Source organism: Pseudomonas chaetocerotis, assembly GCF_015712105.2.
GTDB classification, from domain to species: Bacteria; Pseudomonadota; Gammaproteobacteria; order Pseudomonadales; family Pseudomonadaceae; genus Aquipseudomonas; species Aquipseudomonas chaetocerotis.
This window is the reverse complement of the sequence record NZ_JACFYX020000011.1, coordinates 1-56856: the sequence shown is the minus strand read 5'-3', so window position 1 is coordinate 56856 and position 56856 is coordinate 1. Positions and strand designations below refer to the sequence as shown.

The 56856-nt window shown below is 62.6% G+C and carries 53 protein-coding genes and 3 tRNA genes; 29 read left to right on the top strand and 27 right to left on the bottom strand.

Annotation, left to right across the window (positions count from 1 at the left end; genetic code table 11):
• Nucleotides 1-60: 60 nt before the first annotated feature.
• The 7 genes from lon to H3221_RS18990 all read right to left on the bottom strand — a co-directional run bounded on the left by lon (nt 61) and on the right by H3221_RS18990 (nt 6502).
• Nucleotides 61-2457, bottom strand: a complete 2397-nt coding sequence (lon, locus tag H3221_RS19020) for an endopeptidase La (protein ID WP_196474879.1) — start codon at nt 2455-2457, stop codon at nt 61-63.
• A gap of 149 nt (nt 2458-2606) precedes the next feature.
• Nucleotides 2607-3887 (bottom strand): ATP-dependent Clp protease ATP-binding subunit ClpX, encoded by a 1281-nt coding sequence (gene clpX, locus H3221_RS19015; protein WP_017676722.1) that lies wholly within the window; start codon nt 3885-3887, stop codon nt 2607-2609.
• 107 nt (nt 3888-3994) lie between these two features.
• Entirely contained in the window at nt 3995-4636 is a 642-nt protein-coding gene (gene clpP, locus H3221_RS19010; protein WP_004424103.1) for an ATP-dependent Clp endopeptidase proteolytic subunit ClpP, read from the bottom strand.
• Nucleotides 4637-4730: 94 nt separating this feature from the next.
• Nucleotides 4731-6041, bottom strand: coding sequence for a trigger factor (gene tig / locus H3221_RS19005; RefSeq protein ID WP_169968105.1), 1311 nt, complete (start codon nt 6039-6041; stop codon nt 4731-4733).
• 128 nt (nt 6042-6169) lie between these two features.
• Nucleotides 6170-6254: transfer RNA gene (locus H3221_RS19000), tRNA-Leu, on the bottom strand.
• Between the two features lie 56 nt (nt 6255-6310).
• Nucleotides 6311-6386, bottom strand: a tRNA-His gene (locus H3221_RS18995).
• A gap of 39 nt (nt 6387-6425) precedes the next feature.
• Nucleotides 6426-6502 (bottom strand) — tRNA-Arg (locus H3221_RS18990).
• Nucleotides 6503-6771: 269 nt separating this feature from the next.
• Here H3221_RS18990 and folD point away from each other — a divergent pair.
• Nucleotides 6772-7626, top strand: a complete 855-nt coding sequence (folD, locus tag H3221_RS18985) for a bifunctional methylenetetrahydrofolate dehydrogenase/methenyltetrahydrofolate cyclohydrolase FolD (RefSeq protein WP_112211693.1) — start codon at nt 6772-6774, stop codon at nt 7624-7626.
• Between the two features lie 60 nt (nt 7627-7686).
• Here the strand turns inward: folD and H3221_RS18980 are convergent, their stop codons facing one another.
• From H3221_RS18980 to H3221_RS18955, 6 genes are read right to left on the bottom strand one after another with little or no spacing between them, the layout of a single operon-like run.
• The gene (locus tag H3221_RS18980) at nt 7687-9429 is read right to left on the bottom strand and encodes an ABC transporter substrate-binding protein (protein WP_196474880.1); all 1743 of its coding nucleotides are present in this window, start codon (nt 9427-9429) and stop codon (nt 7687-7689) included.
• A gap of 51 nt (nt 9430-9480) precedes the next feature.
• On the bottom strand, nt 9481-9753 hold the full coding sequence (locus tag H3221_RS18975; RefSeq protein WP_196474881.1) for a DUF2160 domain-containing protein: 273 nt from the start codon (nt 9751-9753) through the stop codon (nt 9481-9483).
• 12 nt (nt 9754-9765) lie between these two features.
• Nucleotides 9766-10566 (bottom strand): carbohydrate ABC transporter permease, encoded by an 801-nt coding sequence (locus H3221_RS18970; RefSeq protein WP_160017905.1) that lies wholly within the window; start codon nt 10564-10566, stop codon nt 9766-9768.
• Between the two features lie 8 nt (nt 10567-10574).
• Nucleotides 10575-11438, bottom strand: coding sequence for a carbohydrate ABC transporter permease (locus H3221_RS18965; RefSeq protein ID WP_196474882.1), 864 nt, complete (start codon nt 11436-11438; stop codon nt 10575-10577).
• The gene (locus H3221_RS18960; protein ID WP_196474883.1) at nt 11435-12532 is read right to left on the bottom strand and encodes an ABC transporter ATP-binding protein; all 1098 of its coding nucleotides are present in this window, start codon (nt 12530-12532) and stop codon (nt 11435-11437) included. The genes H3221_RS18965 and H3221_RS18960 overlap by 4 nt, the downstream gene beginning before the upstream one ends.
• Nucleotides 12532-13626, bottom strand: coding sequence for an ABC transporter ATP-binding protein (locus H3221_RS18955; protein ID WP_196474884.1), 1095 nt, complete (start codon nt 13624-13626; stop codon nt 12532-12534). The genes H3221_RS18960 and H3221_RS18955 overlap by 1 nt, the downstream gene beginning before the upstream one ends.
• Before the next feature lie 259 nt (nt 13627-13885).
• Here H3221_RS18955 and H3221_RS18950 point away from each other — a divergent pair, with 259 nt between their 5' ends.
• Nucleotides 13886-15715: a sigma-54-dependent Fis family transcriptional regulator gene (locus H3221_RS18950; RefSeq protein ID WP_196474885.1), complete on the top strand. Its 1830-nt coding sequence runs from the start codon at nt 13886-13888 to the stop codon at nt 15713-15715.
• 95 nt (nt 15716-15810) lie between these two features.
• Nucleotides 15811-16950 (top strand): PRC family class C beta-lactamase, encoded by a 1140-nt coding sequence (gene blaPRC, locus H3221_RS18945; RefSeq protein WP_196474886.1) that lies wholly within the window; start codon nt 15811-15813, stop codon nt 16948-16950.
• Nucleotides 16951-17057: 107 nt separating this feature from the next.
• Here blaPRC and H3221_RS18940 read toward each other — a convergent pair whose 3' ends face one another.
• From H3221_RS18940 to H3221_RS18920, 5 genes are all read right to left on the bottom strand, one after another.
• Nucleotides 17058-18185, bottom strand: a complete 1128-nt coding sequence (locus tag H3221_RS18940; protein WP_196474887.1) for an acyl-CoA dehydrogenase family protein — start codon at nt 18183-18185, stop codon at nt 17058-17060.
• An 84-nt stretch (nt 18186-18269) separates the two neighbouring features.
• Nucleotides 18270-19460 (bottom strand): acetyl-CoA C-acyltransferase, encoded by a 1191-nt coding sequence (locus tag H3221_RS18935; protein WP_196474888.1) that lies wholly within the window; start codon nt 19458-19460, stop codon nt 18270-18272.
• Between the two features lie 87 nt (nt 19461-19547).
• On the bottom strand, nt 19548-20315 hold the full coding sequence (locus H3221_RS18930) for a 3-hydroxyacyl-CoA dehydrogenase (RefSeq protein ID WP_196474889.1): 768 nt from the start codon (nt 20313-20315) through the stop codon (nt 19548-19550).
• 17 nt (nt 20316-20332) lie between these two features.
• Complete coding sequence (locus H3221_RS18925) at nt 20333-21952, bottom strand: acyl-CoA synthetase (protein WP_196474890.1); 1620 nt, start codon at nt 21950-21952, stop codon at nt 20333-20335.
• Between the two features lie 118 nt (nt 21953-22070).
• The gene (locus H3221_RS18920) at nt 22071-23099 is read right to left on the bottom strand and encodes an AraC family transcriptional regulator (protein ID WP_196474891.1); all 1029 of its coding nucleotides are present in this window, start codon (nt 23097-23099) and stop codon (nt 22071-22073) included.
• A 145-nt stretch (nt 23100-23244) separates the two neighbouring features.
• Between H3221_RS18920 and H3221_RS18915 the strand changes: the two genes are divergently transcribed.
• From H3221_RS18915 to H3221_RS18870, 10 genes are all read left to right on the top strand, one after another.
• Complete coding sequence (locus H3221_RS18915; RefSeq protein ID WP_196474892.1) at nt 23245-23625, top strand: MerR family transcriptional regulator; 381 nt, start codon at nt 23245-23247, stop codon at nt 23623-23625.
• 73 nt (nt 23626-23698) lie between these two features.
• Nucleotides 23699-24862 carry an isovaleryl-CoA dehydrogenase gene (locus tag H3221_RS18910; RefSeq protein WP_196474893.1) on the top strand — a complete coding sequence of 388 codons (1164 nt, stop codon included), beginning with the start codon at nt 23699-23701 and terminating at the stop codon, nt 24860-24862.
• Between the two features lie 101 nt (nt 24863-24963).
• Nucleotides 24964-26571 (top strand): carboxyl transferase domain-containing protein, encoded by a 1608-nt coding sequence (locus tag H3221_RS18905; protein ID WP_196474894.1) that lies wholly within the window; start codon nt 24964-24966, stop codon nt 26569-26571.
• A gap of 60 nt (nt 26572-26631) precedes the next feature.
• Nucleotides 26632-27426, top strand: a complete 795-nt coding sequence (locus tag H3221_RS18900) for a gamma-carboxygeranoyl-CoA hydratase (RefSeq protein ID WP_196474895.1) — start codon at nt 26632-26634, stop codon at nt 27424-27426.
• A gap of 2 nt (nt 27427-27428) precedes the next feature.
• Nucleotides 27429-29357, top strand: a complete 1929-nt coding sequence (locus H3221_RS18895; protein ID WP_196474896.1) for an acetyl/propionyl/methylcrotonyl-CoA carboxylase subunit alpha — start codon at nt 27429-27431, stop codon at nt 29355-29357.
• A 336-nt stretch (nt 29358-29693) separates the two neighbouring features.
• Nucleotides 29694-30593 (top strand): hydroxymethylglutaryl-CoA lyase, encoded by a 900-nt coding sequence (locus H3221_RS18890; RefSeq protein WP_196474897.1) that lies wholly within the window; start codon nt 29694-29696, stop codon nt 30591-30593.
• Nucleotides 30594-30882: 289 nt separating this feature from the next.
• On the top strand, nt 30883-32844 hold the full coding sequence (locus H3221_RS18885; RefSeq protein ID WP_196474898.1) for an acetoacetate--CoA ligase: 1962 nt from the start codon (nt 30883-30885) through the stop codon (nt 32842-32844).
• Between the two features lie 106 nt (nt 32845-32950).
• Entirely contained in the window at nt 32951-33778 is an 828-nt protein-coding gene (locus H3221_RS18880; protein ID WP_196474899.1) for an alpha/beta fold hydrolase, read from the top strand.
• Complete coding sequence (locus H3221_RS18875) at nt 33765-34718, top strand: GGDEF domain-containing protein (RefSeq protein WP_196474900.1); 954 nt, start codon at nt 33765-33767, stop codon at nt 34716-34718. Before H3221_RS18880 ends, H3221_RS18875 begins: the two co-directional genes overlap by 14 nt.
• Before the next feature lie 68 nt (nt 34719-34786).
• Nucleotides 34787-35536, top strand: coding sequence for a substrate-binding periplasmic protein (locus tag H3221_RS18870; RefSeq protein ID WP_196474901.1), 750 nt, complete (start codon nt 34787-34789; stop codon nt 35534-35536).
• On the opposite strand, the gene H3221_RS18865 is transcribed toward H3221_RS18870, so the two are convergent.
• A complete protein-coding gene (locus H3221_RS18865; protein ID WP_196474902.1) occupies nt 35533-36750 on the bottom strand; it encodes a PilT/PilU family type 4a pilus ATPase in 1218 nt (405 codons plus the stop codon). The two genes, H3221_RS18870 and H3221_RS18865, sit on opposite strands and share 4 nt — an antisense overlap.
• A 148-nt stretch (nt 36751-36898) precedes the next feature.
• Between H3221_RS18865 and H3221_RS18860 the strand changes: the two genes are divergently transcribed.
• Nucleotides 36899-37177, top strand: coding sequence for a peptidylprolyl isomerase (locus H3221_RS18860; protein WP_017362973.1), 279 nt, complete (start codon nt 36899-36901; stop codon nt 37175-37177).
• 7 nt (nt 37178-37184) lie between these two features.
• Here H3221_RS18860 and H3221_RS18855 read toward each other — a convergent pair whose 3' ends face one another.
• The 4 genes from H3221_RS18855 to H3221_RS18840 all read right to left on the bottom strand — a co-directional run bounded on the left by H3221_RS18855 (nt 37185) and on the right by H3221_RS18840 (nt 40345).
• A complete protein-coding gene (locus H3221_RS18855; RefSeq protein WP_196474903.1) occupies nt 37185-38096 on the bottom strand; it encodes a LysR family transcriptional regulator in 912 nt (303 codons plus the stop codon).
• 68 nt (nt 38097-38164) lie between these two features.
• On the bottom strand, nt 38165-38644 hold the full coding sequence (locus H3221_RS18850) for a nuclear transport factor 2 family protein (protein ID WP_196474904.1): 480 nt from the start codon (nt 38642-38644) through the stop codon (nt 38165-38167).
• 8 nt (nt 38645-38652) lie between these two features.
• Entirely contained in the window at nt 38653-39243 is a 591-nt protein-coding gene (locus tag H3221_RS18845) for a TetR/AcrR family transcriptional regulator (protein ID WP_196474905.1), read from the bottom strand.
• A gap of 181 nt (nt 39244-39424) precedes the next feature.
• A complete protein-coding gene (locus H3221_RS18840; RefSeq protein WP_196474927.1) occupies nt 39425-40345 on the bottom strand; it encodes a LysR family transcriptional regulator in 921 nt (306 codons plus the stop codon).
• 140 nt (nt 40346-40485) lie between these two features.
• Here H3221_RS18840 and H3221_RS18835 point away from each other — a divergent pair, with 140 nt between their 5' ends.
• Entirely contained in the window at nt 40486-40881 is a 396-nt protein-coding gene (locus H3221_RS18835) for a RidA family protein (protein ID WP_075748042.1), read from the top strand.
• 42 nt (nt 40882-40923) lie between these two features.
• Here H3221_RS18835 and nfsB read toward each other — a convergent pair whose 3' ends face one another.
• Both nfsB and H3221_RS18825 read right to left on the bottom strand, forming a co-directional pair.
• Nucleotides 40924-41574, bottom strand: coding sequence for an oxygen-insensitive NAD(P)H nitroreductase (gene nfsB / locus H3221_RS18830; RefSeq protein ID WP_196474906.1), 651 nt, complete (start codon nt 41572-41574; stop codon nt 40924-40926).
• A gap of 125 nt (nt 41575-41699) precedes the next feature.
• Nucleotides 41700-42569 (bottom strand): LysR family transcriptional regulator, encoded by an 870-nt coding sequence (locus tag H3221_RS18825; protein WP_196474907.1) that lies wholly within the window; start codon nt 42567-42569, stop codon nt 41700-41702.
• A gap of 102 nt (nt 42570-42671) precedes the next feature.
• Here H3221_RS18825 and H3221_RS18820 point away from each other — a divergent pair, with 102 nt between their 5' ends.
• From H3221_RS18820 to H3221_RS18760, 13 genes are all read left to right on the top strand, one after another.
• Nucleotides 42672-43094 (top strand): VOC family protein, encoded by a 423-nt coding sequence (locus H3221_RS18820; RefSeq protein WP_059392517.1) that lies wholly within the window; start codon nt 42672-42674, stop codon nt 43092-43094.
• A gap of 18 nt (nt 43095-43112) precedes the next feature.
• On the top strand, nt 43113-44126 hold the full coding sequence (locus H3221_RS18815) for a homoserine dehydrogenase (protein ID WP_196474908.1): 1014 nt from the start codon (nt 43113-43115) through the stop codon (nt 44124-44126).
• 12 nt (nt 44127-44138) lie between these two features.
• Nucleotides 44139-44840, top strand: coding sequence for a glutamine amidotransferase (locus H3221_RS18810; RefSeq protein ID WP_196474909.1), 702 nt, complete (start codon nt 44139-44141; stop codon nt 44838-44840).
• 183 nt (nt 44841-45023) lie between these two features.
• Entirely contained in the window at nt 45024-45938 is a 915-nt protein-coding gene (locus tag H3221_RS18805) for an ABC transporter substrate-binding protein (RefSeq protein ID WP_196474910.1), read from the top strand.
• Complete coding sequence (locus tag H3221_RS18800; protein ID WP_196474911.1) at nt 45938-46939, top strand: FecCD family ABC transporter permease; 1002 nt, start codon at nt 45938-45940, stop codon at nt 46937-46939. The genes H3221_RS18805 and H3221_RS18800 overlap by 1 nt, the downstream gene beginning before the upstream one ends.
• A 1-nt stretch (nt 46940) precedes the next feature.
• On the top strand, nt 46941-48005 hold the full coding sequence (locus tag H3221_RS18795; RefSeq protein ID WP_196474912.1) for a FecCD family ABC transporter permease: 1065 nt from the start codon (nt 46941-46943) through the stop codon (nt 48003-48005).
• Nucleotides 48002-48823: an ABC transporter ATP-binding protein gene (locus tag H3221_RS18790; RefSeq protein WP_196474913.1), complete on the top strand. Its 822-nt coding sequence runs from the start codon at nt 48002-48004 to the stop codon at nt 48821-48823. The genes H3221_RS18795 and H3221_RS18790 overlap by 4 nt, the downstream gene beginning before the upstream one ends.
• A gap of 219 nt (nt 48824-49042) precedes the next feature.
• Nucleotides 49043-49579, top strand: a complete 537-nt coding sequence (locus tag H3221_RS18785; protein ID WP_196474914.1) for a Csu type fimbrial protein — start codon at nt 49043-49045, stop codon at nt 49577-49579.
• Between the two features lie 52 nt (nt 49580-49631).
• Nucleotides 49632-50132 (top strand): Csu type fimbrial protein, encoded by a 501-nt coding sequence (locus H3221_RS18780; RefSeq protein WP_196474915.1) that lies wholly within the window; start codon nt 49632-49634, stop codon nt 50130-50132.
• A complete protein-coding gene (locus H3221_RS18775) occupies nt 50132-50704 on the top strand; it encodes a Csu type fimbrial protein (RefSeq protein ID WP_196474916.1) in 573 nt (190 codons plus the stop codon). Before H3221_RS18780 ends, H3221_RS18775 begins: the two co-directional genes overlap by 1 nt.
• Before the next feature lie 3 nt (nt 50705-50707).
• Entirely contained in the window at nt 50708-51466 is a 759-nt protein-coding gene (locus tag H3221_RS18770; RefSeq protein ID WP_196474917.1) for a fimbrial biogenesis chaperone, read from the top strand.
• Nucleotides 51467-51494: 28 nt separating this feature from the next.
• Complete coding sequence (locus H3221_RS18765) at nt 51495-53789, top strand: fimbria/pilus outer membrane usher protein (RefSeq protein ID WP_196474918.1); 2295 nt, start codon at nt 51495-51497, stop codon at nt 53787-53789.
• Entirely contained in the window at nt 53786-54751 is a 966-nt protein-coding gene (locus tag H3221_RS18760) for a Csu type fimbrial protein (protein WP_196474919.1), read from the top strand. Before H3221_RS18765 ends, H3221_RS18760 begins: the two co-directional genes overlap by 4 nt.
• Nucleotides 54752-54755: 4 nt before the next feature.
• On the opposite strand, the gene H3221_RS18755 is transcribed toward H3221_RS18760, so the two are convergent.
• Both H3221_RS18755 and pdxY read right to left on the bottom strand, forming a co-directional pair.
• Nucleotides 54756-55061 (bottom strand): hypothetical protein, encoded by a 306-nt coding sequence (locus H3221_RS18755; RefSeq protein WP_196474920.1) that lies wholly within the window; start codon nt 55059-55061, stop codon nt 54756-54758.
• Between the two features lie 144 nt (nt 55062-55205).
• On the bottom strand, nt 55206-56078 hold the full coding sequence (gene pdxY, locus H3221_RS18750; RefSeq protein WP_196474921.1) for a pyridoxal kinase PdxY: 873 nt from the start codon (nt 56076-56078) through the stop codon (nt 55206-55208).
• Between the two features lie 269 nt (nt 56079-56347).
• Here pdxY and H3221_RS18745 point away from each other — a divergent pair, with 269 nt between their 5' ends.
• Nucleotides 56348-56650, top strand: coding sequence for an ArsR/SmtB family transcription factor (locus tag H3221_RS18745; protein ID WP_072423782.1), 303 nt, complete (start codon nt 56348-56350; stop codon nt 56648-56650).
• Nucleotides 56651-56856 lie beyond the last annotated feature (206 nt).

Genomic DNA, 56856 nt, shown 5'->3' with positions numbered 1-56856 from the left:
GACACAATAAAAGCCGCTTTATAACAAGGGCTCAAAAATTGTGTCAAGGAAGCCCTCCGGCTAATGCGTGCTAATTCGCTCCTTGGAATCAGACTCGCGCTTGTCATCCGTTGCAACCATCTCCGGAGCCGCATCGGGCAAGGGCTCCGGGGCGTATTGCAGCGCAATTTGCAGGACCTCGTCAATCCATTTAACCGGTTTAATCTGCAGGTCTTGCTTAATATTTTCCGGAATTTCCTTCAGATCACGCACATTTTCCTCGGGAATGATCACCGTCTTGATCCCACCCCGATGAGCTGCCAGAAGTTTTTCCTTGAGACCACCAATGGCCAGTACCTGGCCACGCAGGGTGATTTCTCCGGTCATGGCAACGTCCGCCCGCACAGGAATCTGAGTCAATGCCGATACCAGCGCCGTGCACAACCCAATGCCCGCGCTCGGGCCGTCCTTGGGCGTGGCACCTTCCGGCATATGGATATGAACGTCGCGCTTCTCGTTGAAATCAGCCGGGATCCCCAGGCTTTTCGCGCGACTGCGAACCACCGTCATGGCCGCCGTCATCGACTCTGCCATGACATCACCCAGCGAGCCGGTCTTGATCAGATTGCCCTTGCCAGGCACCACAGCCGTCTCAATGGTGAGCAGCTCACCGCCTACCTGTGTCCAGGCAAGACCGGTCACCTGACCGATCTGATCCTGCTGTTCAGCGAGACCATAGCGATGCTTGCGCACCCCCAGGAAGTGCTCCAGGGAATCTGCACTGACGCTGACCTGGAAACGCTTCTCGCGCACATGTTCCTTGACCACTTTGCGGCAGACCTTGGCGATTTGCCGTTCCAGACTGCGCACGCCAGCTTCACGCGTGTAGTAACGAATGATGTCGCGAATCGCCGACTCATCCAGTTCCAGTTCACCCTTCTTCAGACCATTGGCCTTTATCTGCTTGGGCGCCAGGTACTTGATGGCGATGTTGACCTTCTCGTCCTCGGTGTAACCCGGCAGGCGAATGACCTCCATCCGATCCAGCAGCGGGCCGGGGATGTTCATCGAGTTGGCGGTGCAGAGGAACATCACATCCGACAGGTCATAGTCGACCTCCAGATAGTGATCGTTGAAATTGTGGTTCTGCTCAGGGTCGAGCACTTCGAGCAGCGCCGAGGCAGGATCGCCGCGCATGTCCTGACCCATCTTGTCGATCTCGTCGAGCAGGAACAGCGGGTTGCGCACGCCGACCTTGGTCATCTTCTGAATCAGACGACCCGGCATCGAGCCGATGTAGGTGCGGCGGTGACCACGAATCTCGGCCTCGTCACGCACGCCACCGAGCGCCATGCGCACGAACTTGCGATTGGTGGCAGTGGCGATGGACTCGGCCAGCGAGGTCTTGCCCACGCCAGGCGGGCCGACCAGGCACAGCACCGGCCCCTTGAGTTTCTTCACCCGCTTCTGCACGGCGAGATACTCGAGGATGCGCTCCTTGACCTCCTCCAGACCGTAGTGATCGGCATCGAGAATGGTCTCGGCACGCGCCAGATCCAGACGAACCTTGCTCTCGGCCTTCCACGGTACATTCACCAGCCAATCGATATAGGAGCGCACCACCGTGGCTTCAGCGGACATCGGCGACATCTGCTTGAGCTTGTTCAGCTCGGCATTGGCCTTGGTCAAGGCTTCCTTGGTCAGCCCCGCGTTATCGATGCGCTTGCGCAGTTCATCGAGCTCACTATGACCTTCATCGATATCGCCCAGCTCTTTCTGAATGGCCTTCATCTGCTCATTCAGGTAGTACTCACGCTGGCTGCGCTCCATTTGCTTCTTCACGCGCCCACGAATACGCTTCTCGACCTGCAGCAGGTCGATCTCGGCATCCAACAGGGCCAGTACGTGCTCGACGCGAGCGGACAGCGAGGTGATTTCGAGGATTTCCTGCTTCTGCTCGATCTTCAGCGCCATATGAGCGGCCATGGTGTCGACCAGGCGGCTGGGCTCATCGATGCTGTTGAGCGAAGACAGGACTTCGGCCGGGACCTTCTTGCCCAGCTGCACGTACTGTTCGAACTGGCTGAGCAGACTGCGAGTAAAGACTTCAGATTCACGCTCGGCAGTTTCGCCCTCCTCAATCAGCTGCACTTCGGCACGGCAATGATCATCGAGCTCGATGAAACGCTCGATCGAGCCGCGCTGCTCACCTTCGACCAGCACCTTGACGGTGCCGTCGGGCAGCTTGAGCAACTGCAGGACGGTGGCAACGGTGCCAACGCGATACAGATCCTGATCATCCGGATCATCGACGGCCGGGTTCTTCTGGGCCACCAGCAGGATCTGCTTGTCGCCCGTCATCGCTGCCTCGAGGGCCTCGATGGATTTCTCACGCCCGACGAAAAGCGGGATGACCATGTGCGGATAGACCACTACATCGCGCAATGGCAGGAGAGGCAATTCGATGGTTGTCTTCATGATTTCGGCTCAGCGGCGGCCATGAGGCCGTAAACAGGCGGGATTACCCTTGGCTTTTAAGATGGGGGTAGCTCCCGTAAAAAACAAGCGCAATGTCCACAAAAGCGAAGGGGCCCGAGGGGCCCCTTCCTTGCATCGTGTAACAGCCGTCAGGCGTCTGGCGCGGCCTTCGCCGGCGGTTCGCTGTTCTCGTAGATCAGCAGCGGCTTGGACGAACCCTCGATGACGCTCTCGTCGATCACCACCTTGCTCACGTCCTGCTGGGACGGGATCTCGTACATGGTGTCGAGCAGAATGCCCTCGAGAATCGAACGCAGGCCACGAGCACCGGTCTTGCGCTCCAGCGCCTTCTGCGCCACGGATTTCAGCGCATCGGAACGGAACTCCAGGTCCACGCCTTCCATCTCGAACAGCTTGGCGTACTGCTTGGTCAACGCGTTCTTCGGCTCGGTGAGAATCTGCACCAGAGCAGCCTCGTCCAACTCCTCCAGTGTCGCGATCACCGGTAGACGACCGACGAACTCGGGAATCAGGCCGAATTTGACCAGATCGTCTGGTTCGACCTCACGCAGAGATTCGCCGATTTTCTTGCCTTCCTGCTTGCTGCGCACTTCTGCACCGAAACCGATACCGCCTCGGGTGGAGCGGGCCTGAATGACTTTCTCCAGGCCGGCGAACGCACCGCCACAGATGAACAGGATGTTACGCGTATCAACCTGCAGAAACTCCTGCTGCGGATGCTTGCGCCCGCCTTGCGGTGGAACCGAAGCCACGGTGCCCTCGATCAGCTTGAGCAGCGCCTGCTGCACGCCCTCGCCCGACACATCACGAGTGATCGACGGGTTGTCGGACTTGCGCGAAATCTTGTCGATTTCGTCGATGTAGACGATGCCCATCTGGGCCTTCTCGACATCGTAATCGCACTTCTGCAGCAGCTTCTGAATGATGTTCTCGACGTCCTCACCGACATAACCGGCTTCGGTCAGGGTGGTGGCGTCAGCGATGGTGAACGGTACGTTGAGCAGGCGTGCAAGCGTTTCGGCCAGCAGCGTCTTACCCGAACCGGTCGGACCGATCAGTAGAATGTTGCTCTTGCCCAGCTCGACATCATCTTTCTTGTCACGCTGATTAAGACGCTTGTAGTGGTTGTATACAGCTACCGACAGCACTTTCTTCGCGCGCTCCTGACCGATCACGTACTGATCGAGGATGCCGCTGATTTCCTTGGGTGCCGGAAGTTTGTGCGCGCTGCTCTCAGCCTGTGCCTCCTGCACCTCCTCGCGGATGATGTCATTGCACAGGTCGACGCATTCGTCGCAGATGAAGACGGAAGGACCGGCGATCAACTTGCGCACTTCATGCTGGCTTTTGCCGCAGAAGGAGCAATAAAGCAGTTTGCCGTTGTCCTCACCGTTACGGGTATCAGTCATTCGATCAATCCAATACGGTAGGCTTGAAACACAAGATGAAGGCAAATGCGGGCATTTTCAAGGGCGCAGCTCGCGTCAGTGAAGGATGCCCGCAACCAGCGCCTTATCTAGACCGGCATTTGACGCTTTTCGTGCACGGCATCGACGAGACCATATTCCACGGCGCGCGAAGCGCTCATGAAGTTGTCGCGGTTGGTATCACGCTCGATGGTTTCCAGGCTCTGACCGGTGTGCTGAGCCAGCAGCTCGTTCAAGCGCTCACGGATAAAGAGGATTTCCTTGGCGTGGATCTCGATGTCCGAAGCCTGCCCCTGGAAGCCGCCCAGCGGCTGGTGAATCATCACACGCGAGTTCGGCAGGCAGAAACGCTTGCCCTTGGCGCCGCCCGCCAGCAGGAAAGCACCCATGCTGCAGGCCTGACCGATGCAGGTGGTGGACACATCCGCCTTGATGAACTGCATGGTGTCGTAGATCGCCATGCCGGCAGTCACCGAGCCACCCGGCGAGTTGATGTACAGGTGAATGTCCTTGTCCGGGTTCTCTGCTTCCAGAAACAGCAGCTGGGCGCAGATCAGGTTGGCCATGTAGTCCTCGACCGGGCCAACCAGAAAGATCACGCGCTCCTTGAGCAGACGCGAATAGATGTCATAGGCACGCTCGCCACGAGCGGATTGCTCGATGACCATCGGCACCAGGCCGCCAGCGGCCTGGATTTCAGGCATGTTTTGCATAAAAGGATTGCGGGACATGTCTTGCGCTCACTCCCTAATAGTCATGTCTCAAATACACATAAGCCAGCACGGAGGCTGGCTTATGGTGGTGTACTCGAACGAGGTTACCAGATCAGTCGGCTTTAGGAGCTTCCGCCGGCTTGACTGCGTCTTCGTAGGAAACCGCTTTATCGGTCACGTTGGCCTTCTGCAGAACAGTATCTACAACTTGCTCTTCCAGTACAACCGAACGCACTTCGTTCATCTGCTGGTCGTTCTTGTAGTACCAGGCAACGACCTGCTCAGGCTCCTGGTAAGCCGAGGCCATCTCTTCGATCAGCTCGCGTACGCGGGCTTCGTCAGGCTTGAGATCGAACTGCTTGACCACTTCAGCAACGATCAGGCCCAGCACCACACGGCGCTTGGCTTGCTCTTCGAACAGCTCGGCCGGCAGCTGGTCTGGTTTGATGTTGCCACCGAACTGCTGAACGGCCTGCACGCGCAGACGGTTCACTTCGTTGCCGATCAGCGCCTTCGGCACTTCGACCGGGTTGGCAGCCAACAGGCCGTCCATTACCTGGTTCTTGACCTTGGACTTGATGGCCTGACGCAGTTCGCGCTCCATGTTCTTGCGAACTTCGGCGCGGAAACCTTCCAGACCACCTTCCTTGATACCGAACAGGGCGAAGAACTCGTCATTCAGCTCAGGCAGTTGCGGGGCGGAAACGCTGTTCACGGTAACGGTGAACTCGGCGGTCTTGCCGGCCAGGTCGAGGTTCTGGTAATCCTCGGGGAAGGTCGGATTGATCACGCGCTCTTCACCGGCCTTGGCACCAACCAGGGCGTCTTCGAAGCCCGGGATCATGCGGCCGGAGCCCAGCACCAGCTGGGTGCCCTTGGCGCTACCGCCAGCGAAGGCTTCGCCGTCGATCTTGCCGACGAAATCGATGTTCAGCTGGTCGCCATTCTCGGCAGCGCGCTCAACAGCTTCGAAACGAGTGTTCTGCTTGCGCAGGATGTCGAGCATGTTGTCGACGTCGCTGTCAGCCACATCGGCTTCCAGGCGCTCGATGGCAATGGACTCGAAACCGGAAACCTGAAACTCGGGGAACACTTCGAAGGTAGCGACGTATTCCAGATCCTTGCCCTTCTCGAAGGACTTGGGCTCTACAGCCGGAGCACCGGCCGGGTTCAGCTTCTGCTCGACCACGGCTTCATAGAAGGTAGCCTGGATCAGGTCGCCCAGTGCTTCCTGACGAGCGGTATCTTCGTAGCGCTGACGGATCACGCTCATCGGCACCTTGCCAGGACGGAAGCCAGGAACCTTGGCACGACGGGCAGTCTGCTGCAGACGCTTGTTGACTTCGGTCTCGATGCGCTCGACGGGTACGCCGACAGTCATGCGGCGCTCAAGAGCAGAAGTGCTTTCAACAGAAACTTGCATGGATATTCCTCGTTGCACAGACATAAGCCGGCTCGAACCGGCCCCGAATCAAGGCCAAGCATTCTAGAGGGTCAATGTGCAGAAGTCACCCTAGAAGCAGGCGGCAGTCGGGAGGGGCTATATAAAGATGGTGCGGACGGAGAGACTCGAACTCTCACACCTTGCGGCGCCAGAACCTAAATCTGGTGTGTCTACCAATTCCACCACGTCCGCGTGGCTTTGCAGCTTAAAACAAAAACGCCAGGCTTTTGGCCTGGCGCCTTGGAATATGGGGTGGACGATGGGAATCGAACCCACGACACCAGGAGCCACAATCCTGTGCTCTACCAACTGAGCTACGCCCACCATATTGCATTTGCTTACTCGATTTGCCTGACCGCCAAATGGCGCACCCGGCAGGACTCGAACCTGCGACCATCCGCTTAGAAGGCGGATGCTCTATCCAGCTGAGCTACGGGCACTTATCCATCCGCTAGCGCAGACTTACAAGCTTTTGGCTCCAACCTCACCACCAGGGCTTGGCTCTTGCCGCCTCACCCAGCGAGTGGCTGTTCCTGAGAAGCGGGGCGAATGTTATAGACGGCTCCCAACCTCGTCAACAGAAATTTTCAAAAAAATTCAGCGATTTAAAGGAGTTACGCGAAAACGACGGCAGGCGCCTTTGCCCGGATGAGCGCCCATGCGAGAATGCGCATCCTTTTTTCATCCTTATTAATGGTTAACCAGCGCAATGACCGCACAACTGATCGACGGCAAGGCGATCGCCGCCAGCCTCCGCCAGCAGATTGCCCAACGTGTCGCCGAACGCCGTAAGCAAGGCCTTCGCGCGCCAGGCCTGGCCGTGATCCTGGTCGGCACCGATCCCGCCTCCCAGGTCTATGTGTCACATAAACGCAAGGATTGCGAAGAGGTCGGCTTTGTTTCCCGCGCCTATGATCTGCCGGCAGAGACCAGCCAGGCCGATTTGCTCGCGCTGATCGACGAGCTCAACGAAGACCCGGCCATCGACGGCATCCTGGTACAGCTGCCGCTGCCGGAGAATCTGGACTCGTCCCTGCTGCTCGAACGCATTCGCCCGGACAAGGATGTCGATGGCTTCCACCCCTACAACATTGGTCGTCTGGCGCAGCGCATGCCGCTGCTGCGCCCGTGCACACCGAAGGGCATCATGACCCTGCTGGAAAGCACGGGCGCCGATCTCTACGGCATGCATGCGGTAGTGGTTGGCGCCTCCAATATCGTCGGCCGACCAATGGCCATGGAGTTACTGCTGGCCGGTTGCACCGTGACCGTCACCCACCGCTTCACCAAGGATTTGGCTACTCACGTCGGCCAGGCCGATATCGTCGTGGTTGCCGCAGGCAAACCTGGGCTGGTCAAGGGTGAGTGGATCAAGCCAGGCGCCATCGTCATCGACGTCGGCATCAACCGTCAGGAAGACGGCAAGCTCGTCGGCGACGTGACCTTTGATGCCGCCCTGCCCCGTGCCGGCTGGATCACCCCGGTTCCAGGCGGCGTTGGCCCGATGACCCGCGCCGGTCTCCTGGAAAACACGCTGCACGCGGCCGAACATCTGCATAAATAAGCAGCGTTGCACAACGAACAACGGCACCCAAGGGTGCCGTTGTCGTTTCTGACGTGCGGATCAGTTGCGCGACTGTTCCCAGGACTTGAGCAACTCGTCATAGGCGATGGTTTCGCCCTTGGGTTTCTCGTTGGCCAGCTTGGGCTTCGGCGCACCAGGCTGGTCGAACCAGTATTGCGGATCACGCGGCTCGTTCAGTTTCGGCCCGCACTCACCCAGCACACCCGAGCGTTCCAGGCGACCGAGCATGGTGTCCTGCGCCGCGGCCAGGCCATCGAGCGCCTGTTGCGGGGTCTTGTCACCACTGGCCGCTTCGGCGATGAATTGCCACCACAGCTGAGCCAGACGCGGATAATCCGGCACGTTGGTACCGGTCGGCGTCCATTGCACGCGTGCCGGGCTGCGGTAGAACTCAACCAGGCCACCGAGCTTGGGCGCCACGTCGGTCATCGCCTGCGAGTTGATGTCCGACTCACGAATCGGTGTCAGGCCGACCAGGGTCTTCTTCAGCGACACGGTCTTGGAAGTGACGAACTGGGCGTAGAGCCAGGCGGCCAGGCGCTGTTTCTCCGGGGTGGACTTGAGGAAGGTCCAGGAGCCGGCGTCCTGATAGCCGAGCTTCATGCCCTCCTCCCAGTACGGCCCTTTCGGCGAAGGCGCCATGCGCCACTTCGGCGTACCGTCTTCGTTGACCACCGGCAGGCCCGGTTTGGTCATGTCGGCGGTAAAGGCGGTGTACCAGAAGATCTGCTGGGCGATCGCGCCCTGCGCCGGCACCGGGCCGGATTCGGAGAAGGTCATGCCCTGCGCTTCCGGCGGCGCGTACTGGCGCATCCAGTCGACGTATTTCTGGGTGGCGAACACCGCCGCCGGCCCGTTGGTGTCACCACCGCGGGCGACACTGGAACCCACCGGCCGGCAGCCGTCAACACGAATGCCCCACTCGTCCACCGGAAGGCCGTTGGGCAGGCCCTTGTCGCCGCCGCCGGCCATGGAGAACCAGGCATCGGTGAAACGCCAGCCCAACGATGGGTCTTTCTTGCCGTAGTCCATGTGGCCATAGACACGCTGACCGTCGATTTCCTTGACGTGCACCGAGAAGAACTCGGCGATGTCCTCGTAGGCCGACCAGTTGACCGGCACGCCCAGCTCGTAGCCGTAGATTTCCTTGAACTTGGCCTTGAGTTCCGGACGCTCGAACCAGTCGGCGCGGAACCAGTAGAGGTTGGCGAATTGCTGGTCGGGCAATTGATACAGCTTGCCGTCCGGCCCGGTGGTAAAGGAAGTGCCGATGAAGTCTTCGAGGTCCAGGGTCGGTGAAGTGAAGTCCTTGCCCTCACCCTCGATCATGTCACTGATCGCCACGGCCTTGCCGTAACGCGCATGGGTGCCGATCAGGTCGGAGTCGTTGACCCAGCCGTCGTAGATGTTCTTGTCCGACTGCATCTGCGTCTGCAGTTTCTCGACAACGTCGCCTTCCTGCAGCAGATCGTGGCGCAGCTTGATCCCGGTGATCTCGCTGAACGCCTTGGCCAGCACCTTGGACTCGTATTCGTGGGTGGTGATGGTTTCCGAAACCACGCTGATGTCCATGCCGCGAAACGGCTCGGCGGCCTTGATGAACCATTTCAGCTCTTCGAGTTGCTGTTCGGGCGTCAGGGTCGAGGGATTGAACTCATCATTGATCCATTTCTTCGCGGCCTCTTCATAGGCATCCGCCCAGGCCGCACCGCTCAAACCGGACAACGCCAGCAGGGCGGCCAACGCCATGCTATGTCGGGTCTTGTTGTTATTGTCGAACATAGAGACCTCCATCTCAGGATTTGGGGAGAGGCATACCGGCGGCAGCCCGGCTCAGCCCCAGCGCATGACTGCGCACAACCACAACAGCGATAGCAGCGACGCTATCCACACGCTCCAGTCGGTCACGCCTATCACCAGCAGATGCAGGTAGGCGCTGCCGAGCAGACCGATGAACAACCGATCACCCCGGGTGGTGGTGATCGGCAGAAAACCCTTGCGCTCGACGCACGGCCAGCGCAGCTCCACCAGCGTCATGCCGGCCAGCAGCAAGGCGATGCCGGCGAAGAACAGCGCGGTCGGTAGAGTCCAGGCCATCCAACTCATGACGAACCTCCCTTACACGCGACCGAGGGCGAAGCCCTTGGCCACGTGATTACGAACGAACCAGATCACCAGCATCCCCGGCAGGATGGTCAACACCCCGGCGGCAGCCAGCACGCCCCAGTCGATCCCCGAGGCGGAGACGGTACGGGTCATCACCGCCGCGATGGGCTTGGCGTCCACCGAAGTCAGGGTGCGCGCCAGCAGCAGTTCGACCCAGGAGAACATGAAGCAGAAGAAGGCGGTGACACCGATGCCGGAGCGGATCAGCGGAATGAAGATCTTCACGAAGAATGTCGGGAAGCTGTAACCGTCGATATAGGCCGTCTCGTCGATTTCCTTGGGCACGCTGGACATGAAGCCTTCGAGAATCCACACCGCGAGCGGTACGTTGAACAGGCAGTGCGCCAACGCCACGGCGATGTGGGTGTCGAACAGGCCGATGGACGAATAGAGCTGGAAGAAGGGCAGCAGGAACACCGCCGGCGGCGCCATGCGGTTGGTCAGTAACCAGAAGAACAGGTGCTTGTCGCCGAGAAAGCGATAACGCGAGAAGGCATAGGCGGCCGGCAGCGCCACGCTGAGCGAGATCAGGGTGTTGAGGCTGACGTAATACAGCGAGTTGAGGTAACCCTCGTACCAGCTGCGGTCAGTGAAAATCACCCGGTAGTTGTCCAGGGTGAAACTCTGCGGCCACAGGCTGAGGCCACCGAGAATCTCGGTGTTGCTCTTGAACGACATGTTCAGCAGCCAGTAGATCGGCACCAGCAGGAACAGGAAATAGATCAGCAGTACCAGGCGTTTGCGCAGCGTCATGGTCGGCCTCAGCGGTTTTTGTCGTCGTGAGTCATGGCGGTGTAGAACAGCCAGGACACCAGCAGGATGATCAGGAAGTACACCAGCGAGAACGCTGCCGCCGGGCCCAGGTCGAACTGGCCGATGGCCATTTGCGTCAGGGTCTGGCTGAGGAAGGTGGTGGCGTTGCCCGGCCCGCCACCGGTGAGCACGAAGGGCTCGGTGTAGATCATGAAGCTGTCCATGAAGCGCAGCATGACCGCGATCAGCAGCACGCTCTTCAGCTTGGGCAGTTGGATATGACGGAACACCGCCCAGTTCGACGCACGGTCGATGCGCGCCGCCTGGTAGTAGACGTCGGGAATGGCGCGCAGCCCTGAGTAGCACAGCAGCGCCACCAGCGAGGTCCAATGCCAGACATCCATGATCAGCACCGTCACCCAGGCGTCCATGGTGTTGGATGCATAGTTGTAGCTGATGCCCAGCGCATTCAGCGCCCAGCCCATCAGCCCGATGTCGGCACGGCCGAAGATCTGCCAGATGGTGCCCACCACGTTCCACGGAATCAGCAGCGGAATGGCCATCAGGATCAGGCACAGCGACGCCCAGCGTCCGCGCGTGGGCATGCACAGGGCAATGGCGATGCCCAGCGGAATCTGGATCAGCAGCACGCAGGCGGAAAAGATGAACTGGCGCAGCAGCGAATCGTGCAGGCGTGGGTCCTGCAGCACCTGGCGATACCAATCGACCCCGACGAAATAGCGCGTGGACGGGTCGAAGATGTCCTGCACCGAATAGTTGACCACCGTCATCATCGGCACGATGGCGCTGAACGCCACCAGCAGGAACACTGGCAGCACCAGCCACCAGGCCTTGTTGTTCTGCACCTTCATGACGCCACCTCCACCAGGTAGTCGTCGGCGTAAAGCATCAGCCACTGCGCCGGGAAGCTCAGGTAGACCTGCTCACGCGGCACCGGCTGGTCTTCCTGCAGGCGCGCCTTGAGTACCTGGCCGTCAAGGTCGAAGGTGAGGATCTTGTAGGTGCCAAGATCCTCGACGTGCAGCACCTGGCCACACAGCGCGTCCTCGTAGGCACCATCCCAGATATGCACGAACTCGGGGCGGATACCGACCTGCAGGCGTTTGCCCTGCAGGTCGGCGAGACGCTGGTTGAGCGCGTCGGAGAGGGGCAAGACCGTTCCGGCAAAACGCACCCCGCCCTCACAGCGCTGCACGTCGATCAGATTCATGCCCGGGCTGCCGATGAAATAGCCGACGAAGGTGTGTCCGGGGCGCTCGAACAGCTCGCGCGGCGTGCCGAACTGGACGATCTGCCCGCCATACATCACCGCGATCTTGTCGGCGAAGGTAGAGGCCTCCAACTGATCGTGAGTGACGTAGACCATGGTGATGTTGAACTGCTCGTGAATCTGCTTGAGCTTGCGCCGCAGCTTCCACTTCAGGTGCGGGTCGATCACTGTCAGCGGCTCATCGAAGAGAATCGCCGACACATCGTCGCGCACCAACCCGCGGCCCATGGAGACCTTCTGCTTCTCGTCGGCGGTGAGGTTGCGCGCCTTCTTGTGCAGCAGCGGATGCAGCTCCAGCACTTCGGCGATCTCGTGCACCTTGCTCATCACCCGCGCCTCGTCCATGCCCTGGTTGCGCAGTGGGAAGGCCAGGTTGTCGAACACCGTCATGGTGTCGTAGACCACCGGAAACTGGAAAACCTGGGCAATGTTGCGCGCCTGCGGCGACAGCGTGTTGACCGCCTTGCCGTCGAACTGCACTTCGCCCTGGGACGGGCTGAGCAAACCGGAGATGATGTTGAGCAATGTGGACTTGCCGCAGCCTGACGGCCCCAGCAGCGCGTAGGCGCCACCCTGCTGCCAGACATGGTTCATCTCGCGAATCGCGTAGTCTTCCGGCGCCTTCGGCACACCGCTGTAGCTGTGCGCGAGGTTGTGCAAGCGAATCTCGGCCATCAGGCGGCCCTCCCCTGGCGGCGACTGGGCGCCTGCACCAGTTGCCCATCGGCGGCGAAGACGAAGAGCTTGTGGGTGGGGATGTAGATCAGGATCGGCGTATCCACTGCGTACTCGTGCACCCCCGGCAGATGCAGCACCAACACGAACTGCTCGTTGCGCACGTGAAGGAAGGTTTCCGAGCCGCTGATCTCGGCCAGCTCCACGGTCACCGCCAGCTCCAGGTCATCGTCGTTGGACGGCACCAGGCCGATATGACTGGGGCGCACGCCGAAACGGTACTCGCCCTCGGCGATGCCGCGCAGATCGGGATTAAGCGGAAAGTGCACGCAATCAGCGAAACTCACCTCGGAGCCGCTGATGCGTCCGGGCATGAGGTTGATCGCAGGTTCCGAGAACAGCTCGGCGGCCAGCACCTGCTGCGGACGGTGATAGACCTCGGCGGTCTTGCCACTCTGCACCACCCGGCCCTCGTGCAGGATGGTGGTGGTTCCGCCCAGGGCCAGCGCCTCGTTGGGCTCGGTAGTGGCGTAGATGGCGATGGTGTGGCGAGCCTGAAACAGCTCGCGCATTTCCTGGCGCAGCTCCTCACGCAGTTTGTAGTCGAGGTTGACCAGCGGTTCGTCGAAGAGGATCAGCGACGCGTCCTTGACCAACGCCCGGGCCATCGCCGTGCGCTGCTGCTGGCCGCCGGACAGCTCCAGCGGATAGCGCGACAGCAGTTTTTCGATGCGCAGCATGCGTGCGGTGGCCTCGACCTTCTCGACGATCTGCTCCTTGGCTACACCGGCCTGGCGCAGGGGCGAGGCGATGTTCTCGAACACCGTCAGAGTCGGGTAGTTGATGAATTGCTGATAGACCATCGACACGTTGCGCTGGCGCACCGGCACACCGGTGACATCCGCGCCGTTCATCAGCACGCGGCCGCTGCTGGGGCGATCCAGCCCGGCCATCAGTCGCATCAGGCTGGTCTTGCCGGCCAGGGTCCGGCCAAGCAGGACGTTGAAGGAGCCGGGTTCGAAACTCAGGCAGGCATCGTCGATATGCACCTGGCCGTCGACGATACGGGTGACGTGTTCGAGCTTGAGCGACATGGCCTGTCCTTTTTCTTGTCGTGCCATTCGGTTGCGAACATCAATAGCGACAAGCGTGCCAGCGCCCAAAAATCAGACGTATCTCTTTGATGGTAATTAATAAATCCGCCAAGACTCATCGGCGCGCCAGTTTTTCACTGAACACTTTTGAACAGTCGAATGTGAACAACTGAACAATTCGTTCGTTGACTTTGAACAGGCTTGAACGAAACTGAATCGATCGCGGCGCAGATCGCGAACCAACAAGAAGAGATCATGTATGACTGAAGCTGCCCGCGCGCCGGCGCACGACACCCTCATCCAGGAGTCCTGGTCGCGCTGTCGTGACTATGGCCTGACCCATCAGAGCCCGCCGCGCTTCGACCCCCCACCTGCCGGCGAACTTTCGGCTCTGCTGGAAAGCCGCCAGGCCCTGGTGCAGACCACCCACCAGGAAGTGCTGCCCTACTACGGCACCATCCTCGCCAATTCCAACTGCCTGATCATGCTCGCCGACGATCAGGGCCGGCTGCTGCATTCCTGGGGCGACCAACGTTTCATCGAACCGCGCCAGGCCGCCGGCTTCGTCGCCGGCGCCAGTTGGCTGGAGCGCTACACCGGCACCAACGCCATCGGCACCGCGCTCAGTTGCGGCCAGGCGGTGCACATCCAGCACGACGAACACTTCCTAAAGGCCAACCGTTTCATGACCGGCTCGGCCTCGCCGATTTTCGACGAGCAACGGCGCATGATCGCCGTGCTCGACGTGTCCAGTGACAGCTACCTGCCGCCGGCGCACACCCTGGGCATGGTCAAGATGATGAGTCAGTCGGTGGAGAACCGCCTGATCCTCAAGCTGTTCGCCGACCATTACCACCTGCTCAGTTTCAACACCAGCCTGGACAACCTCGACAGCCCCTGGGCCGGCCTCGTGGTGTTCGACGAGCAGGGCCACGTGGTCTCCGCCAATCGCCGCGCCGACAACCTGCTTGGCCAACCCCTGACCTACGGCGCCATCGAACAGCTGTTCGACGTGCCGCTGCAACAGTTGCTCAACCAACCGGACGGCCAGCCCTTCAGCCTGCGCACCAGCGGCCACTTTCGCTTCCATGCTCGGGTACGTCGCCCTGCCCGCCCCGCTCCGATCCAGCCTCGCGACTTCCGCCCGCAAGCGCCGCAGAGCGCGCCGCAAGAGCCCCAACTGCATGCGCTGAGCGCGGGCGATGCGCGGATGGACAAGGCCGTGCGCCAAGCCGAACGCCTGCTGGAGAAGGACATTCCGATCCTGATTCAGGGCGAAACCGGTGCCGGCAAGGAGGTTTTCGTCAAGGCGCTGCACCGGGCCAGTTCGCGTGCCAGTCAGCCGTTCATCGCAGTCAACTGCGCCGCCATTCCAGCGGAGCTGGTGGAGTCGGAGCTGTTCGGCTACGAGAAAGGCGCCTTCACCGGCGCCAGCCAGAAAGGCCATATCGGCCTGATCCGCAAGGCGCACAAGGGCACGCTGTTTCTCGACGAGATCGGCGACATGCCGCTGCGCGTGCAGGCCCGCCTGCTGCGTGTGCTGCAGGAACGCTGCGTGCAGCCACTGGGCAGCAGCGACCTGCATCCAGTGGATGTACGCCTGGTCTCCGCTACCAACCGTCCGCTGCGCCAGGACGTCGACAACGGGCAATTTCGCGCCGACCTTTACTACCGCATCAGCGGTCTGAACCTGGAGCTGCCGCCACTGCGCGAACGCAGCGACAAGCAGGCGCTGTTCCATAAACTGTGGGAGCAGCACCGCGAACCCCACCAGCGCGCGGGTATCAGCCGCGAGGTACTAGAGCTGTTTCAGCATCACCCCTGGCCAGGCAACCTGCGCCAACTCAGCAGCGTGCTGCGCGTGGCGCTGGCCATGGCCGACGACCAGCCCATCCGCGCCGAACACCTGCCGGACGACTTCTTTCTTGACCTGCCAACGGACACGACCCTGCAAGCACACCCCGAGCCCGACGATCTGGCCAGCCAGTACCAGGCGTGCGGCGGTAACATCTCTTACCTGGCCCGCCACCTTGGTCTGAGCCGTAATACCCTGTACAAGCGCCTGCGCGAACAGGGTGTCAGGCCCTGAACCATTGTTCGAAAAATCGGCCCAAGCCATAGATTTGCCACCGCACTCGCTCGCCGAGCAGGACAGACATCGTCCCGCCACGAAAGGAACTCACCATGCGTCACCTGTACCGCCCCCTGTTCGCTGCCCTGACGCTGCTGGCCGCCAGCCAGGCGCCGGCCTCGCCCTCACTGGACAAACAGGTGGGCGCCGCCGTGAAGCCGATCATGCAGAGCTACGCCATCCCCGGCATGGCCATCGCCATCAGTCACAAGGGGCAGCAACATTTCTTCGAATACGGCGTCGCCTCACGTGAGAGCGGCCAGGCCGTGGATCGCCACACCCTGTTCGAACTGGGCTCAATCAGCAAACTGTTCACCGCCACCCTTGGCGCCTACGCCGAGGCCAGCGGTACGCTGAACCTCAGCGACAACGCCAGTCAGTATCTGCCGGTTCTGCGCGGCACCGCCTTCGATCACATCAGTCTGCTGGATCTGGCCACCTACACCGCAGGTGGCCTGCCACTGCAGTTTCCGGATGCGGTCAGCAGCGAACGACAGATGCTCGACTACTACCGCAACTGGCAGGCGGTCTATCCGCCGGGTATGCAGCGGCTGTATTCCAACCCCAGCATCGGCCTGTTCGGCCACCTGGCAGCCGCCAGCCTGGCCAAGCCGTTTCAGCAGTTGATGGAGAAGGACCTGCTGCCACAACTGGGCATGCAGGAAAGCTACGTACGGATACCGGCCGAGCAGATGAGGCGCTATGCCTGGGGCTACCGCGATGACAAGGCCGTGCGCGTGAGCCCCGGCGCGCTGGATGCCGAAGCCTACGGTTTGAAATCCACTGCTGCCGACATGCTGCGCTTCATCGACGCCAACCTGCACCCGGGCAAGCTGCCCGCACCGCTGCGCCAGGCCATCAGCTCCACTCATCGCGGCTACTACCAGATCGGTGACATGACCCAGGCCCTGGGCTGGGAGCGTTACGCCCGCCCCATCAGCCTGGAGAAACTGCAGGCTGGCAACTCCGCCGAGATGGCGCTGCAGCCCCAGCCGGTGAAACGCTTCAGTGCTCCCGAACGGGCCGAAGGTGACCTGCTGCTGAACAAGACCGGCTCGACCAATGGTTTCGGCGCCTACATTCTGCTGCTGCCGACGCGCGATACCGGCCTGGTGATACTCGCCAACCGCAACTACCCGAATGCAGAGCGTGTGCGCCTGGCGCTGCAGTTGCTCGAGGCCATCGATCACTAGCGCCATGCGTTACCAGGCGGTATTGGTGCACCTTACAACCCGCTGCAACCGTACAGGTCATTCGTGGGGGAGGCTCATAGGCCGGCGCAGCCTACGTAAGCCGGCACCTACAAGCCGCGCGCGATCACCATCCGCTGCACGTCGCTGTTGCCTTCGTAGATCTGACACACACGCACGTCGCGGTAGATGCGCTCGACCGGGAAATCCTTGAGGTAGCCGTATCCACCTAACGTCTGGATCGCCGCCGAGCACACCCGCTCGGCCATCTCCGAGGCGAACAGTTTAGCCATCGAGGCCTCGGTCAGGCACGCCTGGCCCGCTTCGCGCAGGCTGGCGGCGTGGTGCACCATCTGCCGCGCCACGGCGATCTGCGTGGCCATATCGGCCAGGCGAAAGGCTACGGCCTGGTGCTCGATGATCGGCTTGCCGAAGGTCACCCGTTCATGGGCGTAATCACGCGCCACCTCGAATGCCGCCCGCGCCATGCCCACCGCTTGCGCGGCGATACCGATACGTCCGCCTTCCAGGTTGGCCAGGGCGATGCGATAGCCTTCGCCCTCCTCGCCCAGGCGCAGGCTGGCCGGAATATGTACTTCGTCGAGTTGGAGCTGACAGGTGTCGGAAGCATGCTGACCGAGCTTGTCCTCGACCCTGGCCACGGAGAATCCCGGCGTGTCGGTCGGCACGATAAAGGCACTGATGCCCTTCTTGCCGGCTTGCGGGTCAGTGACGGCGAACACGATGACCATGCCGGCATGACTGCCGGAGGTGATGAACTGCTTGGCGCCGCTCAACACATAGTGCTCGCCGTCACGCCGGGCGCGGGTGCGCAGGTCGCTAGCGTCGGAGCCGGCCTGCGGTTCGGTCAGGGCGAAGGCACCGAGCATCTTGCCCTCGGCCAACGGACGGAGAAAACGCTGCTTCTGCTCCTCGCTGCCATATTTGAGGATCGGCATGCAGCCTACCGAGTTGTGCACGCTCATGATGGTGGAACAGGCGCCATCGCCAGCCGCCACCTCCTCCAGGGCCATGGCGTAGGCCAGGTGGCCGGTCTCGGCGCCGCCCCACTGCTGCGGCACCAGCATGCCCATGAAACCCAGTTGTCCCATCTCGGCGATAGCCTCGGCAGGGAAGCGATGCTCGCGATCCCAGTCGGCGGCGAAGGGTTTCAGCCGTTCCTGGGCAAACTGGCGGGCCATGTCACGGATGAGGATTTCTTCTTCGTTGGGCAGCATGGCTGGCTCCATACGTAGGGTGCGCAGAGCGCACCGCTGGTTGGCGGAAACTCTCGGTGCGCACAGCGCACCCGAGAGGTCGAGTCAATACAACTCGATAGCCACGGCAGTGGCTTCACCGCCGCCAATGCACACGGAGGCTACGCCACGCTTGAGCCCGCGCTGCTTAAGCGCCGCCAGTAGCGTCACCAGAATGCGAGCACCGGATGCGCCGATGGGATGGCCCAGGGCGCAGGCGCCGCCGTTTACGTTGAGTTTGGCGTGATCGATGCCCAATTCACGCATGGCCACCATCGGCACCACGGCGAACGCTTCGTTGATCTCGAACAAGTCGACCGTCTCCAGTGGCCACTCGATACGCGCCAGCAAGCGCTGGATCGCCGAAACCGGAGCGGTGGTGAACAAATTCGGCGCCTGGGCGTGGCCAGCATGACCGACGATGCGCGCCAGCGGCGCCAGGCCGCGTTCCTGAGCCTCGGACAGGCGCATCAGCAGTAGCGCGGCGGCGCCATCGGAAATGGAGCTGGCATTGGCCGCCGTCACCGTTCCGCCTTCGCGAAACGCCGGCTTCAGGGTGGGTATCTTGTCCGGGCGGGCCTTGGGCGGCTGTTCATCGCTGCCGATCTGGCGCCGTTCACGCCCCTGTGGCGCCTCCACGGCAACGATCTCACTGGCGAAACTGCCGTCCGTTATCGCCTGCTGGGCGCGACGCAGCGACTCCAGGGCATAGGCGTCCTGCTCCTCGCGACTGAAGCGATACTGCTGCGCGCAATCCTCGGCAAAGGTGCCCATCAGCCGACCGCGCTCGTAGGCGTCCTCCAGACCGTCGAGGAACATGTGGTCGAGCACCTGGCCATGGCCCATGCGATAACCACCACGGGCGCGCGCCAGCAGGTACGGCGCATTGGACATGCTCTCCATGCCGCCGGCCACCAGCACCTCGCTGCTGCCGGCCAGCAACTGGTCGTGACCGAGCATCAGCGCCTGCATACCGGAGCCACACATCTTGTTCAGCGTGGTGCATTGCACCGCCTGGCTCAGCCCTGCGCCCAACGCGGCCTGGCGCGCCGGTGCCTGGCCCTGTCCGGCCTGCAGTACGCAGCCCATCAGTACCGTGTCCACTGCCTCGGCCGCGAGCCCAGCACGCTCCAGGGTCGAGCGGATGGCTGCGGCGCCCAGTTCAGCCGCCGTCAGGCCGGCCAGATCACCAAGAAAGCCGCCCATGGGCGTGCGCACTGCGCTGACGATAACCACGGGGTCGAGTTGCTGTTTCATGAGTTTCACCTTCGAATCGCGTAGCCCGGATGCAATCCGGGAAATCTGCGTGAGTTCCTCCCGGATTACATCCGGGCTAGCTGTCCGTTACTTCGCCGCCATGCGCAGCGCGCCATCGAGGCGGATCACCTCGCCATTGAGCATCGGGTTCTCGACGATATGCCGTACCAGTGCAGCGTATTCGTCGGGTCGTCCCAGGCGCGGAGGGAACGGCACGTTGGCCGCCAGCGAATCACGCACCTCCTGCGGCATACCGGCCATCATTGGCGTCTCGAACACACCGGGTGCAATGCACATCACGCGGATGCCCGAGCGCGCCAGATCACGCGCCGCCGGCAGCGTCAGCGCGGCGACGCCGCCCTTGGAAGCAGCATAGGCGGCCTGGCCCATCTGCCCATCGAACGCTGCCACCGAAGCAGTATTGATGATGACCCCACACTCGCCCTCGGCGTTCGGCGTGTTCTGCGCCATGGCTTCGGCAGCCAGACGCAACAGGTTGAAGCTGCCGATCAGATTGATCTCGACGGTACGCCGGAAGCTGTCCAGGCCATGCGCTCCACTACGCCCCAGCACCTTCTCGGCCGGTGCGACGCCGGCGCAGTTGACCAGTCCGTGCAGCGCACCGAATGCCGCCAGCGCCTGCGCCACCGCTGCGTGGCCGTCCTCTTCGCAGGTGATGTCGGCACGCACGAAGCGAGCGTTGGCGCCCAGCTCGGCGAGCGCCCGCTGGCCCGCTTCTGCGTTGATATCCAGCAACACCACCTTGCCGCCCTGCCCGACCAGTGCCCGGGCGGTGGCCAGACCAAGACCGGAGGCGCCGCCACTGATCAGGAATACGGAGTGTTCGATATGCATGATGAGGCCTCCTTGAATCAGTGACTGGCGGCCGCCTGGGCCTTGGCGATTTCCTGGTTGCGCAGAAGGAAACGCTGGATCTTGCCGCTCGGGGTCTTGGGTAGCTCGCTGACGAACTCGATCTCGCGTGGGTAGGCATGGGCCGACAGGCGCTTGCGTACGTACTGCTGCAGCGCCTCGGCCAAGGTCTCGTCTGCGACATATCCGGCGTGCAGCACCACGAAGGCCTTGATCCGCTCGGTGCGCTCCGGGTCGGGCTTGCCGATCACCGCAGCCTCGATCACGGCGGGATGCTCGATCAGCGCACTCTCCACATCGAAGGGGCCAACCCGATAGCCGGATGTGGTGATCACATCGTCGGCACGCCCGACGAAGCTGATGCTGCCGTCATCGTTGAGTTCGACCGTATCGCCACTGAGGTAGTAGTCGCCGACAAAGGCGCGGGTATCCATCGCCCGGTAACCGGGGAACCAGAACAGCGGCGAACGCGACCGGTCCAGCGCCAGGATGCCGGGCTGACCGGCCGGCAACTCGCGCATCTGCTCGTCCAGCACCACCACGCGATGCCCCGGCATGGCGAAGCCCGCCGCGCCCAGGCGTACCGGGTGCTGCAAGGCATGGTGGTTGCACAGCACCATGCCCAGTTCGGTCTGCCCGTAATGATCGTGGATGGTGCAGTCCAGGCCCTCGGCGAACCAGCGGATCACCTCGGGCGTCAAGGGTTCGCCGGCGCTGCTCACGGCGCGCAGCTGGCCCTTTAGCGCAGCCTCCACCTCCTCACGCGCGGCCAACAGCAGGCGATAGACCGTGGGGGATCCCGCCACATTGGTGATGCCGTACTCACGAATCACCCGGCAGGTGCTCTCGACGCTGAAAGCGCCCTCGAAGAAGGTGGTGGCATGCCCCATGGCCAGGGGGCCGGTCACCGCGTAATACAAGCCATAGGCCCAGCCGGGGTCGGCCAGGTTCCAGAAGCGGTCTTCCGGGCGCAGATCCACCGCCTCGCGCATGTAGCTGACGAAGGCGACGATGGCCTTGAGTGGCACCTGCAGTGGCTTGGCCAGGCCGGTGGTACCAGAGGTGAACATCAGCAGGAAGGGATCCTCGGCCCGGCGCATGACCGGCGCGAAGTGATCCGCCTGCTGCTCCATCTCGGCCCAGAAATCTTGACCCACAACCAATGCCGGCGGCGCCTGCTCAACCTCATCGAGCTTGGCCCGGTTGAGCGTGTCGGTGACCACCAGCCTCGAGCCTGCGGTGTGCACCCGATGCTCGATGGCCTTGGGGCCAAAGGCGGTGAACAGCGGCTGATAGATGGCCCCGGCACGCCAGGTGCCGAGAATGGTGATCAAGAGCTCCGGAGTACGCGGCAGGATGCCCGATACGCAATCACCGGCGCCGATGCCACGGCAGGCCAGGAGGTTGGCGAAGCGTGCCGAGGCTGCCTGCAATTGCTCGAACGTCCAGGTAGCACGCTCGCCATTGCGGCCCTCCCAGATCAGCGCCGTCTTGCCGTTACCAACATGGCGGTCGCAGCATTCCACGCAGGCATTGAGGGCATCCAGGCGACCGGCCAGCGTATCGGCAACGGCCACCTCGAAATCGAATTCGCGGGCAGCGGTGAAGTAATCGCGCATCGGGGTGATCTCCCGGATTGTTCTTATTGAATGCCGCGATGGTCACTCCAGCCGGACCGGCCAGCAATGTCGAAAGGTCTCAACCTGCCTGAGCAAAAATGACAGAACACCGCTTCATTCAAGCACTTTCAGGGTGGCTCAGCGCGCGGTACTGGCCCGGCGTCGAGCCCGTCCATTTCTTGAACGCCTTGTAGAAGGCGCTGGTGTCGGCAAAACCCAGCTCGAAGGCCAGGTCACTGAAATTGCCTGAATCGCCGTCCAGGCAGGCGATGGCCAGATCACGCCGCACCTGGTCCTTGAGCCCCTGGTAGGACTGCCCTTGCAGCGACAGCTTGCGCCGCAGGGTCGAAGGCGCCATATGGAAATGCCCGGCCAGCGCTTCCACATCCGGCCAGTGCGCAGGTGGCAGGCTGCGCAGGTGCGCCTTGATACGCGCGCCCAGGCTTTGCGGGTCGCGGTAGCGCACCAGAATGTTGGCAGGCGCGCCAGCCAGAAAACGCTTGAGGTCACGCGGGCTGCGCCGAATCGGCGTCTGCAGGCTTTCGGCATTGAACAGCAGGCGGCTCTGCGGCCGGCCGAAATGCAGGTTACGGGTAAACATCACCTGGTAATCCTCGATGTAATCGGGCTGCGCGCAACGCAGGTGGATACCGAGCACATCGATGCGCCGCCCCGCCAGCCAGCAGGTCAGACCGTGGATCATCAGCCACAGAGTGAAATAACCGAAAGCCCGGCAACAGCGTTCGGGCGGCTCATCGATGACGATCGCAGCCAGGCCATCGCGTACCTCCAGCCGCGGGCTGAAACCGTCGAAGATTAGCTGCAGCAAGCGCAACGCGCCCTGCAAGGCGGCGCCCAGGGTCGGCTCCTTCACGGCAGCACGGGCCATGTAGGCAAAGCTGCCGGCCTTCATCCGGCGCGGGTTCATGCCGAAGAATTCATCGTCCATCTGCTGGGCAATGCCTAGCCAGAGCTGGCCGTAAGCCTCGGACGATACCCTGCCATCAGGCTCCGCCAGCAGTTCGCCGTCTATCCCTGCCCCCTGCAGCAGCGACGCCTCATCACAGCCTTGCTGACGCAACTCATGTAGAGCTTCGCGCACCAGACGAATGGAAATCGTGCCTTTTTCAGCGGACGCGCTTGCCATGAATTTCCCTGATCCTGGCTGCCGACAAGATCGGCATTCTAACAGGCGGCGTTTGCCAAAGAGACTCACACCCGGCCCCAGGAAGTTGACAGCCTGCAAAGGTCATCTTAACGTTTACGTAAAGGTAAACAACAAGGCTGCTCCAATGCCCACGACCTACAGCATCTCCGACCTGGCCCGCGAACTGGATGTCACGACTCGCGCCATCCGCTTCTACGAGGAACAAGGCATGCTCGCCCCCGAGCGACGTGGCCAGGAGCGCATTTACCACCCCAAGGATCTGGTGACCCTGAAACTCATCCTGCGTGGCAAGCGCATCGGTTTCTCCCTGGCCGAGTGCAAGGAATTGATCGACCTCTACGACCCCAGCAGCGGCAACCACCGACAGCTCAATACCTTCCTGACCAAGATCGCCGAGCGCCGCCAGCAGCTTGAACAACAATTGCTGGATATCCAGCAGATGCAACTGGAACTGGATACCGCCGAGGAGCGTTGCCTCGCTGCCTTGGCCGAGACTCAAGCCTAGGGTGCGCTGCGCGCGCCACAGAATCCGACCCGGTGCGCATAACGCACCCTACGACAACAACAAAAGGTGCCCCATGAACTATCCCACTCTCAACTTCGGCCTCGGTGAAACCCTCGACATGCTGCGCGACTCGGTGCACCAGTTCGCTCAGGCCGAGCTGGCGCCGCGTGCCGCGCAGATCGACCGCGATAACGAGTTCCCCATGGACATGTGGCGCAAGTTCGGCGATATGGGCCTGCTCGGCATGACGGTCAAGGAAGAGTATGGCGGCACCGACATGGGCTACCTGGCGCATGTGCTGGCCATGGAAGAGATCAGCCGCGCTTCGGCCTCGGTGGGCCTGTCCTACGGCGCACACTCCAACCTGTGCGTCAACCAGATCCACAAGAACGGCAGCGAGGCGCAGAAGCACAAATACCTGCCCAAACTCTGCTCCGGCGAGCACATCGGCGCCCTGGCCATGAGCGAGCCCAATGCCGGTTCCGATGTGGTGTCGATGAAGCTGCGCGCGGAAAAACGCGGCGACCGATACGTACTCAACGGTAACAAGATGTGGATCACCAACGGCCCGGATGCCCACACCTACGTGATCTACGCCAAGACCGACATCAATGCCGGCTCGCGCGGCATGACCGCCTTCATCGTCGAGCGCGACTTCAAGGGATTCTCCCGCCACCAGAAGCTGGACAAACTGGGTATGCGCGGCTCCAACACCTGCGAGCTGGTGTTCGAAGACTGCGAAGTGCCGGAGGAGAACATCCTGGGCAGCGAAGGCGGAGGCGTGCGCGTGCTGATGAGTGGCCTGGACTTCGAGCGCACCGTGCTCTCCGGCGGCCCGACCGGGATCATGCTGGCCTGCATGGACGTGGTGCTGCCCTATGTGCACGAGCGCCAGCAGTTCAAGCAATCCATCGGTGAATTCCAGTTGGTGCAGGGCAAGCTGGCTGACATGTACGCCGGCATGAATGCCTCCAGGTCCTACCTGTACAACGTCGCCAAGGCCTGCGACCGCGGCGAGGAGTCGCGCAAGGACGCCGCCGCGGTGATTCTCTACACCGCCGAGATGGCCACGAAAATGGCACTGGACACCATCCAGTTGCTCGGCGGCAACGGCTACACCAACGAATACCCGGCCGGCCGCCTGCTGCGTGATGCCAAGCTCTACGAGATCGGCGCCGGCACCAGCGAAATCCGCCGCATGCTGATCGGCCGCGAGCTGTTCAACGAAACCAAGTAATCCCTTCTCCCTCAGGGAGAAGGTGCCCGAACGGCGGATGAGGGGCTTTCCCTCACCCCAACCCTCTCCCACGGGAGAGGGAGCCAAGCGAAGAGGCATCCATGGCCATCCTGCACACTCAGATCAACACCCGTTCACCGGAGTTCGCCGCCAACAGCGCGGCGATGCTTGCTCAGGTCAACGAGCTGCGCGCCCTGCTCGCCCGCGTCCATGAAGGCGGCGGTGCCAAGGCGCAGGAGCGCCACATATCGCGCGGCAAGCTGCTGCCGCGCGAACGCATCAACCGCCTGCTGGATGCCGGCTCGCCTTTCCTCGAGATCGGCCAGCTTGCCGCTCATGAGGTCTACGGCGAAGACGTACCCGCCGCCGGGGTGATCGCCGGTATCGGCCGCGTCGAAGGGGTCGAATGCATGATCGTGGCCAACGACGCCACGGTAAAAGGCGGCTCCTACTACCCGCTGACAGTGAAAAAGCACCTGCGCGCCCAGGCCATTGCGCGTGAGAACCGTCTACCGTGCATCTACCTGGTGGACTCCGGCGGTGCCAATCTGCCGCGCCAGGACGAAGTGTTCCCGGATCGCGAGCATTTCGGCCGGATCTTCTTCAACCAGGCCAACATGAGTGCGCTGGGCATTCCGCAAATCGCCGTGGTGATGGGCTCCTGCACGGCCGGCGGCGCCTACGTACCGGCGATGAGCGATGAGACCATCATGGTACGCGAGCAGGCGACCATCTTTCTCGCCGGACCGCCCCTGGTGAAGGCCGCCACTGGCGAAGTAGTCAGTGCCGAGGAACTCGGGGGCGCCGACGTGCACTGCAAGACCAGCGGCGTGGCCGACCACTATGCCGAGGATGACGAACACGCCCTGGCCCTTGCCCGGCGCTGCATCAGCAATCTGAACTGGCGCAAGCTCGGCCAGCTCGATGCCCGCGCCCCCATCGCCCCGCGCTACGCAGCAGAAGAGCTGTACGGCGTGATTCCGGCCGACGCCAAGCAGCCCTTCGATGTACGCGAGGTGATTGCGCGCATCGTCGACGACTCGCAGCTGGATGAATTCAAGGCGCTGTTCGGCACCACGCTGGTGTGCGGCTTCGCCCGCATCAACGGCTACCCGGTGGCGATCCTGGCCAACAACGGCATCCTCTTCGCCGAATCGGCGCAGAAAGGCGCGCACTTCGTCGAACTGGCCTGTCAGCGCGGCATCCCTTTGCTGTTCCTGCAGAACATCACCGGCTTCATGGTCGGCAAGAAGTACGAGGAAGGCGGCATCGCCAAACACGGCGCCAAGCTGGTCACCGCCGTGGCCTGCGCCCATGTGCCGAAGTTCACCGTGATCATCGGCGGCAGCTTTGGCGCCGGCAACTACGGCATGTGTGGCCGCGCCTACGACCCGCGTTTTTTGTGGATGTGGCCCAACGCACGGATCGGCGTGATGGGCGCGCAGCAGGCAGCCGGTGTACTGGTGCAGGTCAAGCGCGAGCAGGCGCAACGCGCCGGCCAGCCTTACTCCGATGAGGACGAACAGCGCTTGAAGCAGCCCATCGTCGAGCAATACGAGAAACAGGCGCATGCTTTCTACTCCAGCGCCCGACTGTGGGACGACGGCGTGATCGACCCGGCGCAGACCCGCGAGGTACTGGCCCTGGCCCTGTCCGCCAGCCTCAACGCACCGATCGAGCCGACCCGTTTCGGCGTGTTCCGCATGTGATGACCAACGCCCCTCTCCCATGAATGGAAGAGAGAGCAAAAGCAGATTCCGGAATTGAACATGACCGACTTCACCACCGTACAGCTTGAAAAAGACCCACGCGGCTTCGCCACCCTCTGGCTCAACCGTCCGGAAAAGAACAACGCCTTCAACGCCGAGATGATCCGCGAGCTGATCCTCGCCCTCGATGCCGTCGGCGAAGACAAGAGCCTGCGTTTCCTCCTGCTGCGCGGCCGTGGCAAGCACTTCTGCGCAGGTGCCGATCTGGCCTGGATGCAGCAGGCCGCCACCCTCGACTACAACGCCAACCTGAGCGATGCCCGCGAGCTGGCTGAGCTGATGTACAACCTGCACGGCCTGAAGATCCCGACCCTGGCCGTGGTACAGGGCGCGGCCTTTGGCGGCGCAGTGGGGCTGGCCAGTTGCTGCGACATGGCCATCGGCGCCGAAGACGCCCTGTTCTCACTGTCCGAGGTACGCATCGGCCTCGCTCCGGCAGTGATCAGCCCCTTCGTCGTACAGGCCATTGGCGAGCGCGCCGCCAAGCGCTACGCAGTCACTGCCGAACGCTTCGACGGCAAACGCGCCCGCGAACTGGGCCTGCTCGCCGAGTGCTACCCGGTCGACGAACTGGACACCCAGGTCGAAGCCTGGGTCGCCAACCTGCTGCACAACAGCCCGCAGGCCATGCGCGCCAGCAAGGACCTGCTGCGCGAAGTCGGCAGCGGCGAACTGACCCCAGCCCTGCGCCGCTACACCGAGAACGCCATCGCCCGTCTTCGCGTCAGCACCGAGGGTCAGGAAGGCCTGCGTGCATTCCTGGAAAAACGCCAACCCACCTGGCAGGAGCAATGACCATGATCGACACCCTGCTGGTCGCCAACCGTGGCGAGATCGCCTGCCGTGTGATGCGTACGGCCAAGGCCATGGGCATCCGTACCGTCGCCGTGCACAGCGCCATCGACGCAGACGCACGCCATGTGCGCGAAGCCGATATGGCGGTGAATCTCGGCGGTGCCAAGCCTGGCGAAAGTTACCTGCTGATCGACAAGCTCATCGCGGCCGCCAAGGCCAGCGGTGCGCAGGCCATCCACCCCGGCTACGGTTTTCTCTCGGAGAACGCCTTCTTCGCCCGCGCCATCGAGCAAGCCGGGCTGATCTTTCTAGGCCCGCCCGCTTCGGCTATCGAGGCCATGGGCAGCAAGTCGGCAGCCAAGTCGCTGATGGAGGCTGCCGGCGTGCCGCTGGTGCCTGGCTACCACGGTGAAAAGCAGGATCTTGATACCTTCCGCGAGGCCGCCAAACGCATCGGCTACCCGGTGCTGCTCAAGGCGGCTGCCGGCGGCGGTGGCAAGGGCATGAAGGTGGCTGAATCAGAAGCGCAGCTCGCCGAAACGCTGGAATCCGCGCAGCGTGAAGCGCAGTCGGCCTTCGGCGACTCGCGCATGCTGGTGGAAAAATACGTACTCAAGCCGCGCCACGTGGAGATCCAGGTATTCGCCGACCAGCACGGCAACTGCCTGTACCTCAACGAGCGCGACTGCTCGATCCAGCGTCGCCACCAGAAGGTGGTCGAGGAGGCACCGGCGCCGGGCCTGAGCCCCGAGCTGCGCCGCGCCATGGGCGAGGCGGCGGTCAAGGCAGCGCAGGCCATCGGCTACGTCGGTGCCGGCACGGTGGAGTTCCTGCTCGACGAGCGTGGCGACTTCTTCTTCATGGAGATGAATACCCGCCTGCAGGTCGAACATCCGGTCACCGAAGCCATCACCGGCCTCGACCTGGTGGCCTGGCAGATTCGCGTCGCCCGCGGCGAGCCGCTGCCGATCACCCAGCAGCAGGTGCCATTGAATGGTCACGCCATCGAGGTGCGGCTGTACGCCGAAGACCCGGATCACGATTTCCTGCCCGCCACCGGCACCCTGGCGCTGTACCGCGAAGCGGCCAGCGGCGATGGGCGGCGCGTCGACAGTGGCGTGGCCGAGGGAGACAGCGTCTCGCCCTTTTACGACCCGATGTTGGGCAAGCTGATCGCCTGGGGCGACAACCGCGAGCAGGCGCGCCTGCGTCTGCTGGCCATGCTGGGCGACACCCTGGTCGGTGGCGTGAAAACCAACCTGGCGTTCCTGCAACGCATCCTCGCCCATCCGGCGTTCGCCGCTTGCGAGCTGGACACGGGCTTTATCCCACGCTACCAGCAGCAGTTGCTACCTGCGCCAAGCGAGTTGCCTGGCGCCTTCTGGCAACTCGCTGCCGATGCCTGGGTACAGAGCGAAAGCCCCATGCAGCGCGCGGACGACAGCCATTCGCCCTGGGCCGCGCGGAGTGGTTGGCGCGCCGGTGGTGCAGCGGAAATCGAGTTGCACCTGAACTGCCAGGGCGAGAGCCGCAAGGTGCGCGCGAGCAACCAGGCCCGCTTGCAGGGCGAAGAACTGCTGGCGGAGATCGACGGCACGCGCCAGCGTCTGCGCGCCATTCGCCGTGGCGAAACCCTCTATTTGCAATGGCACGGCGAGCTGCATGCCATCAGCCGCTTCGACCCCATCGCCGCCGCCGAGGCCAGTCATGCTCAGCAGGGTGGCCTCAGTGCGCCCATGAACGGCAGCATCGTCCGTGTACTGATCGAACCCGGCCAGGCGGTCGAAGCTGGCGCAGCGCTGGTGGTGCTGGAGGCGATGAAGATGGAGCACAGCATCCGCGCACCCGAAGCCGGGACCGTCAAGGCGCTGTACTGCCGTGAAGGCGAAATGGTCAGCGAAGGTGCCGTGTTGGTGGAGTTCGAACCGTAGGGTGGATCGCGCTTCATCGATCCACCATGAAGTCATTCGCCTGCATCAAGATGAACATGAAAGGCGATGTCCACCCCACGTAGCAGCGCTGTAGGGTGGATCACGCTTCATCGATCCACCGTGAGGTCATTAGCCCACAGCAAGGTGGACATGAAAGGCGATGTCCACCCCACGTAGCAGCGCTGTAGGGTGGATCGCGCTTCATCGATCCACCGTGAGGTCATTAGCCCACAGCAAGGCGGACATGAAAAGCGATGTCCGCCCTACGCAGCAGTTCGACCATCTTGCCGCGAGTGGTGCGCACGGCGCACCCTACGATGAAAACGAGGACAGCCTATGAACCTGCCTGAATCCGTGCGCCTGGTCGAAGTCGGCCCGCGCGATGGCCTGCAGAACGAGAAACAGCCGATCAACGTGGCCGACAAGGTGCGCCTGGTGGACGATCTGACAGCAGCCGGCCTGAGCTATATCGAGGTAGGTAGCTTCGTCTCGCCCAAATGGGTGCCGCAGATGGCCGGCTCCGCCGAGGTGTTCGCCAGCATCCTGCGTAAACCCGGCGTCACCTATGCAGCGCTCACGCCGAACATGAGAGGACTCGAAGCTGCGCTCGAAACCAAGGTCGAGGAAGTGGCGGTGTTCGCCGCCGCCAGCGAGGCCTTCTCACAGAAAAACATCAACTGCTCCATCGCCGAAAGCCTGCAACGCTTCGTGCCGCTGATGGAGGCGGCCAAGGCGGCGAACGTGCGCGTGCGCGGCTACGTCTCCTGCGTACTGGGCTGCCCCTACGAGGGCGAAATCGCGCCGGATCAGGTCGCCAGTGTCGCCCGCGAGCTTTACGCCATGGGCTGCTACGAAGTATCGCTGGGCGACACCATCGGCACCGGCACCGCCGGCAAGACGCGCGCGCTGATCGAGGTGGTTGGCCGCGACATCCCGCGCGACAGGCTCGCCGGGCATTTCCACGACACCTATGGCCAGGCCCTGGCCAACATCTATGCCAGCCTGCTCGAAGGCATCAGTGTGTTCGACAGCTCTGTCGCCGGCCTGGGTGGCTGCCCCTATGCCAAGGGCGCCACCGGTAACGTCGCCACCGAGGACGTGCTCTACCTGATGCAGGGCCTGGGCATCGAGACAGGTGTGGACATGGACAAACTGATCGCCGCTGGTCAACGCATTTGCGAGGTACTGGGCAAGGCCAATGGCTCGCGGGTGACGCGGGCATTTCTGAGCCGCTAGGCCTGGCAGGCCGGAGGATGTTTCTATCATCCACCGTTGTGGTGGATCGGTGAAGCATGATCCACCCTACGCACTGAACAACAGCCCGCATATGCGCAGGAGCGGATTCATCCGCGATTATCGCGGCTAAAGCCGCTCCAACAGGCAGGTGTACCGTATCGACCTGTCGTTTGCTTCCGAACATATGTAAAGGTCGGTGCGATAGCCGCGAAGGTCGCTCAGGTTAAAGGCCTGATTGCTCAGGCGTACTAACCTGAAGCTTACGAACAAGCAATGACGAGGACTGGCCATGCAGCAGCCTCTCTGGACGCCCTCCGCCGAGCGCATCGCTGGCACCCGCATGGATGCCTTCCGCTGCTTCGTCAACGACCGCCACGCCCTGCAACTGGCCGACTACCCTGCCCTGCATGCCTGGAGCGTCGAGCAGCGCGAAGCCTTCTGGCAGGCTGTCGCCGACTTCTTCGACATTCGCTTCCACAGCCCCGCCGAATGCGTCCTGCGCGAAGGCCCGGCAATGCCGGATGCGCAGTGGTTTCCCGGCGCCACCCTGAATTTCGCCGAACACCTGCTGCGCCGCCGTGACGGTCATCCGGCACTGGTGGCCATCGCCGAGGATGGCACCCGCGAACAGCTCAGCCATGCGCAACTGGCTGCCCATGTCGCCGGCCTGCAACGCGCCCTGCACAACGCGGGCGTGGGCATCGGTGATCGCGTGGCGGCCTTCATGCCCAACACCTGGCAGACCGTGGTGGGCATGCTCGCCACCGCCAGCCTCGGCGCCACCTGGTCGAGTTGCTCGCCGGATTTTGGCACCCAGGGGGTGATCGACCGCTTCGGCCAGATCGAACCCAAGGTGCTGATCGCCGCCGCCGGTTATCGCTATGCAGGGAAGAATCTGGACCTGACCGACAAGCTCAATGAAATCCTCGAACAGTTGCCTTCCTTGCAGCATCTGGTGCTGGTGCCTTACGCCAAGCTCGACGCCCGTGCCACGGATTGCAAATCCGTCGCAGCGATCTGCCTGTGGCAGGATTTCTACCAACCCGGCGGCGCGCCGCAGTTCACCCCGGTGCCCTTCGACCAACCGCTGTACATCCTCTACTCCAGCGGCACCACCGGCGTGCCCAAGTGCATCGTCCACGGCGTCGGCGGCACCCTGCTGCAACACATCAAGGAGCAGGGCCTGCACACCGACCTGACAGCCGATGACTGTCTCTTCTACTACACCACCTGCGGCTGGATGATGTGGAACTGGCTGGTGTCCGGCCTGGCCCTGGGCGTCACCCTGGTGCTCTACGACGGCTCGCCCTTTCACCCCGAACCGACGCGCCTGATCGATCTGATCGACACGGAGGTCATCTCCATCTTCGGCACCAGCGCCAAGTTCATCGCCGCACTGGAGAAAGCCGGCGTCAAACCTCGTGAAAGCCATAAGCTGACGCACCTCAAGGCGATACTCTCCACCGGCTCGCCGCTGCTTCACGAAAGCTTCGAATACGTCTACCGCGACGTGAAACGTGACCTGTGCCTGTCATCGATCTCCGGCGGTACCGACATCGTCTCCTGCTTCGCCCTGGGCAACCCGACCCTGCCAGTCTGGCGCGGCGAACTGCAGTGCAAGGGCCTGGGGATGGACGTGCAGGTGTGGAACGACAGTGGCCAAGCGGTGACCGGAGAAAAAGGCGAGCTGGTCTGCACCCGACACTTTCCCTCGATGCCTGTAGGTTTCTGGAACGACGCGGATGGCGAGAAATTTCACGCTGCCTATTTCTCTACCTTCCCCGGCGTCTGGGCCCACGGCGACTATGCCGAGCAAACCGCCCAGGGCGGCCTGGTCATTCATGGCCGCTCCGATGCCGTGCTCAACCCGGGCGGCGTGCGCATCGGCACCGCTGAGATCTATCGCCAGGTGGAAAAGGTGCCGCAGGTGCTGGAGTCCATTGTCATTGGCCAGGACTGGCAGGGCGACGTGCGCGTGGTGCTGTTCCTACGCCTGCGTGATGGCGTGACACTGGACGACACCCTGCGCGAAGAAATTCGCCGAGTGATTCGCGCCAACACCACGCCACGCCACGTGCCGGCGAAGATCCTCCAGGTCGCCGATATTCCACGTACCCTCAGCGGCAAGATCGTCGAACTCGCGGTGCGCAACGTCGTTCACGGCCGCCCGGTGAAGAACACCGATGCCCTGGCCAACCCGCAGGCGCTTGAGCTTTACCGCAACGTGCCAGGGCTGACCGACGACCTGTAGCAAAAAGCCACCAGCCAGAAAAAATCACTATACTGACGCCATTTTTTCGTCTTCACAGCAGCTGAGTCCTGGCCTATGTCGACTCGGCACATGGCAAGGTGGCGGCATGAACATCATCCAGCGCAACAACGTTCAACGCTTGAAAGCGGAAACGGCCAATGCCCCAACGCTCATCTACGGCCACGGCTTCGGTTGCAATCAGGATATGTGGAGCAAGGTCACGCCAGCCTTCAGCCAGCACTGGCACCAGGTGCTGTTTGACTATGTCGGCAGCGGCCGCTCCGATGCCAACGCCTTCCACCCTGCCCGCTATGCCCAACTGGAGGGTTACGTAGAGGACCTTCTGGAAGTGTGCGACGCCCTCGAACTCTCGGGTGATCTGACCTTCGTTGGCCACTCGATCAGTTGCAGCGTCGGCATTCTCGCTGCCATCAGGCGCCCCGAGCTGTTCTCCCGGCTGATTCTTCTCGGTCCGTCCCCCTGCTTTCTCAACGATCCGCCCGACTATCACGGAGGATTCGAGCGCAGTGACCTAGAGGGACTACTGGAACTGATGGCCCATAACTATCTGGGCTGGGCCCAGCAGTTCGCACCATTGGTATCGGCCGACGAGGCTCCCGCCGTCACCCAGCAGCTCTCCGACAGTTTCTGCTCGACCGACCCAATCATGGCTCATGCCTTCGCTCAGGCCACCTTCTTCTCCGATATCCGCCCAGCCCTGCAGGTGTGCCTGTCGCCCTGCCTGATCCTGCACCACCAGCGTGATGCACTGGTTCCCACGCCAGTTGCCGACTATCTGCATAGCGCCCTCATCGGCAGCGCTCTGGAAACGCTGGACGTCAGCGGCCATTGCGCGCACATGAGCCATCCTGAACTGGTGAGCGCCGCCATGCATCGCTACCTGCAGGGAGCACGAACACGTGCTCTATCTTGATCGCCTACCCGGTCCGGTGCTGGTCACTGACTGCAACGGCCGAGTCAAGCATTGCAATTGCGATTTCAAGCGCCTGGCAGGTGCCGGCGCGGCCGAAGGCATGGATCAGTTCTTTCCGCCAGCCAGCCGCATCTTCCTGCAAACCCACGCCTGGCCCTTGCTGCTGCGCAACGGTGAGTTCAGTGAGCTTTACCTGCAACTGCAATCAGAAGGCGGCCAGGCAATACCCGTCATGGCCAACGCGCGCATCAGCGAAGTCGATGGCGCGCCAGAGGTCATCTGGCTGTTCTTCGTTGCCCAGGACCGCCAGCGTTTCGAAGCAGAGCTGCTCAAGGCTCGCGAACAGGCGCAGGAAAGCGCAGCCCAACTGGCCAAGGCCAACCTGGCGCTGCAGAGCGCCTACGCCCAGTTGGCCAACTACGCCGTTGAAATTCAGAGCGAAGCCGAGCAACTTGCACAACTGAGCCATACCGACCCACTGACTGCGTTGAGCAATCGCAGGGCCCTGTCAGTGCACGTCGAGCAGTGGCTCGGCAGCGTCAGCGACCTGGCCTGCGGCAGCCTTTTGTTGATCGATATCGACCACTTCAAACAGATCAACGATCGCTTCGGCCACGCCGAGGGCGATCGAGTTCTGGTGGATATGGCGCAGCGGCTTCTGGCCAGCGTGCGCAGTGGTGATAGCGTGGTGCGCTACGGCGGCGAAGAGTTCGCGATATGGCTGCCCAACGCCGATCTCGATGAAGCCGGCGATATCGCCGAGCGCGTGCATGATCAGATCAAGGCGCTTGAGGTCGCCAACGAAGCGGTCACGGTAAGCATCGGCATCGCCGGCCTGAAACCCTGCGAACGCTACCTGGAGCGTCTGCTGACGGTAGCGGACAAAGCTCTTTACACAGCCAAAGCCCAAGGCAGGAATCGCAGCATTCGGCACGAGTAGCCGGCTCAGGATCGGCCGGTGCAGCTGGCCGCAAACGCCTCCTATACTGAAGCAACAATGACAACAGGATGTTCGTCGTGCATATGTTTTTCTGCCTGCTGCTGGCGTGGATGCTAGCTGGAACCGCATCCGCCCACGATCCCATCAAGCTGTACATGCCGGACGCGCCGCCGCTGACGCTGCATGACTATGAAAACGGCCATGGCATGGCGGGTGACGTGGTGCTGGCTGCATTGGCAAGGATCGGCAAACTCACCCACATCGTCGCCGAGCCCTGGCCACGCGCCCAGATCAACGTGTCCAGGGGCAGGAACATGCTGATCATACCCCTGTCTCGAACGCCCGAGCGCGAGGAGCTGTATACCTGGATTGCCTCGATCATGGAGCTTGAGCGCGCCTTTTTCAGCCTGGACGAACCCGTCGAGAACTTCGCCCAGGCCCGAGAGCGTTATCGCCGCATAGGTGTCGGCATGGGCACGGCGCAGGTGGGCATCCTGCAGCGCCAAGGTTTCAGCGACGAGCAGATCGTGCAACTCAAACTGGGCGAAAATCCGGCCCATCTGCTCAGCCTTAGACGTATCGACGCCTGGTTCACCGGGGTGCCGGAGGCACTGTACATATGGGAAAGCTCAGCCTATCGCGAGCAGGATCTGCGCAGAAGCCCGACCCTGGCCAGTACTGGCCTGTATCTGGGCTGCTCGAAGGACTGCGATGCGCAATTGGTCGAACAACTGCGCACCGCCATCAGTGAGCTGGAACAGGACGGTGTCAGCCAGCGTCTGCGTCAGGCCTATCTGCCGCTGCTGCCCGATCCTTAAATCCCCTGCCGCCCCGGATCCTCTGGCGGCAGCTCCTCTTCGATGTCCTCAAGCTTCAGTTCCAGCCCCCAGTCGCCTGCCGAGGCAGCTTTCGGTGGCGCAACGGGTGCCGCCACCGGTGCTGCGGCGGGCGCAGGCCGGGCATTGGCCGGGTTGTCGCGGTGGAGCTTGAGCTTCAGGCGCACGTTGTTCGCCGAGTCGGCGTTCTTCACCGCTTCGTCCTCGTCGATTGCCCCTTCATGCACCAGATCGATCAAGGCCTGGTCGAAGGTCTGCATGCCGAGGTTCCTGGATTTCTCCATGATTTCCTTGAGTTCGGAAAATTCGTTGCGCTTGATCAGATCACGCACCGTCGGCGTACCCAGCATCACTTCCACTGCCGCGCGGCGCTTGCCATCGACGGTCTTGACCAGGCGCTGCGAGACGAATGCCTTGAGGTTGTTGCCCAGGTCGTTGAGCAACTGCGGGCGGCGATCCTCGGGGAAGAAGTTGATGATGCGATCAAGCGCCTGGTTGGCGTTGTTGGCGTGCAGCGTGGAGATCGCCAGGTGCCCGGTATCGGCGAAGGCCAAGGCATGCTCCATGGTTTCGCGGTCGCGGATCTCGCCGATCAGGATCACATCCGGCGCCTGGCGCAGGGTGTTCTTCAGCGCGGCATGGAAGCTGCGGGTGTCCACGCCCACCTCCCGCTGGTTGATGATCGATTTCTTGTGCCGGTGCACGTATTCCACCGGGTCTTCGATGGTGATGATATGGCCGCCGCTGTTGCGGTTGCGGTAGTCGATCAACGCCGCCAGGGAGGTCGACTTGCCTGAGCCGGTGCCGCCCACGAACAACACCAGGCCGCGCTTTTCCATCACCGTGCCGAGCAGCACTTCGGGTAGCTTGAGGTCTTCGAAGCGCGGAATATCCAGCTTGATGTTGCGCGCAACGATGGACACCTCGTTGCGCTGCTTGAAGATGTTGATGCGAAAGCGCCCCACGCCGGCCAGCGATATCGCCAGGTTCATCTCCAGTTCGCGCTCGAATTCCTCACGCTGGGCGCTGTCCATGATCGACTCGGCAATCGCTGCCACATCGCCCGCCTTCATCGGCTCCTGGCTCAGCGCCTTGAGCACGCCATTGAACTTCGCGCAGGGCGGCGCGCCGGTAGACAGATAGAGATCGGAGCCATCCTGGGTGGACAGGATTTTCAGCATTGCTTGGAGATCCATGGCGGCGTTTCCGTGAGCGCGATTGAAATACCATAGGCCATGATTCGTCCGCGCCGCGGACAACGCACAACCCACAAAATTGACGCCATTCTGCTGGCGCAATGAATACTGGCACAATAGCGCCCTGACAGAATTGAGGAGCCCATCAATGGCTAAGGCAATGGCCCGCCACATCCTGGTCAAGACCGAAGCGGAAGCCGCCGCGCTGAAGAAGCGCATTGCCGCCGGCGAAGCCTTCGATGTGCTGGCACGCAAGCACTCCACCTGCCCCTCCGGCAAGAAAGGTGGCGACCTCGGTGAAGTGCGGCCCGGGCAGATGGTGCGTGCAGTGGATCAGGTGATTTTCAAGAAGGCGCTGCGTGAAGTGCACGGCCCGGTGAAGACCCAGTTCGGCTATCACCTGATCCAGGTGTTCTATCGCGACTGAGCCCCGCTCAGGCGCCTGGCTCACCCATGAACTCGACGATCTTGCTTCTGAGCCAACGCTCGGCGGGATCGTTATCGGTCACTCCGCTCCAGACCATCGACAGATCCGAATTGACCAGCTCGAATGGCGGGTCATCCGCGCGCAGACGGGTTCCGTCGATCAATGCCGCGGCGGCGAAATCCGGTACCGTGGCGAGCATTTCCGTGCCGGCGATGATCGAGCGCAAGCCACTGAACTGCGGAACCGCCAGCACCACGCGACGCGAGCGATCCAGTCGCGCCAGGTCGTTGTCGATGTTGCCGCACAGATCCCCCGAGAACGACACCAGCGCATGCGGACGCGAACAGTACTCGTCCAGCGTCAGCGCGCCAGGGCGGTCATCGCCACGCAACACCTTGACCTTCATCTCACGCAGCTTGCGGCGCTTGGCGTTAGCCGGTAGCTCGGTGGTGTAACTGACGCCCACGGAAATTTCCCCCGAGGCCAACATGGCTGACATCAACAGGAAGTTGACCCGCCGCACCACGATCACCACCTCCGGCGCCTCTTCGCGAATCTGCTTGAGCAAGGCCGGGAACAGGCCGAACTCGGCATCATCGGACAGACCGATGCGGAAGGTGTCGCGGTTGGTCGCCGGGTTGAACTCGCGGGCACGACTGACCGCACCCGAGATGGTGTCCATCGCCGGCTGCAACTCCCTGAGAATCGCCAGCGCTCGCGCCGTCGGCTCGAAGCCACGGCCGTTGCGCACCAGCAACGGATCGTCGAACAGGTCGCGCAAACGGGCCAGCGCCGCACTCACCGCCGGCTGACCGAGAAACAGCTTCTCGGCAGCGCGGGTCAGGTTCCTCTCGAACATCAGGGTTTCGAAGATCACCAGCAGATTCAGGTCGACGCGGCGCAGGTCGTTGCGATTCATTCAGGGGTCTCGGAGCACGGTGTGATTGACGCATTAAAGCAGCAACTCCCATGCCCACATAGCCCGGATCAGAGGCCCAGTTCGGACAGCCCCGGATGATCGTCAGGACGGCGCCCCAACGGCCAGCGGAACTTGCGCTCGGACTCATGAATCGGCAGGTCGTTGATGCAGGCATAGCGATTGATCATCAGACCGTCGGCGCCGAACTCCCAGTTCTCGTTGCCGTAGGAGCGAAACCAGTTGCCCGAGTCGTCGCGCCACTCATAGGCGTAACGCACGGCGATACGGTTATCGGTGAACGCCCAGAGCTCCTTGATCAGACGATACTCCAGCTCCTTGGCCCACTTGCGCTCAAGGAACGCACGTGCCTGATCGCGACCATTGGCAAACTCGGCGCGGTTGCGCCAGCGCGTGTCGAGGCTGTAAGCCAGGGCGACCCTGGCGGCATCGCGACTGTTCCAGCCATCCTCGGCCAGGCGCACTTTCTCGATGGCGCTCTCGCGAGTGAACGGCGGCAGCGGCGGACGAACTTCAGTAGTTGACGACATGAGACACCTCAGACTTGCGGGGGGTTGAGCCCATCACTGGGCGACAGGGATTGCAGAAGCAATTGCGCAGTACGGCCGGCACTGTCGGCGGCATCCGCCTGGCCGGTAACCATGGCGACGGCGATCGCACCATCGATCAGCAGGAGAAACTGCCTGGCCATTTCCTCGGGATCGACAAAACCGCAAGCCGTGGCCAGTTCGTTCAGATAGGCCAGCAGGCGCTGTTTATGCAAAAGCGCAACGGCGCGGATCTCACTCTCGAGATCACCGATCTCCCCGGCCGCATTGATGAAAGCGCAGCCGTGGAAGTCCGGCACAGAGAACCAGCTGCGCAGCAAGGGGAACACGGCCAGTAGCCGCTCGCTCGGCGATCCCGCAGAAGTGCCGGCGATGAACCATTGCATCCAGCGCTCATCACGCTCGCGCAGCGCGGCGGCAACCAGTGCCTCCTTGGTCGGATAGAGGCGATAGATGCTTTTGCGCGCCACCCCCGAAGCCTTGACGATGGCGTCCATACCGGTGGCATTGATACCACCGGCATAGACCAGATTTTCAGTGGCGCGCAGCAAGCGCTGCTGGATCGAGGCGTCTTCGAGCATGATTCAAACCATAGAGAATGATCGTTCTCAATAACGTAGAACGATCATTCTCTTTAGTCAACTCAATTATCGAAACCCAGGATCAACGGTGTACCAGCCAGGTTTCTGCCGAGATCCGCGACGCCCACTCTGGTGCCAGCTGCGCCGGCGCCGGATGCAGGTCCTGCCGCCGGACGATGACTCACTGCCTTCCCAACACCGGCGCATGCTCGGCCATCAGCGCCACCACCCAATCGATGAATACCCGCAGCTTGGCGCTGACATGGCGGTTCGGCGGGAAGGCCAGGTACATCGGCATCGGTTTCATCTGCCAGTCGTCGAACAGACGCACCAGTTCACCACTGGCCAGGTGTGGCCTGGCCATGTAATGCGGTAGCCAGAGCATGCCCAGGCCCGCCAGCCCCGCAGCCAGATAGGCGTTGCCATCGTCGACCGTCAACAACGGGCGGCCATGGGCCTCGATGCGCTCTTCACCCCGCTGCATCGCATAGGGCAACGCCTTGCCGGTGCGCGACCAGAGAAAACCCACCGTATGATGACCAGCCGCCTCCAGTTCGCGCGGATGCATCGGCGTGCCTGCGCGCTGCAGATAGCCCGGTGTGGCGTAGATACCGAGTTGCAGATCACCGACATGGCGCGCGACCAGCGACTGATCGGTGATCTCGCCGCCACGCACCACGCAGTCGACGTTCTCACCGATGATGTCGATGAGCCGGTCGCTTACGCCCATGGTCAGCTGGATTTCCGGATAGCGCGCATAGAACGCCGGCAAGGCCGGGATCAGCAGCATGCGCGCGAAGGGGCTGGGCACATCCACGCGCAGACGGCCGCGCGGCGCCATAGATGCGCTGGACAGACTGGTCTCGGCATCGTCGATATCGGCCAGCAGACGCACCACACGTTCATAGTAGGCGGCTCCGTCAGCGGTGACGTTGACCTTGCGCGTAGTGCGGTTGAGCAGGCGCACCCGCAGCCGCGCCTCCAGTTGCTGAACGAGCTGGGTCACGCTGGTCTTGCTCATGTGCAGGGTGGCTGCCGCCTTGGTGAAACTGCCGGTTTCCACCACGCGAGCGAAGGCCTGCATCGCATCGAAACGATCCATCATGCATCTCTCTTAAGCCCATGATTGTTTGGATTCTACAAACAGTCATGACCAGAGTTGCTCGTTTATCCAGCCCGGCCGTGTTTTTAAAGTGATTCCATCGTTAACAGCGGGCCGTAGCGGCCCAGATGGAGGCAACAATGACCAGCAAACGTGATGTGGTTTTCCCGGCCGACCGCCATGACCTGTATGAACTGCATCGCTATTCGCCGGCGATTCGCTCCAACGGTTTTCTGTTCGTGTCCGGTCAGGTCGGCAGCCGCAAGGACGGCTCGCCCGAACCCGACCTGAAAGAGCAGGTGCGCCTGGCCTTCGCCAACCTCAATGCGATTCTCGCTGCAGCAGGTTGCAGCTTCGATGACGTGGTCGACACAACCGTATTCATGCTCGACCCGCATGCGCAGTTCGAAACCATCTGGGAGGTGGTAGCCGACTATTGGGGCGAGGCGCCCTACTCGAACGTGACCGCGGTCGGCGTGACCTGGCTGGCCGGCTTCGACTTCGAGATCAAGGTGATCGCCAAGCTGCCAGAGTGAGCGGCGATTGCGCCCCCGTGACGAGGGGCGCAGCCGAAAGGCTCAGAGGTGAGTGAAGACCCGCTCGGCCGGCAGACGCGACTTCGGTAGCTCCGCATTGAAATCGCTGTCGCTGTGATACCCCAGCGCCACCGCGACCATGCTGCTCAACCCCTGGGCGGCCAGCCCCAGCTCCTCATCCAGCGCCTCGCGGTCGATGCCCTCCATCGGCGTGGCGTCCACGCCTTTGGCAGCGGCCCCCAGGAGCAAGGTGCCCAGCGCCAGATAAGCCTGCTTTTCTGCCCAGTGCGGGATGTCGCCAAGGCCACGGTGCAGTTCGACGTAACTGCTGCGGGTATTGTGTTGAGTCGTACGCGCTGCATCGTCGCGGAAGCGGCCATCGTCAGCCTCCTGCTGCAGCACATCGGCCAGGTAAGCATCATCGAGGTCGCGGCGGGCGCAAATCAGGATCACGTGCGAGGCGTTGAGGATCTTCGACTGGTTGTAGGCGAAGCCGCCCTGAGCGCCCTTGGCCAGGCGCGCCTTGCCTTCGGCCGTGCTCGCCACGACGAAGTGCCAGGGCTGCGAATTGACCGAAGACGGCGACAGGCGCAGCAACTCCAGCAGGTCGTCGATGATCGCCTGATCCACCTGGCGATTGGCATCGTAAGCCTTGGTGGTGTAACGCTGACGCGCGAAGGAAACGGGGCTCATGAACACTCTCCTGATCGATGGATGACGCGAAATGGACGCCAGTCTGCAGCATGCCTGTGCATGAAGAAAGCAGGCAAAGCCGCTAGGAGTTTCAAAGCAAAGATGAAAATGCAGGCATCAGCCCTCTATCGGGCCACGCCGGCGCTCTGCAAGCATTCGATAAAACCCGCCACGGCCGCCGAGTGACTGACCTTGGGATACAGCGCACCTATCTCCCGATGAATGGGCGTCGGGCCGAGCGCGATGACGCGAACGCTGGCCGGCAGCGGCAGGATAGTTTCCGTCAACGGCACCACGGCCACGCCAAGACCGCTCTCGACCATCGACAGCATCGCCTGGATATCGTCGACCTCGATCCACTCCTGCAACGTTAAAGAGTGGTCGCGTAAAAAGCGCTCCACCTGGCGACCACCGAAGGACGAGCGGCTATAGCGGATAAAGGGCTGCTCGCGAATGACCGACAGCCAGTCATCGCCAACCACGCCGCTGGCGGCAAGCAGCACGTAGTTCTCGCATGCCAGCGGCGCCCACTCCAGCTCGCGGGGCGGCTCGAACGCCGGACGAATGAGGATGGCCAGGTCGAGCTCTCCCGCTTCGACTCGATCCATCAACTGCAGGGAAACGCCAGGCGACAGATTCACCCGACAGTTGGCAAAGCGCTGGCGGAACGGCACCAGCGCGCGCGTGAGGAGGGTCGCGTGCACCGAGGCGATCGCACCGATCTCCAGCGGTTTGGCCCATTCCTCGTCCTGAGTCGGCTCGCCCAGGGCATCGAAACCGGCGACCAGCACCTCGGCACGCGCCAACGTACGCAGCCCTGCAGCATTCAATATGGCCGAACGACCGGTGCGATCGAACAGAGCGAAACCCAGGCTTTCTTCCAGGCGGCGCATATGGCCGCTGACGGCTGCCTGGGTCAGGCCGATGCGCTCACCAGCGGCGCTGAAAGTGCCATAGCGAGCCACCGCTATCAACGTGCGCAGTTCGATGATCATGTCGATTGATAAGATTCTGTTTTGCTCATGATCAGAACATATAGTTTTTTAAGAGGCTTGTCGCCGAATAGGATGATTCCACTCACCAACGAGGGAACCCCGATGACCGCACTATGCCCGTTCCACCTGGCCTTTCCAGTTGACGACCTGGCCGCCGCCCGCGACTTCTACGGCAACCTGCTCGGTTGCAGCGAAGGTCGCAGCTCGTCAGAGTGGATCGACTTCAATTTCTATGGCCATCAGATCGTCGCCCACCTGGCGCCTGACGAAGCAGGCGCGGTACCGGCCAACGCGGTCGATGGCCACGGCGTGCCGGTGCGCCACTTCGGCGTCGTTCTGCCGATGCACGACTGGCAGGTCGCTGCCGATAAACTCACCGCCGCCGGTGTCGAGTTCATCATCAAGCCCTATATCCGCTTCAAGGGCGAGCCGGGCGAACAGGCGACGATGTTCTTCAAGGACCCGAGCGGCAACGCCGTCGAAATGAAGGCTTTCGCCGACATCAACAACCTGTTCGCCCGCTGATAGCGAAAGGAACGCCCCATGCAAACGCTCAAGGTTGCAATCGCCGGTTTCGGCGGTGTCGGCCGCGCAACGGCCAACCTGCTGCTGCAACGTCGCGACCACTATCGCCAGATCTATGGCGTGGATGTGCGACTGGTTGCCGTATGTGGCTCACGCGCCGGCCTGGCCGATGCCAACGGCATGCAGGCTAACCAGCTGGACGACCTTCAGCCCGGGTTGTCGGGGCCGGATTTCGTGGCGGCGAGCGGTGCCGAAGTGCTGATCGAGGCCGGCCCCAGCGATTTTCGCAGCGGCGGGCCAAGCCTGGACTACCTCTGTGCGGCGCTGTCCGCCGGGCGGGACTGCATCGTCATCTCCAAGGGCGCGCTGGTGCATAGCGGGCCGCGTCTGCGCGAACTGGCCCGCGCCTCCGGTGCGCAGCTGAAACTCAGCGGTGCGGCCGCAGCCGCCCTGCCCACACTCGACCTGCTCGAACACAGCCTGGCCGGCTGCAAGGTGCTCAGCGTCGAGGGCATTCTCAACGCCACCACCAACTACCTGCTCGACGCCATGCGCACCCAGGGTCTTGGTTTCGATGCAGCACTGCGCGAGGCACAAGCCGGCGGTTTCGCCGAAGCAGACACGCGCAACGATACCGAAGGTTGGGACACTGCCTGCAAACTCCTGCTGCTGGCCAACTTCGGCCTTGGCGCCCAGCTGACAATGGCTGACGTCGAGGTCGATGGCATCCTTTCTGTCACCGCGCAGCGTATCGAAGCCTGGCAAGCACAGGGCCTGGTTCCCCGCCTGGTCGGCAGCCTCAGCTACGTGGACAGTGCGATCCGCGCCAGCGTCGGGATCAAGACCTATCCGCTGTCCGATCCCTTCGCCCAGGTGAACGGTAAGAACAAGGCGATCCGCATCAACAGCGACGCCATGGGCGAGACGATCGCCATCGGCGGCGGCGCTGAACCCCTCGCCACCGCCGCTGCGGCGCTGAAGGACTTCGAACATATTCTCCAGGCCAGGGGGCACTCCCCCCTCCTTTACTGACGGACAGTGCCAATGACCGAATGCACCCTGCAAGCCATCCGCCACGTCGGTTTCGAGGATCTCGGCAGCTTCGAGGCGCCGCTGCGCGCTGCCGGCTACCAGATCGAGTACATCGACGCCGCGGAACGTGACCTCAGTCAACTCGACCCGCTCGCAGCCGACCTCCTGGTGGTGCTTGGCGGCCCTATCGGCGTCTATGACCACGACCGCTACCCGCTCGTCTCCGCTGAACTGGAAATACTGCGCGCACGGCTGGCAGCCGATAAGCCGACGCTGGGCATCTGCCTCGGTGCGCAGCTGATGGCTGCGGCATTGGGCTCCACCGTCTACCCAGGGCCAGCCAAGGAAATCGGCTGGTCGACGCTGGAGCTGGCAGCCTCCGACTATCAGCCACTTGCCGCCCTGCACGACGTCGCCGTGCTGCATTGGCATGGCGATACCTTCGACCTGCCGGAAGGCTGCACCCTGCTCGCCTCGACCCCGCTGTGCCGCCAGCAGGCCTTCGCTCGCGGGCAAAACGTGCTGGGCCTGCAATTTCACCCGGAAGTGCGAGGCGACCGCTTCGAACATTGGCTCCTGGGCCATGCCAGCGAACTGGCCAGCTCGGGCAGCGATCCCGTCACCCTGCGTCACGACGCCAAGCGCCATGCCAGAGCCCTTGAGCAAGCGGGCGCCATGATGCTCGGCGATTGGCTGGCCAAGCTGAAGCACTGAGCACAGCAGGAGGCCCGAGCCTCATGACAAGGCCCGGGCATCGCCGGCTCATTCAGCGGCTGCATCCTGTAAACACTTCGTAAATGCGATGGATTTTCATTAACTCACCTAGTAAAAGATAGCTTGCTTTCGATCCTGCCCGGAGCAGCGTTTGCCGCTGCTCGTCTCGACCCGGAGTCCAGCATGTCTATCCGCTCCCACCTGCAACGCACTGCGGCGGCGATTACCACGTCGCTGCTGCTCGCCTTGCCCCTGCACGCCAGCGAACGCACGCTGGACAGCGCCTACGGTCCAGTGAAAATCAGCGGCACTGCGCAGCGCGTGGTGGCACTGGGCGACAGCGCCCTGGATGCGGCGCTGTCACTCGGCATAAAGCCGGTCGGCACCCTGGCCAGCCGTGGCGGCGACGACGTACCGGGCTATCTCAAGACCACGACAGACAAGATCACCCTGGTGGGCAGCGTGCGCGAACCCAACCTGGAGGCCATCCTGCGCCTGCAGCCGGACCTGATACTGGCCTCCAGCGACCTGTCACGCGATCTGTACGCCAAACTGAGCCTGATGGCGCCCACCGTGGTGCCCACCGGCAATTCCTTCCAGGACTGGCGCAAGACCTACTTGACCTACGCCCAGGCCCTCGGGAAACAGGAAGAAGGCCAACAACGCCTCGCCGAAATCGACAAACGCAGCGCCGAACTGCGCCAGCGTCTGCCGCAGGGCCAGGCAGTCAGCGTGGTGCGCTGGAACCCGCAAGGGCCGGTGATCATGTCCAGCCACCTGTTCGTTGGCCAGTTGCTGAACGACCTCGGCCTGCGCGCCAACGAACTGGCCGCAGCCCAGGCGCAGAAGCCGCACAGCGACGTGCTGAGTCTGGAGAACCTGTCACGCATCAATGCCGACTGGATATTCCTCGCAACGCTCAATCCAGATGGTCGCAAGGCCCTGGAAGACGCGCGCAAGCAGCCTGCCTTCACTCGCCTGTCAGCCGTCGCCGACGGTCATGTGGTGACCGTCGACGGCCAGATCTGGAGCAGCAGCTCCGGTTACCTGGCGGCTCAACAGGTACTCGATGACGTGGAGAAGGCTCTGCTCGACTGATGCTCGCTGCACGCCTTTCCGTCCCTCAGGCGCTGAGCTACTCGGCTGTGTGCCTGTTGCTTTTGTGCGTCACGAGCCTGCTGTTAGGCGCGGGTGATATCGGCATCCTGCCCAGCCTGCAAGCCCTGCTCGGCGGCAGCGATGAGGATGCTCGCTTCATCGTCTTCGAACTGCGCTGGGTGCGTACCGAACTGGCCCTGTTGGTCGGCCTCGCCCTGGGCGCGGCCGGTGTGCTGCTGCAAGCGGTGACGCGCAACCCGTTGGCCGAACCTGGATTGCTTGGAGTCAGCGCCGGTGCCTCGTTCGCCGTGGTCCTGGCGATCAACCTGGGCGCCTCGGCTGCCAGCCTGCATCTGGGCGTCGCCATGCTGGGTGCGCTGGTGGGCTGCGTGCTGGTGCTGCTGGTCACGCGCATGCGCGGCGTCGGTGACGACCCCGTACGCATGGTGCTGGCCGGCGCCGCTTTCTCCGGCATGCTCGGCGCGCTCAGTAGCCTGCTGCTGTTATGGGATCAGCGTACCGCCGATGAAATGCGCTTCTGGGTCATCGGCGCCTTGGCCGGTCGCCCGTTGGACACGCTCGACTGGAGCCTGCCCGGACTGATCGGCGGACTGTTGGTAGCGCTGCTGGTGGTGCGTCCGCTGGCTGCCCTGGCGCTGGGCGAGCACGTTGCCAGCGGCCTCGGTCACCATCCGCAACTGACGCGCCTCGGCACCTTACTTGCGGTCGCAATCCTGGTCGGCACCGCCACCGCTGCCGCCGGCCCCATCGCCTTTATTGGTCTGATCGTGCCCTATATCGCCCGTCGCCTGGTCGGCTCGGACATCCGCCGTACCCTCGGCCTGAGCATGCTGCTCGGCCCCTGCGTCCTGCTGCTGGCCGACGTCATCTCACGCCTGCTGGTACGCCCCTACGAACTGCCGGTGGGCGTGGTGGCCGCCTTCGTCGGCGCGCCGATCCTGATTGCCGTGGTGCGCAACCACCGCCTGCCGACCTTGTGACATGAACATTTCCTCTTCACGCCCCCTGCTCGCCCCGGCCAGCCATCACCTGCTGCGCCTGGGCCGCTACAGCCTGCTGCTGCACAGGCGCAGCATGGTCATCGCATTGACCCTCAGTCTGCTGCTGGCCACTGTCGCCACCTGGATACTGGCGGCCGGCGATGACGCCCTCACGCCCAGCAAAGCCCTGCTGGCCGCCTTCGGTCAGGGCGAGGCGCTGCAGGTGTTCCTGATTCAGGAGTTGCGCATGCCCCGGCTGATCGCCGGCCTGCTCAGCGGCGCCGCTCTCGGCGCTGCCGGTTGCCTGCTGCAGACTCTGGCGCGCAACCGCCTGGCCACGCCGGGGGTGCTCGGTATCGACAACGGCGCCACCGCCTTCGCCGTCGCCTCCATCGTCGTCGTGCCTACCAGCCTGGCGCCCTCCGCCCTGGCGCTGAGCGGCGCCGCCAGCGCTGCGGTACTGACCTTTGCCCTGGCCGCCGGCGGTGGCGCACGCGGCTATCGCTTCATCGTCGTTGGCATCGCCATCGGCGCATTGTTCGGCGCGCTGACTAATCTGATGCTGGCACGCAGCGACATGGACGCCGCCAACGCCGCCTACCCCTGGACGGTCGGCAGCCTCAATGCACGCCCGGCCGACTCGGTTCTGCTACTCGGCATCGGCCTGGCCGTGGGCCTACCGCTGGCCAAGCTGCTGGTCAATGCTCTGAGCCTGATGCGCTTTTCCGACAACGTCGCCATCGGCCTCGGTGTGCGCCTGCAACGCATGCGCCTGCTCACCCTGGCGCTGTGCGTCTGGCTCACGGCGCTGGCCGTTGCGGTGGTCGGTCCGGTCGGCCTGATCGCCCTGGCTGCGCCGGAAATGGCGCGCCACCTGTGCAACCGACACGGCGTGCCGGTGCTCAACGCGGCGCTGTCAGGCGCACTGATGATGATCCTCGCAGACTGGCTCGGTCGTACCCTGCTGGCGCCCATCGAAATCCCGGTCGGCATCATCGCTGCTGTGGTCGGCGGCCCCTACCTGCTGTGGATTCTGCTACGCCAGGCCCCAAGGAGCTCGACATGACCCTGCCTTCCTCACTGCTCGGCGACGCGCGCCAGTCCGACGTGCGCCTCGAAGCCCGCGACCTGAGCATGGGCTACGCCCAGACCCGCATCATCGAAGACCTTGACCTGATAATTCCCAGCGGGCAGGTCAGCGCCATCGTCGGCCCCAACGGCTGCGGCAAATCCACCCTGCTGGCCGGCCTGGCTCGCTTGCACAAACCCTTATCAGGCAGCGTCCTGCTCGACGGCAAGGCCATCGGCAGCCTGCCATCGCGTGAAGTGGCGCGCAGCCTTGCCCTGCTGCCGCAAGATGCCAGCGCCCCAGACGGCCTGACGGTCAGCGAACTGATCCGCTTCGGCCGCCAGCCGCACCAGAGCCTGCTGCGCCAGTGGAGCGAGGAAGACCAGGCCATCGTCGATGCGGCACTGGTCGCCGCCGATCTGCTGGAACTGGCCGACCGGCCGCTGGAGTCGATGTCCGGTGGTCAGCGCCAGCGCGCCTGGATCGCCATGGCCATCGCCCAGGCCACGCCTCTGCTACTGCTCGACGAACCCACCTCGGCACTGGACCTGGGCCATCAGATCGAAGTGTTCGAACTGATCCGCCAACTCGCTGCAGCCGGCAAGACCATCGTCATGGTGGTACACGACCTCTCCAGCGCCTGCCGCTATGCCGATCACCTGATCGCCATGCACCAGGGCCGGATCGTCGCCAGCGGCTGCCCGGATGAGATCGTCACCTCGGAGCTGGTCGAGCGTCTTTACGGCGTACGCTGCACGCTGCTGCGCGATCCGCTGAGCGGCACGCCAGTAATTGCCGGGGTGAGCAAGCTCTGAGCTTGAGGAAATGATCTCGCCATCATCTTAAAGATATGTAGGCAATCACCTCATGGGATAAGTCGCTATCTCTTACATGAAAATAGTTTTTACGGGCCAATCAATCAGTTATACGTGCAAAATGAGTTGAGGTCGCTCAAGCCAAGAATGCGTATTCTTTGAGCACGGAAGAGGTCTGGACTATGGTCCAAACAACTCCACTTCGAAGGGACTCGGCCGATGAAGCCCATCACGAGAATCGCCGCATTATTGGCGCTTTCGCATTTCGCTGCACCGGCTTTCTCGGCAGGCGAGTTGCAAGGTCAACTCAACGTTCAGATCACCATCGGCACCGGTTGTACGGTAACCAACGGCACGGCCGACGGCTCCAGCAACACCTTCGGCTCACTGTCCTTCGGTGAATACAACGACCTCGCCAACCTGATCGACGGTCGCTCCTTCGGCAGCGCCGGGGGCAGCTCGTTTGGCTTGCAATGCAGCTTGGGAACCGACTACAGCGTTGCACTGAGCGCCGGGCAGAACGCTTCCGGCAGCCAAAGGCGCATGATCAATGCCGGTGAGTACGTCGCCTACAACCTCTATCAGGACAGCAGCCGCACCGAACCCTGGGGAGACGGCGGCGCCACAGGCACAGTGCTTTCCGGCACTGGCACCGGCGTCAACGAAGAAGTGATCGTCTACGGCCGCGTGCCCTCACAGACCACCCCAAGCCCAGGTACCTACACGGACACCGTACAAGTCACCATCGCCTGGTAGGTACCACGCACTCAAGGCAAGAGGATCTCGAATTTTTCCGGGAAGAATAGCCATGCGCTGCCTGATCGCCTCCCTGCTTTTGATGGCTCCGGCAGTCCTGCCGGCAGTCGACAAGACCGCCACCATCGGCCTGAATGTCGAGGTGTTACCGGCCTGTCAGGCGGGCAGCAGCGGCGGTTCGGGCGCCAGCTTCGGGACCCTGGATTTCGGCACCCACCTCAGACTCGACAACCTGGTTACCCTGGTTGGTCAACCAGACGCAGGTGCCCTGCGCGTCAATTGCCAGCAGAACATCCCCTATCGCGTACTGATCAATGCCGGCTACAGCGGCACCACCAGCAATCGGCAGATGGTCGGTCCCGGCTCCGCCGTAGTCAGCTACAACCTTTACACCGGCGCGGACTACGCCACCGTCTGGGACAACAGCACGGGAGTCAGCGCCACCGGCAATGGCCAGGATCAGTGGCTGGCAATCTACGCCCGCGTGCCGGCACAGAATGCCCCGCCTCCCGGAAGCTACAGCGATACTCTGACCGTCACGGTGAGTTGGTGATGCCGTGCTGGGCACATTCACTCATGGTCACTCGCCTGCTCTGCCTGACCGTACTGGCCATGGGCGCTTTGTCTGCTCGTGGCGACACGGGCATCAACGATCAGATCGTCAGCCAGAGCTTCCAGTTGCGCGCGGAAATCGTACCGGGCTGTCTGCTGGGCGCTGGCGGCAGCGACGCCACCTCGTTCGGCAACATTTCATTCGGCCAGGTCAGCACCCTGCCCAGCAACCTGGATGCGGCCAGCACGCCAGACAACGGGTCCATCGTACTGCAGTGCTCTCCCGGCACTGCCGTCACGCTGTCGCTAAATGCCGGGCTCAATACCGGCAGCGTGGCCGGCGGACGCTACCTGGCGCGTGGCGCGGAGCGCCTGCGCTACCAGCTGTACCAGGACGCCGCACGCAGCATCATCTGGGGCGACGGCAGCAACGGAGGCACGCGCATGAGCATCAATTTCCCTGTTGGCGGCGCCACCCAGACCTACACGGTCTATGCCCGCCTGTTCAGTGTCAGCCCGTTGCCTTCGGCCGGCATCTATACCGACACCGTCACCGTGACCGTGAGTTATTGACCCATGAGCACACGCCCCCTCTTCGCCTGCTGCCTGGCGCTGACCACAGCGCTGGCGAGTCTGGCCACACAGGCTGCCAGCTCCATCCTGATCTGGCCGATCAATCCGCTGATCGAAGCCGATCGACAGAAATCAGCCGCGCTGTGGCTGGAGAATCGCGGGCAGGAACCAGTGGATGTGCAGGTGCGCGTACTGGCCTGGGAGCAGGAGGAATTCGAAGATCGCCTGACGTCGCAGAAGCAGGTCGTGGGCAGCCCGCCAATGGCAACGCTGCAACCGGGCAAGCGGCAGCTGGTCAGGCTGGTCAACCTGGAGCCGCCGAGTGCCGGCACGCTGCGCACCTACCGTGTGCTGGTCGACGAAGTTCTGCCGCCACAACCGCGGCCGTCCCAATTGGGCGTGCAATTCCAGATGCGTTACTCGGTGCCCTTGTTCGTGGTCGGACCTGGGGCCTATCTGGATGACGGTGCGCGAGATGCGCCAGGCCAGGGCCAGCCACTGGCTCCCGATCTGCGCTACCGCGTCGTTGACGGTAGCAACGGCGCCTTCCTTTACCTGCGCAACCTCGGCCCCGCCCCGGCCCGGCTATCCCAGGTCGATCTATCGCGAGACAGCGGCAAACAGCCACTGGCCGAAGGGCTTCTCGGTTATGTACTACCTGGTGCGCAGATGCGCTGGCCTCTGCCGACAGGCGTGCGCAGCGGCCAGGTGCAGGCACGCGTCAACGAAAGTCGACACAAGCAGCCGCTGGCCGCTGAGTAGATCGCTGGTACTGCTGCTACTGGCCACCTTGCTGTCAGTCCCGTCAGCCCATGGCGATGACGCACAGCAGTTCGCCGAGGCGCAGTTGCTCTACCTGGAGTTGATCGTCAATGAGCTGTCCAGCGGCAAGGTGGTGGAAGTGAGAGAACATCAGGGCCGGTTATTCGCCCAGCGCGCCGACCTGCTCGCCGCAGGCGTGCGCCTGCCCTCGGAGACGACGCCCTGGGTCGCTCTGGACCGGATCGATGCCCTGCGCAGCGAATATCAGCAGGACAGCCAGCGCCTGCTACTCACCCTCCCCAGCGAATGGCTGCCACATCAGCGTTTCGGCCCCAGCAGCCTGAGCGAGCCGATGCAGGCGCAGAGTGCGTTCGGCGTGCTGTTCAACTATGACCTCTACTACAGCCACACCGACAACGCTGGCCACTACGCCAACACCTGGCTGGAACAGCGGGTGTTCGACGGTTTCGGCATGATTTCCAACACGGGCGTCCATCGCCACAGTTTCTCCGGGCCGGGCTATCGCGATGGCTATACCCGCTACGACAGCACCTGGCGCTTCAACGATCAACAACGCATGCTCAGCCTCAGCGCTGGCGACCTGATCACCGGCGCGCTGACCTGGAACAGCGCGGTCCGCCTTGGCGGGCTGCAGATTTCACGCAACTTCTCTTTGCGCCCGGATCTGATCACTTACCCATTACCGCGGTTCGATGGCGATGCTGCAGTGCCCAGCACCGTTGATCTGTTCATCGACGACGCCCGCCTCGGTCAACAGGAGCTGCGCCCCGGTCCCTTTACCCTCAACACCGTGCCTTACATCAGCGGCGCCGGCACCGCGACGCTGGTGACCACGGATGTGCTGGGGCGCCAGGTCTCCACCACCGTACCCTTTTATGTGACCGATACCCTGCTGCGCCAGGGGCTTTCGGACTTCTCCCTGTCGCTGGGCAAACTGCGCCGCAACTATGGCGTGGACGATTTTTCCTACGGCAGCCTGGTGAGCAGCGGCAGCCTGCGCCACGGCGTGACCGACAGCCTCACCCTGGAGAGCCATGCCGAAGCCGGCGCAGGCCTGCGCCAGGCTGGTATCGGCGCTACCGTCGGACTTGGTCTGATGGGCACCCTGACCAGTTCCGTGAGCCAGAGCAGCGGTATCGGCAACGGCCAACAGTACAGCCTTGGCTATAGCTACTACGCGCGTCGCTTCGGTATCACCGCGCAGCGCATCCAGCGCACCTCGGGCTATGCCGACCTGAGCGTCGCGAACGCCCTGGATAACGACCTGGCCGGCGGCCCGCTGAGCAAGATCCTCGATCAATTGACCTTCAGTTTCAGCCCTGAGGGGCTCGGCTCATTCGGCATCGGCTACTTCGCCAGTGAGGAACAGACCGGACAGCGCACGCGCCTGCTCAACCTGTCCTGGTCACGCAGCCTGTGGGGCAGCGCCAGCTTCTTTCTCTCCCTCAACCGCCAGCTGGACGACGCCTCGCATGCCATCCAGGCACAACTGGTCATCCCATTCGACCTGTACTCCACGCTGACCACAGGCGTGGAGCGAGACAGCAACGGTAACCAGCGCGCACGCGCCAATTACAGCCGCAACCCACCCAGCGACGGCGGTCTGGGGTGGAACCTTGGCTATGCCGGCGGCGACAATGAATACCGCCAGGCTGACCTGACGTGGCGCACCCAACATGCACAGGTGCAGGCAGGCGCCTACCAGAACGACGGCATCACTACCCGGTGGGGCGGCGTCAGCGGCTCGCTGGTTGCCATGCAGGGACAGGTATTCGCCAGCAACCGGATCGACGACGCCTTCGTGCTGGTCAGCACCGAGGGTTATTCAGATGTGCCCGTGCGCTACGAACATCAATTGCTGGGTCGTACCGACTCGGCAGGTTACCTGCTGGTGCCCTGGGTGCCGTCTTACTACCCCGGCCAGTACGAAGTCGACCTGCTGAATCTGCCGAGCAACCTGCAACTGTCGGAAACCCAGAAGCGCATCGCCGTGCATCAGGGCAGCGGCGCATTGCTCGCCTTCCCCATGGAGATGAGCCTGTCAGCCAGCATCCAGTTGGTCGACGGCCTGGGACAGCCACTGCCCCGCGGCAGCCAGGTGCTGCATCGTCCCAGCGGTCAGCGCACCTACATTGGCTGGGACGGCCAGCTGTATTTCGAAGGGCTGGCGAAGGACAACCAGTTGGAAGTAGAGCTGGCCGATGGCAGCCGTTGCAGCAGCCGGTTCTCGCTGGACGACAGTGCCATGGAAATAGCCGTGATCGGCCCCCTCACCTGCCTGCAGCAGGACGCTCAGCCATGATCCGCAGGCTGATTCACGCACTCCTGCTGTGCGGCGCACTGGTAAGCGTACCGACCTACGCCTGCAACACTTATGCGGGGGGCTCGGTCAATCTGGGCAATACCAACTCTCTGAGTTTGCGCACCACACAGCAACAAGCAGCAGCCGGCGCGGGCCTGGCCTGTCCGGGATTACTTCAGGTACTGGCGGGTGCATATGTCCGGGTCACGCTGCAGACCCCCGGCACCCTGGCCCTGCAAGATGGCCAGGGCAATCAGATCCCTTTTCAGGTGTTTCAGGACGCTGGCTACAACCAGGCGCTGGTAGCCGGCCAACCGCAACAGCTCGGTGCAATCAACCTGCTGGCGCTCGGTGGCAACTCCACCGCCATCGGCCTGTATTTTCGTACCAACCCCGGCCCCAACGTGCCAGCCGGCACCTACACCGCCACAATCACCCTGCGCTGGGACTGGGCGATCTGTACCGTCGGCGCGCTCAATATCTGCGCCTGGAACCGCAGCCCCGGATTGACGCAAACCTGTGTATTGATCTGCGGTGCCCCTACCAACTGGGGTACGGGCTCACTCGCCACTCTGACCATCACTCTGGTGGTCAGCAAAGCCTGCCGCGTCGATACCTTGCCCAACGTGGACTTTGGCGCCAATGCCCTGATCAGCCAGTTCAACGCGCAGCAGCGTACCTTCGCCGTCACCTGCACCAATACGGAGGGCTACACGCTGAGTTTCGACAATGGGCAGAACTATCAGGCGCCCTGGCGACGCCTGACCAATGGTAGCCAGTTCATTCGCTACAACCTCTACTACAGCGGCAGCAGCCTGATCTGGAACGCCGCCTCACCGCTGACGACCAGCGGCACGGGTAACTCGCAGAGCTTCAACTACCAGGCGATTCTGGACCCCGGGCAAGCCAACGCGCCGGTGGGCGTCTATACCGACAACGTGCTGCTGATCATCAACTACTGAAGCATTACCAGTAGATCACCAGCGTCGAGCCGGCATCACCGCCGGCAGGCAGCACCATCGAGGTCGCCTCTGCATTCAGGCTCGACGTTAAGGCTCGCCCGTGAGCGTCCTGCACCTGATAGACGGCATGCTCACAGTCACGCGCGGACAGGTGCGCGGCAGCAGCATCGCCACGAACAGCAACCTCGCAACGCTTCAGAATGGTCAGGCTGATCTGTAGCTGCCCGCTGATCTGCTCAGCAAGAGAAAGATTGGCAGTGGCGCACAGCGCGGTGGCCACGAACAAGGCAAGAAATCGGTGAAACGACATGATGACGGTCTACGGTAAGGCTGGCCTGCTGCGGTGAAGGTCAAAATCCATCCGTAGAAACGGTCACGACATCAGGATGTGGACCGCAGGCAGGAGAATACGGTGATATCACATTGAAATCACCATCATTCCGACGAACGTGGTTCAGGCCAAGGGTTGCGCGACGAAGCGCTTGCCCGGCACCACGATCTGCTCCTGCGCGGCGATCAACGGCAGATCGCGCGCGCCGTCCGCAGTCTGCTCGACCAAGGCGTACAGCGTTGCCGTGGCCAGTTCCAGCGCTTGCGGCAATGCCTGCCCGGCCAGCAACCGGCCCAACAACGTGGCCGAGAACACATCGCCCATGCCATTCGGCAATGGATGCAGTGCCAGGCGCGGGGTGCGTACCAGCCAGGCGCCCTCGCCGTTCACCGCCAGCGTGCCCAATTCGCTTTCAGGGATGTCCGGCGTCGCCAGGCTGGTGACGATGACCACGTCAGGGCCTCGACCGCGCAACTGCCGAGCGATCTTCACCGCCTCCTGCAAACTGGCCGGTTTCGAGCCCGTGAGCAGTTCGAACTCGAACTGATTGGGCGTTATGATATTGGCGAAAGGAATCGCCTGATCGCGCAAAAAATCGGGAATCGCCGGGTTGACGAACACGCCGCGCCCGACGTCGCCCATCACCGGATCGCACAGGTAACGCAGCGCCGGGTTGTGCTGGCGAATCTCGCCCACCGCTTCAAGGATCACCCGCCCCGTATCAGCATCGCCCAGGTAGCCGGACAGTACCGCCGACAACCGCGGCAGCACCCCGCGCTCACGCAACCCCAACAGCACCTCGCGCACATGCTCGGCACCGAACACCTGCCCGCGAAACTGGCCGTAACCGGTGTGGTTGGAGAACTGCACCGTGTGAATCGGCAGCACCTCGAAGCCCAAGCGCTGCAACGGAAACACCGCAGCAGCATTGCCGACATGCCCCCAGGCGACATGCGACTGAATGGAAAGAACGAGGGGCGGTAGCGTGGCGCTCATGACGATCTCTGTTGGCTGGGTACGACGGGGCACAGATTATTCGTCAAGCGGCCTGGGTATACCACTACCTGCTCAAGCGCCGAGCTGTCAGAGACGGCTCCCGGTGACTGAGTCATGTCTCGACAGCTTGAACGCCTCGGCAAGCCAGAGACTTGAGGTGCACTACAAAGACTTGCCGACACCCCGGACAGCGCCTCTCGAACCGGGCGCCCGACGAATGGGTAATTACTGCATTGACATATCGGTAAATCTCGATACTATGCCCCCCCATGGAACTGATCAATGTATTCAAAGCCCTCTCGAATCCCACCCGCCTTGGAATCCTCAAGGGGTTGAAGGATCCGGTTAAGAACTTTCCTCCGCAAGATGAAGGGGACGTTCATACCGTGGGTGTGTGCGTCAGCAGTATTCAGGAAGGTGTCGGTCTGTCGCAGTCGACGGTGTCCGACTACCTCGCGACGCTGCAACGTGTAGGCCTGGTCGAAGTCCGTCGGATCGGACAGTGGACCTACTACAAGCGCAATGAAGCCAATATCCGTGCTTTGGCCGAACTCATAGGCAAGGAGCTGTAATTTTTTGACCCGACATATCGACACTTCTCGATATCCCTTTTAACCGAAACAAGGACTGACAACCGAGAGCCCCCAGGCAACGGCGCGTGTTTTTTTACATCAACACATCGAAAATTCTCTATATCCCTTTTTCTAGAAACGAGGAAACACAATGAAAGCGCAAGTACTCAAATCCTTTGGCGGCCCGAACGCATTCGAACTGAGCG

What these genes read in the sequence shown, in the direction of transcription:
- H3221_RS18910 (WP_196474893.1), top strand. Translation starts at nt 23,699, where the DNA reads ATGAACTATCCCACTCTCAACTTCGGCCTCGGTGAAACCCTCGACATG.
- H3221_RS18920 (WP_196474891.1), bottom strand. Translation starts at nt 23,099, where the DNA reads ATGGCAAGCGCGTCCGCTGAAAAAGGCACGATTTCCATTCGTCTGGTG.
- H3221_RS18780 (WP_196474915.1), top strand. Translation starts at nt 49,632, where the DNA reads ATGCGCTGCCTGATCGCCTCCCTGCTTTTGATGGCTCCGGCAGTCCTG.
- H3221_RS18895 (WP_196474896.1), top strand. Translation starts at nt 27,429, where the DNA reads ATGATCGACACCCTGCTGGTCGCCAACCGTGGCGAGATCGCCTGCCGT.
- clpP (WP_004424103.1), bottom strand. Translation starts at nt 4,636, where the DNA reads ATGTCCCGCAATCCTTTTATGCAAAACATGCCTGAAATCCAGGCCGCT.
- clpX (WP_017676722.1), bottom strand. Translation starts at nt 3,887, where the DNA reads ATGACTGATACCCGTAACGGTGAGGACAACGGCAAACTGCTTTATTGC.
- H3221_RS18825 (WP_196474907.1), bottom strand. Translation starts at nt 42,569, where the DNA reads ATGATCATCGAACTGCGCACGTTGATAGCGGTGGCTCGCTATGGCACT.
- H3221_RS18835 (WP_075748042.1), top strand. Translation starts at nt 40,486, where the DNA reads ATGACCAGCAAACGTGATGTGGTTTTCCCGGCCGACCGCCATGACCTG.
- H3221_RS18745 (WP_072423782.1), top strand. Translation starts at nt 56,348, where the DNA reads ATGGAACTGATCAATGTATTCAAAGCCCTCTCGAATCCCACCCGCCTT.
- folD (WP_112211693.1), top strand. Translation starts at nt 6,772, where the DNA reads ATGACCGCACAACTGATCGACGGCAAGGCGATCGCCGCCAGCCTCCGC.
- H3221_RS18905 (WP_196474894.1), top strand. Translation starts at nt 24,964, where the DNA reads ATGGCCATCCTGCACACTCAGATCAACACCCGTTCACCGGAGTTCGCC.
- H3221_RS18935 (WP_196474888.1), bottom strand. Translation starts at nt 19,460, where the DNA reads ATGAAACAGCAACTCGACCCCGTGGTTATCGTCAGCGCAGTGCGCACG.
- H3221_RS18775 (WP_196474916.1), top strand. Translation starts at nt 50,132, where the DNA reads ATGCCGTGCTGGGCACATTCACTCATGGTCACTCGCCTGCTCTGCCTG.
- blaPRC (WP_196474886.1), top strand. Translation starts at nt 15,811, where the DNA reads ATGCGTCACCTGTACCGCCCCCTGTTCGCTGCCCTGACGCTGCTGGCC.
- H3221_RS18960 (WP_196474883.1), bottom strand. Translation starts at nt 12,532, where the DNA reads ATGGCCGAGATTCGCTTGCACAACCTCGCGCACAGCTACAGCGGTGTG.
- H3221_RS18970 (WP_160017905.1), bottom strand. Translation starts at nt 10,566, where the DNA reads ATGACGCTGCGCAAACGCCTGGTACTGCTGATCTATTTCCTGTTCCTG.
- H3221_RS18965 (WP_196474882.1), bottom strand. Translation starts at nt 11,438, where the DNA reads ATGAAGGTGCAGAACAACAAGGCCTGGTGGCTGGTGCTGCCAGTGTTC.
- H3221_RS18795 (WP_196474912.1), top strand. Translation starts at nt 46,941, where the DNA reads ATGAACATTTCCTCTTCACGCCCCCTGCTCGCCCCGGCCAGCCATCAC.
- H3221_RS18800 (WP_196474911.1), top strand. Translation starts at nt 45,938, where the DNA reads ATGCTCGCTGCACGCCTTTCCGTCCCTCAGGCGCTGAGCTACTCGGCT.
- lon (WP_196474879.1), bottom strand. Translation starts at nt 2,457, where the DNA reads ATGAAGACAACCATCGAATTGCCTCTCCTGCCATTGCGCGATGTAGTG.
- H3221_RS18955 (WP_196474884.1), bottom strand. Translation starts at nt 13,626, where the DNA reads ATGTCGCTCAAGCTCGAACACGTCACCCGTATCGTCGACGGCCAGGTG.
- H3221_RS18915 (WP_196474892.1), top strand. Translation starts at nt 23,245, where the DNA reads ATGCCCACGACCTACAGCATCTCCGACCTGGCCCGCGAACTGGATGTC.
- nfsB (WP_196474906.1), bottom strand. Translation starts at nt 41,574, where the DNA reads ATGAGCCCCGTTTCCTTCGCGCGTCAGCGTTACACCACCAAGGCTTAC.
- H3221_RS18930 (WP_196474889.1), bottom strand. Translation starts at nt 20,315, where the DNA reads ATGCATATCGAACACTCCGTATTCCTGATCAGTGGCGGCGCCTCCGGT.
- H3221_RS18870 (WP_196474901.1), top strand. Translation starts at nt 34,787, where the DNA reads ATGTTCGTCGTGCATATGTTTTTCTGCCTGCTGCTGGCGTGGATGCTA.
- H3221_RS18975 (WP_196474881.1), bottom strand. Translation starts at nt 9,753, where the DNA reads ATGAGTTGGATGGCCTGGACTCTACCGACCGCGCTGTTCTTCGCCGGC.
- H3221_RS18760 (WP_196474919.1), top strand. Translation starts at nt 53,786, where the DNA reads ATGATCCGCAGGCTGATTCACGCACTCCTGCTGTGCGGCGCACTGGTA.
- H3221_RS18925 (WP_196474890.1), bottom strand. Translation starts at nt 21,952, where the DNA reads ATGCGCGATTACTTCACCGCTGCCCGCGAATTCGATTTCGAGGTGGCC.
- H3221_RS18810 (WP_196474909.1), top strand. Translation starts at nt 44,139, where the DNA reads ATGACCGAATGCACCCTGCAAGCCATCCGCCACGTCGGTTTCGAGGAT.
- H3221_RS18885 (WP_196474898.1), top strand. Translation starts at nt 30,883, where the DNA reads ATGCAGCAGCCTCTCTGGACGCCCTCCGCCGAGCGCATCGCTGGCACC.
- H3221_RS18950 (WP_196474885.1), top strand. Translation starts at nt 13,886, where the DNA reads ATGACTGAAGCTGCCCGCGCGCCGGCGCACGACACCCTCATCCAGGAG.
- H3221_RS18770 (WP_196474917.1), top strand. Translation starts at nt 50,708, where the DNA reads ATGAGCACACGCCCCCTCTTCGCCTGCTGCCTGGCGCTGACCACAGCG.
- H3221_RS18980 (WP_196474880.1), bottom strand. Translation starts at nt 9,429, where the DNA reads ATGTTCGACAATAACAACAAGACCCGACATAGCATGGCGTTGGCCGCC.
- H3221_RS18815 (WP_196474908.1), top strand. Translation starts at nt 43,113, where the DNA reads ATGCAAACGCTCAAGGTTGCAATCGCCGGTTTCGGCGGTGTCGGCCGC.
- H3221_RS18900 (WP_196474895.1), top strand. Translation starts at nt 26,632, where the DNA reads ATGACCGACTTCACCACCGTACAGCTTGAAAAAGACCCACGCGGCTTC.
- H3221_RS18785 (WP_196474914.1), top strand. Translation starts at nt 49,043, where the DNA reads ATGAAGCCCATCACGAGAATCGCCGCATTATTGGCGCTTTCGCATTTC.
- H3221_RS18850 (WP_196474904.1), bottom strand. Translation starts at nt 38,644, where the DNA reads ATGTCGTCAACTACTGAAGTTCGTCCGCCGCTGCCGCCGTTCACTCGC.
- H3221_RS18860 (WP_017362973.1), top strand. Translation starts at nt 36,899, where the DNA reads ATGGCTAAGGCAATGGCCCGCCACATCCTGGTCAAGACCGAAGCGGAA.
- H3221_RS18940 (WP_196474887.1), bottom strand. Translation starts at nt 18,185, where the DNA reads ATGCTGCCCAACGAAGAAGAAATCCTCATCCGTGACATGGCCCGCCAG.
- H3221_RS18840 (WP_196474927.1), bottom strand. Translation starts at nt 40,345, where the DNA reads ATGGATCGTTTCGATGCGATGCAGGCCTTCGCTCGCGTGGTGGAAACC.
- H3221_RS18865 (WP_196474902.1), bottom strand. Translation starts at nt 36,750, where the DNA reads ATGGATCTCCAAGCAATGCTGAAAATCCTGTCCACCCAGGATGGCTCC.
- H3221_RS18790 (WP_196474913.1), top strand. Translation starts at nt 48,002, where the DNA reads ATGACCCTGCCTTCCTCACTGCTCGGCGACGCGCGCCAGTCCGACGTG.
- tig (WP_169968105.1), bottom strand. Translation starts at nt 6,041, where the DNA reads ATGCAAGTTTCTGTTGAAAGCACTTCTGCTCTTGAGCGCCGCATGACT.
- H3221_RS18755 (WP_196474920.1), bottom strand. Translation starts at nt 55,061, where the DNA reads ATGTCGTTTCACCGATTTCTTGCCTTGTTCGTGGCCACCGCGCTGTGC.
- H3221_RS18855 (WP_196474903.1), bottom strand. Translation starts at nt 38,096, where the DNA reads ATGAATCGCAACGACCTGCGCCGCGTCGACCTGAATCTGCTGGTGATC.
- H3221_RS18805 (WP_196474910.1), top strand. Translation starts at nt 45,024, where the DNA reads ATGTCTATCCGCTCCCACCTGCAACGCACTGCGGCGGCGATTACCACG.
- H3221_RS18890 (WP_196474897.1), top strand. Translation starts at nt 29,694, where the DNA reads ATGAACCTGCCTGAATCCGTGCGCCTGGTCGAAGTCGGCCCGCGCGAT.
- H3221_RS18820 (WP_059392517.1), top strand. Translation starts at nt 42,672, where the DNA reads ATGACCGCACTATGCCCGTTCCACCTGGCCTTTCCAGTTGACGACCTG.
- H3221_RS18845 (WP_196474905.1), bottom strand. Translation starts at nt 39,243, where the DNA reads ATGCTCGAAGACGCCTCGATCCAGCAGCGCTTGCTGCGCGCCACTGAA.
- pdxY (WP_196474921.1), bottom strand. Translation starts at nt 56,078, where the DNA reads ATGAGCGCCACGCTACCGCCCCTCGTTCTTTCCATTCAGTCGCATGTC.
- H3221_RS18880 (WP_196474899.1), top strand. Translation starts at nt 32,951, where the DNA reads ATGAACATCATCCAGCGCAACAACGTTCAACGCTTGAAAGCGGAAACG.